We start from the raw sequence: 57,671 nt of genomic DNA, 5'->3' as shown, positions 1-57,671 counted from the left end.
GAGAATGTAGTACACCTCGGATGTAGTGAGCGCGTGAGGAATCGAGGTTTCTCCAATCGCAACGATCGCATGAGCCAAACTGTAGCGCAGATCGATCGCCTGCTTATCGGGATGCAGCAGTTCGCGCAACCTCGTGCCGTCGCCTGCAATAAATTCTGGGCAGTCATTTAACGGTCGAACAAGCATAACACCAAGCAGAAAACTGGTTTTATCCTACCGTGATCTGCAAATTAAGACGTTGGGTTGGGAGAATAATCGGGACACGAGATGGCGTCTTCCGATAACGCATCTGTCGGACGCACCGTGCATTTGAGATTATAATCACCTGTGAAAAACTGACAGTTCGCGCAGGGAATCTGATGCAATCGTCTCGCGGTTTGGGTGGTCTCCCGAACCGAGGAATAGACATTCCACACCATCAGAAGGGTAAAGCCCCAAGCGAAAGCAAAGCAGATGGGAACCAAAAATGGGTGAAGTGTGTGGAGGATCACCCGCAGAAGAGCAAATACGTAGTCCATAATGAATGTCGTGAAAAAGTAATTCAACTCGGGAAATCTGAGTCTTAATATTAGTAACGGCGTCCGAATCATTCTCCCCACTCAAGCATTATCTAACAGTCCCTCACTGCTCTACCTAAGATAGACATGAAGATTTCCTTATCCTCCAATCCCGCTCACTCACAGCAAGTTAAACAACGTCTTGCCAATCCAGAGGAGTCTTTATCTTATGAATTAGGTAAAGCTGTTCAAGAACTGCCGCCCTTTTACACGCGCTTTCTAGCTGGAACCATTAGTGTGCTGGTGGTCGGTACGATCGCTTGGGCACATTTTAGCGAAGTGGATGAAGTTGCCAACGCCAACGGAAAGCTAGTTCCATCGACCGAAGTTCGTCCGCTGCGAGCCACTAGCGCCGGGGCTATCACAGATATCAAGGTCAAAGCAGGCGATACAATCAAGAAAGGCGACCTGTTGATTACGATTGATCCAGGAGCCGCCGAAACAAGTATTGAAAGCTTGACCCAAGAGGCAAAGAAAATTGAGGAAGATATTGCCCGATTAGAGTCAGAAAACCGAGGGCAAGCTAACGTCGGCAACACCGAACAAAATCAATTGCAGGCGGCGCGTCAGCAAGAGTTTCTAGATAAGCAGGCGGCGGCCGTGGCAGAGGCCAATCGTCAAGTCGCCACCGTGAGTGAGGCTCAAACCCGTCTAGAGCGGTTTCAAGAGAGCTTAGCGGGTGCCTATGCAACCTTGAAGAACGCTAAATCGAACAAGGTGGACGCCGAGAGCAGTCTAGCGATCGCACGGGAACGGGAAAAGCGGCTCAGTAGCCTCGAAAATAGCGGAGCCGTGCCTCACCTCGAGTTGCTGAACGCGAGACAGCAAGTCGCCCAAGCCTCGCAGCAAGTCACGACCGCAGCCACTCAAATTACTGATGCTGAAACTCAGATTGTGTCGCTCGACAAAGAAATCGATGCCCAGCGCGATCGCATTCAACAGGCGCAGCAAGCCTACGAAGGTGCAAAAAGCACAGCGAAAGGGTTAGCGCCTCAGCGACAAGGTGAAATCCTGACAAAACTGAATCAGCGTCGTGAAGAATTGACGAAAAAGCGGGGCGAAATTGAGGTCGCCAAGAAACAACGCAGCGATCGTGAAACCATCAAAGCCCCATTCGATGGCACAATCTACAACGTCAAAGCAACTCAAGGTTCGATTCAGCAGGGCGAAGAACTATTGTCCGTGTCTCCGCGCGATCAGAATCTAGTTTTAGAAGTTAAAGTGCTGAACCGAGACATTGGCTTTATTCATGCTGGACAAAAAGCCAAAGTGAAATTAGCCACCTTTCCGTACCAAGAGTTTGGTGTAATTGAGGGCGAAGTCGTGGATGTTAGTCCAAACGCCGTGGTGGAGAAAGATGAAAACGGGCGCGATATGGGCCCAGTGTTTCCCGCCAAAGTCCTGTTGAGTAAAAAGATGATCCCCGTACGGGGGCGAGATGTCGAACTCACGCCAGGAATGGCAGCGACGGCTGACATTGTGACTCGCAAGAAATCAATTCTGTCTTTCATTATTGAACCTGTGACGCGTCGCTTCAGCGAAGCCTTCTCGGTGCGCTAGTTCACGGCTCACTCATTTAGCAGATCTGAATCTTCAGATAATTCTGTGATCTGCAAAACTACGCGATCGCCATGCCCGACTGCGATAAATTCAGAGCAACTTGTGCTGGTTGCGCTTCAGTGCAATCGGCGCAAGCACGGACGAGTGATCCCCTCAAACTCACCGTGTCATTCTCAGTCCTACGCTGAGTTCTTCAATCTAGAGGCGGGGAGCATTGAGTCAACGGGGAACCCAGCTTCCTCTAGGTCTTCGATGGGCAGCTTGTAATCATGGGCAGCGTCTCTCTAGCAGGAGGGGGCGGATCAGTTTGAGGAATCGAAGGAGATGCCTACATCATTAGTATCACCAAAAAAAAGTATCACCAAAAAAACGTCTTTATTGCTATTATGAATAGCCATGCCCCAATCCCGAATGATTCTTTGTTCTACTTCCATCGCAGAAAACAGTTTAACAGAACGTAATAATTGTAAATCTGCGCTATGATATAGATCAACACGACAGCGATTGCATCTGTCTGTATCCATTGACGCGAGTTTGCAGAAGTGGGTCGTAAAGCGGGGGGTAAACCGTCGCAGCAAGCAATTCCTAGCAGGAGCTTGCACTGTAATCGCCGCGGTTTTAGATTTCGATTGACCTTCCTTTACTTCCTCAGTTCTAACTACATGGGCAAAAAGCCAACGATTGCGATCGCTCACTTGGGTTGCGAAAAAAACCGAATTGACACAGAGCACATGCTCGGCTTGCTAGCACAAGCAGGCTACACCGTAGACACAGATGAAGAAATTGCAGATTTTGTCATTGTCAATACGTGTAGCTTTATTCAAGCCGCGCGAGAAGAATCAGTTCGCACTTTAGTCGAGCTAGCAGAAGCTGACAAGAAGATTGTGATTACAGGCTGCATGGCGCAGCACTTTCAGGAGCAATTGCTCGACGAACTTCCGGAAGCGGTTGCATTGGTCGGGACAGGCGATTACCATAAGATCGTTAACGTACTTGAGCGGGCGGAAGCCGGAGAGCGAGTGAGCGAGGTTTCGCTTGAGCCGACTTACATCGCCGATGAGACGACACCCCGGTATCGCACAACTACTGAGGGAGTCGCCTACTTAAGAATTGCTGAAGGCTGCGACTATCGATGTGCATTTTGCATCATTCCCCACTTGCGAGGGAATCAGCGATCGCGCTCGATCGAATCGATCGTGGCAGAAGCCAACCAGCTTGCTGCTGAAGGAGTTAAGGAGATTATTCTGATCTCCCAAATTACGACTAACTACGGCCTTGACCTTTACGGTGAGCCAAAGTTAGCCGAACTCCTACAGGCACTGGGCAACGTGGATGTTCCTTGGATTCGGATGCATTACGCCTATCCGACTGGGCTCACTCCAAAGGTGATGGAGGCCATCCAAAATACTCCAAACGTGTTGCCCTATTTAGACTTGCCGCTTCAACATTCTCATCCTGAGATTCTTAGAATGATGAATCGCCCCTGGCAAGGGCGGGTCAATGATGGGATCATTGAGCGGATTAAGACCGCGATTCCGAACGCAGTCTTGCGAACCACGCTGATTGTCGGATTTCCCGGTGAGACTGACGCGCACTTTGACCACTTAGGGCAGTTTGTGCAGCGTCACGAGTTTGATCACGTTGGGGTGTTCACGTTTTCTGCGGAAGAGGGAACCCCTGCCTATGATCTTTCTGATCAACTGCCCCAGTCTGTCATGGATGCGCGTCGGGATGCCCTGATGCAGATCCAGCAGCCGATCTCGCTTAAGCGAAATCGAGCAGAGATTGGTAAGGTGGTGGATGTGTTGATTGAGCAAGAAAATCCGGCAACAGGTGAGCTAGTCGGGCGCTCTGCCCGCTCTTCTCCGGATGTGGATGGACTCGTTTACGTCCAAGGAGAAGCGTCGTTAGGTTCCCTAGTTCCGGTTGCGATCGCAGATGCCGACATCTACGATCTCTACGGTCGCGTTGCCACCGCCGCCGATCTGATGCAGCCCCCGCTGCTAACGGCTCGATAAGATTTCAAACAGAATTGAGACCAGCCCTTCTTGATTCATTTGATCGTCTCAAATTTCGATTTTCCTCACACTGTTCGTACAGCGTTTATTCAGTACACAGTTCACCTTTCACGCGCCCTGAGTGGCAATTTCAGCAGAACTACTTGGGACTGACTCGTATCAGACCCAATTCAACCCTGCTGGTTGGACGATAGATTCACGGCAGCCTTGCCACGACCGAATGAAGGGTCTACCCTTCAAAGGTTATTTTCCCGCAGTCTATGTCTGACATCCCCTGATTGCCCTGTTTGGCGCATGTCTTTGACCTTATAGGAGATGTAATGACCCTTTCATTCCAAAGCCTCGGATTATCTGAAACCCGCATTCAACAGCTAGAGCAGCTTGGTTTTACTGCTCCGACTGAGATTCAAGCGCAAGCCATTCCTCACCTGTTAGCAGGGCGGGATGTCGTTGGACAGGCGCAAACGGGAACAGGCAAGACGGCGGCATTTGCGCTTCCCATTTTGGAGCAAATTGATTCAGCAGCTCCAGTCACGCAAGCTTTGATTTTGACCCCGACTCGCGAACTGGCCATGCAAGTTTGCCAGGCTATTCGAGGGTTCAATGAAGATCGTCGAGTGAAGACAGTGGCGATTTACGGCGGACAGTCGATCGAGCAGCAAATTTCTGCTCTCCGTCGCGGCGCTCAAATTGTCGTTGGGACTCCGGGACGCGTCATTGATTTGCTCTCTCGCGGAGCGCTCAAACTCGACAAGCTAACGTGGATGGTGCTTGACGAAGCCGATGAAATGCTCAATATGGGCTTCATTCAAGACGTGGAGAAGATTTTGAATCAGGCTCCAACAGAGCGTCAAACCGCCTTTTTCTCGGCAACCATGGAGCCGTCAGTTCGCAAACTGGTGTCAAAGTTTCTGCGATCGCCCATCACGGTCACCGTGGAGCAACCTAAAGCCGCTCCAAATCGGATTAATCAAGTTGCCTACTCTGTTCCGCGTGGATGGACAAAAGCACGGGCAATCTTGCCGATTCTTGAGCTTGAAGATCCCGAATCTGCGCTGATTTTTGTGCGCACCCGGCGAGCAGCAGCTGAACTAACTAGCCAACTGCAAGAAGCAGGGCACAGTGTGGATGAGTACCACGGTGATTTGAGCCAAAGTCAGCGCGAGCGGCTGTTGCTTCGGTTTCGTCAGCAGCAGATTAAGTGGGTAGTTGCCACCGACATTGCAGCTCGCGGTATTCACGTGGACGATTTGACCCATGTGATCAACTATGACCTACCGGATAGCGTCGAAAACTATGTCCACCGCATTGGTCGGACAGGACGTGCGGGCAAAGAGGGAACCGCAATCTCGCTGGTTCACTCGATGGATCGTCGTAAACTGCGTGACATTGAGCATCACGTGCGACAGCGCTTAGAGTTCAGACCGATCCCGACTCGTGCTGAAATCGAAGGTCGCTACTTAGAGAAGCTGCAAGGCCAAGTCAAAGAAGCGCTCTCTGGTGAACGGATGGCATCATTCTTACCGATCGTGTCTCAGCTTGCCGAAGAATATGAACCGCATACGATCGCGGCGGCAGCGTTGCAGATGATTTACGATAAGACCCGTCCCGCTTGGCTGACGATGGGCAGCGATCCGGTTGAGGACGAGTACACTCGTTCGGGTGTGCCGAAGCCGAAGCCCGCGAAGCGGAACAGACCGTCGAATCCGAGTGGCAAGCGAGCGCCATCAAAAACACCCGCACCGTCGAAGTAATTCGCAAGTTGTGGCTTAATTCGTGACGTGGAATTGGAAGTTATTCTGATCTCACGTCACGAATTGTGGTTTCTGGTGGAAATTGAGGGTATGCCTATTTTATCGACTGATTTACTTGCATATTATCGAAGCCTGACAGCGCGATCGCTGACGGTGGTGGATCTTGAAACAACCGGACACAAACCGCCGCGATCGCGGGCGATCGAAGTTTCGGTGCTTCATGCAAGTTTGGAAGATGGCATTCTGCACCAACAGACGAGCTTGATCAATCCTCAAGTTGAAGTGCCGTCAATGATTACGAAATTTACAGGCATCTCTCAGGAAATGGTGGATATGGCTCCGCTGTCAGCAGAGGTTTGGGAGCAATTTTTACCGTTGCTGAGTGAGGGTGTGATCACAGCGCATAATATTACGTTTGACTATCCCTTTATTCAGGGCGAATACCAGCGATTAGGAATTCCCTATGATCGTCCTGAATCTGAGCAGCTGTGTACAGTCAAGCTTTCTCGGATCATGTTGTCTGAGTTGCCCTCGCGCAAGTTGCCGGATTTGGTTCAACATTTTCAGTTTCCGGTCGGAGAATCGCACCGGGCTGAGGCAGACACGATCGCGTGTTGGCTGCTTGCAGAACGGTTGTTAAAAGAAATTCATAACGAAGATGATGAGACGGTTTTAGCTCGATTTGGTGAGCAATTATTACCGCTTAGTGAAGCGTCTAAATTTTTGGGATGTTCACAGAAAGCCGCGAGTTTTCGGTTGATGGCTGCTGGATTTGAGCCTTATGTTTCCCCTCGGAGCGGTGCATATTTGTTTCGCCGCCACGAGATCGAGCAGCTTTATTGGCAAAGCCATCAGCTTTCGATGCCGTAGCCTACATACATGATATCGACTTAATTTCTATCCATTTTTCAAACGCACCTTGCTGAATAGTTCAAATGCTCTGTAAGATGCTTTTAGTATAAATTTACTACCTACTCATGGCTAAATCAAAAGGTGGTTCTGGAAAGAATCAAGGACGCAAACCAGATTGGGAAGAAGAAGCTGAAAGCAGAATTAAAGTTCCGTTTAAGTTAGCTCAGGCTGAGCAAAAGAAAGCTCTTACACAGATTTGGTCAATCTTGAAGCACGCAGGATTAGATTTGTCGGATCTGGCTTCCGCTCTAAAGCAATCAGGATTAGAACTAACAGAACTAATTGCAGCTTTGAAAAACTCTGAGATTGACTTGATTTTGCCAAGCAATAATTGCTACTCAAAGAGCAAACCTCGTCTCTACCGAATCTACTCAACGGCAGTAGCTGCAAGTTTTGAAGTGATTTCCTTAGATGATGCTACTGCGGGTGGATATGAGGAATGTGATTTAACTGATTTATTAATTAAAGCACCAGAGCGAACAATTTTCTTAAGAGTAATTGGTAACTCTATGGTTGATGAAGGCATCTATCCCGGATCTATCTTAAGCGTTGAGACGCCTGATAGAAGTTGGAGTAAATCTTGGCTACGCATTGAAAGCGGTAATATAGTCGTTGCTCTGATCGATAATGCTGACATTACAGTGAAACGATTTCGGAGAACTGACCAAGGCGAGTTTCTCGAACCTCGAAATCGGAATAGTAAAACACACAAACCCATTTTACTAAGAGACTCAAACTGTGAAGATATTGGGGTTCGCGAAGTTGAAATTCTCGGAATTGTCAGAAGCGTGACGCAGTTTTTTAAGTAAATTGAGTGCACTAGATGCAGAAATAGTTTCAGGAACTTATCGCTTGTTACGTAATTGGCGGCGAGCAAGAAGGCAATCGCGTAATCCATGAGATGGGAATCGACGTTCATTTTCTTCACGAACTTGTTTAGCGTCTTGCTGTTGCTGCTGGAGATACGTCTCGACTTCGCTTTCATGGCGTAAGTAATAGCTAATAACTGCATATACATCCGCTAATTCCAACGAAGAATACTGCTGTGCGATTTCTTCAGCAGTTGCACCCTGCTTGAATTCAATCACAACCGTGTCTAATGGAACTCGTGTTCCCCTCACGAGAACAACTCCATCTTTTGTGTAAAGAGGAATGGGTTCGGCTGTAATCACTAAGCTCATATCTCTGATGCTGCTATCTAAAAGTTAGTATACTTCCATTCATCTGTGGAGAGTCGTTTGCTGTGGCTGCCAAATTAGTTGCTGACGAGAACTTTAAAGGTGCGATCGTTCGAGGTTTACGCCGCCAGCAGCCAAGTTTGGATGTTGTCCGCATACAAGATGTTGGCTTGGACGGATCTGACGATCCTGATATCTTGGAATGGGCAGCACAAGAACAACGAATTCTGCTAACTCACGACGTTAAAACAGTCACAAAATACGCTTATCAAAGATTAGCGGTAGGCCTACCCATGCCTGGGGTTATTGAAGCAAAGCAAGATGCGCCCATCGCTCAGGTAATTGAAGACATTCTATTACTAACAGAATTTGAGGATGAGTTGAAATCACAGATTCGTTACGTTCCACTGAAATGACAATTGCTCGATTTTGCTGAGTGCGATCGAGCAGCTTTACTGGCAGAGCCATCAACTTTCACTGCCGTCTTCCTAATTTCTTCTCAGCTAAAACCTCAGTAATTATTTTCGATATTAGGGTAGGGTTCATTGATTGTTGTGGGTTCCACGACCTCCTTAGCTGTCCATTTTACCCACCTCTCACGCCATGCTGTTTGTTGATACGAACTACTAAGCCAATCCTGAATTGGCTGTCATTCAGCTTGCTCCCTTCGGCAACGAAATTGAGCAAATTGCCCAAATGCTCAAAGGACACTCCCGTATTTCCAGATGCAAAATCACCCGACTCAATCAGTTGAGTTACTTTGCTACGCGCTGTGAAAATTACCAGGCGATGTGAACCATACCACTGCTATCGTACTTTGGCTTTGAGGGTTTAAAGCATACTCTAGGGGGTGACGTTTAGAACGTTGAGACTAATCGTGACCATGGTGAGGAATAGGATAAAGCCAATCGTATCAAGCAGCGTTGTCACGAGTGGACCACTCATCAAGGCTGGATCAATTTTCAGGCGAACAAAACCAATGGGTAACAACGTGCCCAGCGTGACTCCGACTAAACTATTGGTTGCCATCACCAGCCCTGCCATGAGGGAGACCCAGCGTTCTTCTGGCTTTGTCCAAATAAGAGAGATCAGCACCATGGCCATACCCAGCGCGATCGCAGTTCCTAATCCTGCCGTTAGCTCCTTTCGCAGGATTTTAAGCGTATCTTGCGGCGTCACTTCCCCAACACTAAGCGATCGGATGGTCACGGTTAAGGTTTGAATGCCCACGGTTCCGCCAGTGTTCGAGAACAATGGCATCACCACTGCTAAAACAGGGACAGCCGAGATCGTCGTTTGAAAGGGCGAGATCGCGCTGGATGCACCAATGTACAAACCCATAATGGCAAGCAGCCAAGGCAACCGACTTTTGATTTTTGAAAGAGGTGACGACAGAGAGGATTCGCCTCCATCTACCACACCTGCCAAGCGTTGAATATCTTCTGTGGCTTCTTGTTCAAGAATATCGACCACATCGTCTACGGTGATGATCCCGACGAGGCGATCTTCGCGATCGACCACAGGGACAGCCAACAAGTCATAGCGCTTCATCAGTTGCGCCACTTCTTCTTGCAGCATTTCGGTTCGCGCTTTGATCACCCGATCGCTAGCAATGTCCTCAATCCGGGCATCTGGAATCGAGAACACCAACTGTCGTAACGACACAACCTGTTTTAATTTACGGTTGTTATCGGTGATGTAAGCGTAGTAAACCGTTTCTTTATCGCGGTCAGCTAAGCGAATTTTGCTGAGAGCTTCCCCTACGGTTAAGCCCTGCCGCAAGCGGACATACTCGGTGGTCATCACCCGCCCAGCTGTGCCTTCCGCATACCCTAAGATGGTTGCCGTGGCTTGACGTTCTTCGGGACTCAATTGCTGAACAAGCCGCTTGACGATGCCAGCGGGCAACTCATCAAACAGTTCCGCTCGGTCATCGGGACGCATTGCCTCAATGACGTGAAACATTTGGGCATTGTGCAGCGAACCAATCAACTCTTCGCGGACATCGGGAGGCAGATACTCAAATACGTCTGTTGCCTGGGTTTTGTTGAGTAACCGGAACGCGATCGCGCGGCGCTCTTCAGGCAGTCCTTTAATGTAGTCGCCCACGTCGATCGCAGGCATTTCATTAAGCTCGATTTTGAGCCGATTTAAATCATCAATTTCAGACAGAGACGTCCGAGCTTCCTGGGTGAGCATGTATTATGACCTCCTCAAATCATCCCTCGCGCTGGGAGACTGAGGCTGCCAGGCTAAGGGAGCTATCTAGTGTTGGATAAATGGACGACGTCCATGAACTTTACAAAATTCAACATCAATATCTGTTGCAGATATCGCTATAAATATGCTACCCCTGATGCAGCAATTCCACAATGTCATAAAGCGTACTCTATAAGAAAGTCCCTCTTTGGATAAAGATTTTCCTTAAAACGCTCAGTCTTGCTAAGCGTTATTCTTCTTTCCTAGGGTTGATGACCAAAACAGGAAAGGTCTCTAAAGGTACTTAAAGAAAACTAGCATTGATGAAGTTTTTCCTACACAGTAAAAAAACAGTGAGTCCACTCTTTCAAAGAGGTCTTGCTAACTCCTCTCAGGTGTCTCAGCGATGTAAAGGTTTGCAAGATTTGCAAACCTTTACATCGCTCAAGTCTCAAGGTATTTACCTTCTGCTTGTTTTTCTAATCTTGCTTTCAGGATGTCAATCGACCCCTAATGAAGCTCCGCGTCCTTCTGTTTCAGCCGCTTCTCCAGCTCCAAGCCCTACGGTTCAAAGCGCTAGAAAAGTTGTCAACAAGCCGAAACCTCCTGATAAGAACACCCTTCCAGTGACGCTTTATCAGCTTGATAATCAATGTAATAAGTTTGTGCCGCAGAAAGTAAGAGTATCTAAAACGAAGACGTTAGAAAAAACAATTGGTCGGGTTCTAGAAGATTTAGATAGCGATGATTTTAGTTTATCGGGATATCGAGTCAACGTTAAAAAAGGCGTCGCAACGATCGATTTCCGAATCGCTTCAGGAGCGAAGCGGCAATTAAAGTCGCTCTCAAATTGTGAACAGTTAGCCCTGTATGGCAGTCTGAGAAAAACGTTGACGGGCAATAAAGTGTTAAAGATTAAGTCGGTGCAGTTTACCGATCGCGGACAGAAGCTTAAACCGTGAAAAGAAGAATCTGCTTTAGCAAGCCTACTCAGGGAGAATCTTAGGGTTTGCTAAAGTTTCTACACGTTCGGTTTACGTTACTTTAGAGTTAGCAAACTAGCTTGAGGGTGCGCCAATCTCTCTTGTACACTCCGAGCAATCTTTATTACTAGGTAGGTTCATCATGGATGTCAAACTTGTTTTAGTCGTCTTAACCGGGCTTTTTACGATCGCATGTCTATTTTTTGGGACGCGCAACGGATTCTACGATACCGACAACTACCATGGTAATGGCTCGGCTCACTAAAGCATTGGCTCTAGCTTCACTCGTGGGCTTCAGTTGTCCATGACCTAGCATTCACGATTTAGTGACGAACCTTGCGACGGTGCTGTTTATGGCATTGCCTAACGAACTGCGCCTAGTTTTACGTTACCTAAACGCGATTAGCATAGAGCGCATTCCAGAAGATCGCACTTCATCCTAAACTAGAGATAGCTCCTACCCTCCACTCAGACGACGGATGACTACGTGACTCAACTGGAATGCTTTCCCTATAGTGTCGGTCATGCAGACGAAGGAATATGTCTCCTCGTGCGGATGGGGCCTTATCGAATTTTGCTGGACTGTGGCTTATGGGATACGGCTCTTTTGCCATCCGATGTGCCGCCAGCCGACTTAGTGCTATGCAGCCATGCTCACGCCGATCACGCAAGGGGATTGCTACCGCTGCATCAAACCTTTCCTCAGTTGCCCATTTATGCCAGTGAGGTGACAACGCAACTGTTAGCGCTCAATTGGATCACAGAGCGATCGCAAGTTCCTCTGTTTGCCCAAGCGTTGCCGTGGCGATCGCCAGTCGAGTTTTTAGATGGATTGACGGCAGAACTGTTTCCGGCAGGGCATTTGCCGGGAGCCGCCGTAATTCTAATTACCTATACGCCGCGGGATACTAATGCTCGCCCGTACACGGTGCTGTACACCGGAGATTTCTTTCTGTCCAACTCGCGCCTGGTTGAAGGGTTGCGGCTAGAGGAACTGCGCGGACTAGAGCCAGATGTTTTGATCGTTGAGGGCAGTTACGGCACGGCACGCTATCCTCACCGTCGGCAACAAGAAAATTATTTGGCAGAGCGCATCAGTAATGCGCTGACAGATGGACAATCGGTGCTGCTGCCTGTACCAACTTTGGGTTTGGGCCAAGAGTTGTTGATGCTGCTGCGGAGCCATCATTCATTTACAGGGCGCGATTTAGATATTTGGGTTGATGGCACGATCACAACCGGATGCGATGCGTATTTGGATTTGTTGCCGCATTTTCCTGCCTCTGTTCAAAATTTTGCGCGTCACCAATCCCTCTTTTGGGACGATCGCATCCGTCCACGAGTGCGACGGCTCTCTCCTGATCAGCGCCAAGCTGTTGGCAAATCTCCATGTATTGTCCTGACCGATCTTGCTTTAGATTGGAATGCATTTTTTCAGACTAAGCCTTGGTTAGTGCTGTTACCTCAACATTTAGCCGACCCGTTTTTGATCCCCAATTCTGACGGTCTGGAGATGGAAACGTATCTTTTGGCGCAGCATGGTGATGGTCCTAGCACAACGCAGCTGATTCACAATTTGCGTCCGCAGCACGTGGTCTTTGTTCATGGAAATCCCAATTATTTATCTGATCTAACCGGGTTAGAAGAGTTACACAATCGCTATCACCTCCACTCGCCTTCGGCGGGAAGTTTGGTGGAGCTACCGATTGGAGAAACCTTCTTGCAGCCTGCTCCCCCGGAGACGACCTATGAGGGAGAGCTTTCAGAGTTTGGAACGATGGTAACGTTTACGCTACCCGATGCAATTACGGCTGACTCGCGCTGGCGGGGTTTAGCCGATACGGGGCTTGTAGAAGCGCGATGGCAAGGACAGGAGCTTGTGTTGCGCGGCCTGACGGAGCGGGAGTTGCTCAATCAAAATAGCGATCGCATCTCGCCATCCATCGATGGAACGCTAAAAGACTCCTGTTCTATCTGTCGTCACTATCGAGGACAGCGGTGTTGGAATCCAGCGTCTCCGTTGTTTAACTTTAAAGTAACGCCTGAAGGCTATTGTCCTGCCTTTGAGTCAAACCAAACTGACACCGCGCCGTCTGACCAGACTGAGGGAGAGTAATGATCGGGTCAGCCCCGCTGCGCAATGTGCATTTAGTGAGATCGCAACAGATGCAGGCACGATGATTGCAGGCACCGCAAATATTACGAATTGATAGGAGATCTTAAGGGCGGGTCTAAAGTGGTATCCGTGCATTTAGTGAGATCGCAACAGATGCAGGCACGATGATTGCAGGCACCGCAAATATTACGAATTGATAGGAGATCTTAAGGGCGGGTCTAAAGTGGTATCCTTGCAATCCGAAACTGGTTTTTAATTCACCGACTGTTAATTCACTGATTGTTAATTCACTGATTATTCGTTGTTCCTGAACCTCTAGATCTCGTGCGTTCCCCAATCTCTCCTAGTTGGTTTGTGTTTCTAATCGCGTTCGTTGCGCTGCGATTTGTCTTTTGGTTGAAAGCATTTCCAAATTCTGATGAGGCATACTATTGGCTTTGGGGCCAGCATCTCCAATGGTCGTACTACGATCATCCGCCATTGCAAGCGTGGGTGCAGGGAGCCTTTACCGCCTTATTTGGACGATCGGAGTTTGTGCTGCGGCTTCCCAATGTACTCAGTAGTGCTGTTTTCTTTTATACGTATTATCGCATTGCAGTCTATCTGTATCCAAAGCAAACCCCACAACGATTTTGGTTTACTGTTCTGCTAGTATTCGCATCACCGTTATATTTTGTATTTCTAGGGTTAGCGTGGCCTGATCATCTCCTAATTACCTTCTCGTTAGTGTCTGCGTATCAGTTTGTTCGATTTGCGGATGGATTTATTGCCAACGGTCGAGGGGAGACAGGACGGTTGTATCTTTCCGCAGCCGCGATCGCACTCGCAGGGCTCTCGAAATACAATGCCGTGTTCGTGGGTTTAGGATTCCTCGCCACTATCCTAGCTGTTCCCCACTTGCGCCGTTTGTTACTCGATCGACGATTCTACATTGCAGCAGCCATTGCGATCAGCGCCCTCATTCCAATTGTGCTGTGGAATCACTCGAATGATTTTCAGTCGTTGCAATATTACCTTAATCGAAGCGTAAATCCAGTTGCTAATGGACTTAAGATTGGTGCATGTATTGGATTTTTGGGAGCATCCTATTTTCTGGTATCTCCATTTTATTGGAGAGGGTTCTTTCGAGTTTTACAAAATCGGACTCAGCTTAAAGATGTCACCTCTGTCTATCCGATTCTTGCCTTCTGGGTTTTTCTCATTTCTTCTGTTGTTCTGATTATTATTTCTCTCATTTCTGCTGCATTGTATTACTGGAATATCACTGCCTATATTCTATTATTTCCATTACTTCCGTTAGCATTTCCCAAACGCCCACCTCGGCTATCATTTTTGTATGGCTTACTGATCTCAACGCTGGTCGTCGTTCACTACGCCGTGCTTCCCCTATCTGCGTTTATGGATCAGACCGTTGACCCCGATTCGCGCATGTTGTTTGGCTGGCGTGAGGTTGCAAGTGAAGTCAGCCGTCAAACAAAAGAATTGGGAGCGCCTTTATTGATGACAACTGATTATCGCTCGGCATCTGCTTTAGCTTACGAATTGAACAATAAAGATGTGCTTGCAGTGAGCGATCGCGTCGATCAATTTGACTTTTGGCATTCAGATCGAGGCGAGCTAGAGGGCAAAAATGCCGTGATTGTTTGGGATGATTGGTACCCAGCAACGGGGAAACTACTGCCAAAGTTCGATCGCGTTTCTGAGCCAGTCACAGTTCCAGTCACCCGATTTGGAATTTTGATCAAGAACTACTATGTGCAGAAAGGATACTGGTACAAACCGTGACAGATTACATTCATTTAACCGACATTCGATGCTACGGCTACACGGGCGTATTGCCGGAAGAACAGGTGTTAGGGCAATGGTTTGAGGTGGATTTAACGCTGTGGCTCGATTTAGAAAAAGCGGGACAGAGCGATCGCTTAGAAGACACCCTCGACTACCGCGACATTATTTCGAGCGTCCAGCAGTTGGTAAAAACCTCTCGATTTGCATTAATAGAACGATTGGCAACCGCAATTGCGGAATCCGCTTTATCGCTCGACCGTGTCAGACAGGTACAAGTGAAATTAACTAAGCCTGCTGCGCCAATTCCTGACTTTGGCGGCAAGATTGTAATTGACATTACGCGCCTCAAATGACGGCATATTGCGAGCTCCCATTTCTTCGGGAGCTCGGAGCCTTTATTCAGCAAAAAGCCCCGTTTGGACTTTAATGGCTCAACGGGGCACTAGACGCAGTTAGGAGGTAACTATGCGCATTTAATTTATCGGAGAAAATCAAAAGATAAAGCAGATTTAAGAATGTCTTTATCCTGAGGCTAGTTTGTGAGCATGGCGCGTCGTTTCGGGCAGGCGATACTTCGTCGTGCAGCCCATCACGTACGATAAGGAAGTCTCTAAGCTGATGCGATGTCCTAACGAAATAAACAGAGGTTTCGTTTTAGGACGAGTTCGCAACACTGCCCCGATCTTCTCTCCTTTGTGCTGCAACTCCACCCAAGCACCTCGCTCCTCAGGAACCTCACCATACTTGCCAACTAACAGCGATTTTGCCACGCCGATCGTGGGCATATTCGTCAGCACGCCCAAGTGGCACGCAATGCCAAACCGCCTCGGATGCGCCAATCCTTGACCATCGCAGAGCAACAGATCGGGTACAGTTTGCACCGTCTCAAGCGCATCTAGCACCGCAGGCACTTCTCGAAACGACAGAAAGCCCGGAATATAAGGAAACGTTGTTGGACGCCACGCGATCGCATGATCGCAAAACTGCAACTCTGGGTAAGTCAGCACGGCTACCGCCGCCCTCGTGATTTTGCCGTCCTCCTCAAACCCAACATCGATTCCGGCAACATAGTTCACCACACCAAACTGATCGTGCGTCACCACCTCTTGACGCAAGTCTTGCTGAATCCCAACAGCAGCTTCTGCGGTTAATGTCCACTCGTGTCTCTGTTGTATCTTCATTCTCTAACGGTTTTGATTTACAAATCATGAATCTATCTCTATGTTCGATTCAACCGAATCGACCTAAAATGCGATATATCACTTCAGACGGGTGCAATGTTAGGACGACTGCTTGATGGGCGCTACAAGATTGTAAGAGGACTCGGTTCAGGCGGCTTTGGGCACACCTACACTGCCGAAGACACCAAACGACCCGGCAATCCTGTTTGTGTGCTAAAGCATTTGAGTTTTTCAACTCCTGATCCCATCATTTTGAAGCAAGCGCGACGCATGTTTTTTGCGGAGGCAGAAACGCTAGAGAAACTGGGAAGACATGATCAAATTCCGCAACTGCTCGCTTATTTTGAAGAAGATAACGAGTTTTATCTTGTTCAAGAATTTGTGCAGGGACATCCGCTCAGCGATGAGCTAGCCGCAGGTCAGAAACGATCAGAAGACTGGGTAATTGACTGTTTAGAAGATGTTTTGAAAACTCTAGAATTTGTTCACAGTCATGGCGTGATTCATCGCGATCTCAAACCGGACAATCTGATTCGGCGCGATCGCGATCAAAAACTCGTCCTGATCGATTTTGGAGCCGTTAAGAGTATCGAAACGTCGATTACAGAATCGCAGTCTGATACGGCTCTTAGCCTCCCGGTTTATACCTCTGGCTATGCTTCTAGCGAACAGTGTCTTGGAAAGCCGCATATCACTAGCGATTTGTATTCTTTGGGCATGATTGCGATTCAAGCCTTAACAGGCGTCCGCCCTGCCCAATTGCCTCACGATTCAAAGACGTATGAATTACTATGGCGCAACCAAGCCTCGGTGCGCGAAGAGTTAGCGATCGTCATCGAAACCATGACGAAATTTCATTTTGCCAATCGCTATCAATCGGCTACCCAAGTTTTAGAAGCTTTGGCCCACGTTAAAGAAGAGTCGCTGTTCACTCAAGCCCCGCTTTCCCTCATTGATGGACACCGCTTTTCCAATCTGTCTAACATTTCCGCTAACATTCAGGACTCATCTCCAAACAAGCCTAGCCAATCTACAAAATTGAAGATTGCCGCGATCGGGGCGGGCGCGATCGCGGTGCTAGGTGCATCGGCGTGGGCATTGTCTCGACAGCCTGATTCACCTCCATCTGTTCCCCCTCAAATCGCCAGTCCACTCAGTTCAGACCAAGACAAAATTAGCTATGGTGAACGGGTTTTGGGAGTGGGAGTGGGAGCCAACCTTCCGCTCAAACAGGAAGCGGCGGATCAGGTAGCGGCAGGCAATTTTGACATTGCGATCGCGGCGTTAAAAAAAGCCCGCGCTCTAGATCGATCTGACCCAGAAACGCTGATTTATCTCAACAATGCTGCAATTGCAACGGAAAAAGCCTATACGATCGCAGTTGCTGTGCCGCTTAAAACCCAACCTCAACCTGCAAACGAGCTTTTGCGAGGCGTAGCCCAAGCGCAAGAGCGGGTCAACACCTCTGGCGGAATTGACGGAACGAAATTGAAAGTTGCGATCGCCAGCGATGACAATAATCCTGATACGGCTCAACGCCTCGCCAAAATCTTGGTGAATACTCCAGCCGTTCTCGGCGTGGTCGGGCATGGCATTAGTGACACAACGTTTGCGGCGGGGGAAGTGTATCAGGCAGGAGAACTCGTGGCGATCGCCCCCATTAGTTCTGCCACGGAGTTATCCACGCTCAGCCGCTATGTGTTTCGGGCCATGCCGAGCGATAAACGTCCGGCAAAACGACTGGCAGACTATACGGTGAATCAGCTTAAGAAGCGGAAAGTCGCCATTTTCTACAATTCCACTAGCCAATACAGCACATCACTGAAAAATGCGTTTAAGGATGCGTTGTTCTTTGGTAATAAAGGCAGCACTGCCGAGATTGATTTTAATGCGCCAGACTTTGAGCAGACGGCAGCCGTTGATATGGCAATTCGCAAAGGGGCAGAGGTGCTGATGCTGGCTCCGGATAACAAATATGTCGATCGCGCTTTGTTAGTGATTGCGGCCAACCAAAAACGGTTGCCAATGCTGGCAGGAGATGTGATGTTTTCTCCTCGAATTCTCAGGAGTGGCGATGCGAGTACTGGACTAACGATCGCAGTTCCTTACTACCAATTAGAGGTCAATAACTCTCCGTTTCAAAAGCAAGCAATCAAGCTTTGGAATAACGCTGTCAACTGGAGAACTGTGCTTGCCTATGACGCCACACAAGCCCTGATTACCGCAATTGGGCGATCTCCGACTCGCAACGGAATTCGGAGTATTTTAGCGAAACCAGATTTTGTATCGCCTGGCGGAATTCATCCGTTTAGTTTTTCGACAGAAGGCGATCGCGAAACAAAAATTGCGCTGATGAAAGTGACACCAGCGCGAACAAAAGCCAAAGCAAAGCAGTACGAATTTCAGCCCGTTAGATAACTATTTTTGCGCGGGAGGAGTCACCGCTGAGGGAGCAGTTTGAGTCTGCTGGAGGCGTTGACGCTGTTGATCTCTAAACGCTTTTGCCGCCGCATCTAGATTTTCGCGTTGTTGCGCTCGAAACGCTGCCGGATCAAGCGGACTCTGAGAAAGTTGCTGAATCAATTGCATCAATCCTGTGGTGCTGCCATTGCTGCGGTTGTTAAACAAGTCAGTGAGGGAATCAGTGGACTGAGGATCTTTTAGAAGGTCAGCGCTATTAGGAGTACTACCAGGAATTTGAGCAAACGAGGCAGGCGCAAATGCAATTACCAATCCTACTCCTGCTAACAGACCCAACACAAACTTTGCCATAACCATTAACTCCCACTACGTGATACTGCAATTCTACCCAAGACGGGTTTTTCTGAAAAATGCTCCCCAAAAAGAGTTTTTTTTAGGCAAGGCGACGACGCAGCAAGGGTTGAATGCTGATCAAGGCAAGGGTGCAAAATCCGACTAGGATGAGCAGCGCACCACCAAGAGACACGTTGCCGAAAGGCGCTTGCATAATAATGCTGCTAAAACTCCAATCGTTGTGAAGATAAAGATAGCGAATGGGTTCGATCGCATAACTCAACGGGTTGAGAGTCGCAACGACTTGCAACCACTTGGGCATAAACGATAATGGCACAAGTGCCGTACTTGCAAACAGTAGCGGTAGGTTAGTGACGAAGATAACGGCAATCAGTTCAATATGCCCTGGCAAAGCAAACGCAAGTCCAAGACTCAATCCAGTCACTCCCAGCACGAGCAACAGAACGATGAATGCAACGAGGGCAAGCCCAAATGCGTTCGGCAATCCTGCACCGAGCAACGCACTCATCACCACGATCGCGGCTGTTTGGATCAAGCTCAAGGTCGTGATGAAGATTGCAGATGCCATTACGATCGAAAATCTTGATGCTAATGGCGCAACCAATAAGCGGTTGAGGAAACCAAACTCGCGATCGAACATGACCGGAAGCCCAGCATTAAGCGCACCACCAAATGCCGTAAAGACAATCACGCCCGCGCCGAGAAACTGACCGTAGCTGATGCGATCGCCAAACAATCCTTGGGGTGCGTTCTGAAACAGTGCCCCAAACAAAATCAGCCACATGAGCGGTTGAATAATGCCTGCCGCCAGTGTAGACGGACGCCGCTGAAGCTGAATAAACAACCGCCGAGTCAGTGCCAAGGTTTCTTGAACAAACTCCCCAACCAGATTTGGCTGAGACGGTGTAACTAAAGGCTTTTCACTAAGACCGCTTTTAGACGGGGTAAGCGTGCTGCTCATAATACATTCCTTTTGATAACAGAAGAACTAGCGCATGTTTTGCTTCTTCTCAGCTTTTGCATCTCGGCTTCCTGCCGCCGCCAGATCCGCATCTAACAGAGTGCGACCTGTCGCCGTGAGGTAGACATCATCTAAACTAGGACGCGACTGAGCAATGCCAAAGGTTGGGAGTCCAGCTTTTTGTAGCGCTTGCTGAACGCCCATTAACGCTTCGCTATTGGGGGTCACCACGAGATTAAGAGAATTGCCTTGAGCCGGATTGATAATGACCTCTTGAACGGTTGGCAAAGATTCTAGAAGAGATTTTGCTTGTTGAGCTTCGTCTGTGGGAGAGAATTCTCGAATCCGTAGCGTGATGCGATCGCCGCCAACTCGATCTTTCAATTCAGACGGCGTACCGGACGCAATCACCACGCCGCGGTCGATGATGGCAACGCGATCGGCGAGTGCATCAATTTCTTCTAAATAATGGCTCGTAATTAGAACCGTTGTTCCAGCTTCCCGCAATCGCCGCAAGAAATTCCATACAGTACTACGGCTCTCGATATCGAGTCCGACGGTCGGTTCATCTAAAACAAGAACATCAGGCTGATGAAGCAGTCCGGCGGCTAAATCGAGTCGCTTCTTGAGACCACCAGAGTAGGTTCCCGTCCGCTTGTCTGCCCATTCGTCTAGCCCTAAGAGATCGATCATTTCTGCGATTCGTTGTTTGGCAGTGGCTTTCGGCAGGTGATAGAGCGCAGCCTGCAACTCTAGAAGCTCTCGCCCAGTCAGAACCTTGTCGAGTGCCACTTCTTGAGCAATGTATCCTAGCCGCTGCCGAGCTTGACGAGGATTGTCAACAACTGAAATGCCAGAGACTTCGATCGTGCCTGAATCTGGTTCTGTCAACGTACACAAGCAGCGGAGTGTCGTCGTTTTTCCAGCTCCATTGGGTCCAAGCAGGCCGAAAATTTCACCCGATTGAACAGTGAGCGAAACATCTTTGACCGCTTCTACTGACCCATAGCGCTTCTGGAGCTTTTCGATGAAGACCGCAGCCATAGCCGGTACTCCTCTATACAAATCTCAACATGTCTACACCTATTGTAGTGGTTCTGGTGAACAGAGCAGGGGGTGTGGAGAAGCGATCTCCTGAGGAGGATTACCCTAATCGAGCGATGTACGTTGTCGCCGCATCGACAAGCTGATGAGTGAGCGGGAGGCTATCGATCCCCATACCCGCACAAAGCAGCATCATGTAGAAAATTGAGTATTTGAACGTTGCGCGTGCAACTTGCAGATCTGATGGCGTTTGCATCAATTTCCAAGCCTTTTGCACAAAAATGCCGTTTAGCAGCATCGCGATCGCGCCATACACCACGCCCATCACATGCAACGGATAGACCAACAGCAGCGTTGCTGGAATTAACGACAGCGTGTAGTAGAAAATTTGACGACTCGTAGACTCGTTGCCTTCTACTACAGGCAGCATTGGCACGCCGACCTTAGCGTAATCTTCGCGAATCAGGATGGCTAACGCCCAGAAATGCGGTGGTGTCCACAGGCAAATAATTGCAAATAGAACCCACGCTGCCCAGCTTAACTCGCCCGTCACGGCTGCCCAACCCACAAGCGGAGGGATCGCACCTGCCGCGCCGCCAATCACAATATTTTGAGTGCTATGCCGCTTGAGCCAATGCGTGTAAACCAGCACGTAAACCAGAATGCCCGACATTGCTAAACAGGCGCTGAGCAGATTTGCAAAGACAGTCAGCAGCGTAAACGAAGCGATCGCCAGCGCGATCGCAAAGATCAGCGCATCACGGGGACTGACCCGACCCGACGGAAGTGGGCGATCGCGCGTCCGCTCCATCACATAATCAATATCGCGATCGTACAAACAATTAATCGTATTCGCTGATCCAGAGGCAAACGTTCCGCTTAGCAACGTCACCAACAGCAATACTGGATCAACCTGTCCTTCTGCTGCAATCCACATTGCCCCTGCTGTTGTAATCAGCAGCAGCAAAATAATCCGAGGTTTTGTCAGTTGAACATAGCTTTGAATAATTTGTAGGAAATCTTGATTGCGGCGTGAAACGCCCGTCATTGCATTTTGCATTCGCGTATTCCATAAACGAGAGAGTAGAGACGCAATATATTGCGTTTAAAGATATTGGTCTAGCAAATATTGCGTCTTTATGTAGCCATTGTTCCAAGGATTGAATTGCAGCGATTGTTCAGTACAAATCGTGCAGAGCCACCTATCATTCCACCGTTGCAAGCGTTTCATCTGTTGATAGTGGTAATTGCACCGCTGCTTGATCCCGCAACGCCAAAACTGCAAAAACAATCAGCGTTCCCAACAGCGCAGCGCCCGTTGCCTGATGCGCTACCGTCAACGGCTCCACCTGCAATCGGAGTCGAAACGTCGCAACACCCAACGTAATTTGCAACAGCAACAGCAGCCCAGCAACATTCGCCAATTGCCGCAACGCAGATGAAAGTGCTGGAGTTCGCCAAGCCATGACGACCAGCATTAGCACCGCGATCGTAGGTGGCACAATTCCGGCAATGTGACTATTCATCACTGTGCAGAGCTTTGATGTCCCCAAACATTGGTGCAGTGCCCATTGAGAAGAAACTAATCCTCCCAAAATGCTTTGCATGTAGACCAAAACTGCCGCACTTACACCCACCCAGCGGAGTTTGCCGACGGTTCCAATTCCTTTGTAAACCACCAGGGAAGATCCAATCGCCAGCAGCGTTCCAAAGAACAACAGTCCGGTTCCAAGGTGAGCCGTCACAATATCAAATCGCAGCAACTCAGTCACCGTCAGACCGCCCAAAATTCCTTGAAAGACAACGAGAAACAGGGCGAAACTCGCAGCGCTCGGCATCCAGCGAGGCAAGTCCCGACGGAACCACCACGCGGCACCACAGAGCACGATCGCGCCAAAGCCAATCGTTGTGGCGACAAGACGATGAAACCATTCTAGAAAAACTTGCAGGTTCATCTGCTGCCGCGGCACAAGCTCCCCATAGCACAAAGGCCAGTCGGGACACGACAACCCCGCATTCATCACACGGGTAGCGCTGCCCAATGCCATTAGGAAGAGCGTCGCGATCGCAAGACCAAACACCAACCGCGTCATCCACACTCTAACGGCAGTAGATGAGGGCGAAGAAACAGGAGAAGAGTGAAGAATAGAATTTGACATCTGAGAAATTTGTTGTTCCGGTCTCTGAAGAGAAAATAAAAGTTCACGGAAATCGGAGCATCTGCTCTAAGTTCTACTTTAGTGATGGAATCGTTAATTCTAAACAGCTTTAGGGAATTCTTCGGATTCTCAATGGCTTCAAGTCAACCTTCCACAACGCTTCTGCTGTGATCCCAAAGAAAACATTAAGGATACTTCTGAAACAGAACACATCCCAAGAGGGGTGTCGTACCGTTGAGGGGGGAGTTAACCAATATAGAGGTTTTGGCGTTTCAGCTTAGAGTCAAACTGACATTCAGCCTTACTGGTTTTCGCGTTAGGATCTCTCTTGAGGGCGCTCTCCATCCAAAGCCCAAATACTAGAATTTCAAGCACTAAGATTTCAAACGTCTATTTTCAAATGTCTATGCTCTGAGCAAACAGACCGAGGGACAGCAAACCAGCCATAATCCATGTTGCCTTCTCCCGTTTAGTAGGTCTTCTTACATCCGATCCCACGTCCCCCATGAATGAGAGTGATGAGCCGTGAATATTCCAAGTCAAATTACAACGCTGCTCGCTGGTATTCTTCTGACCCTTATTAGCTTTTGGTACGGTCAGAACCACAATCTATTACCCGTTGAAGCCTCTAAGAATGCTGCTTCAGTAGACAATCTGTTTAACGCCATGTTGACGATTGGCACAGGTATTTTTCTACTGGTCACTGGCATTCTGATTTACAGCGCCATTAAGTTCAGACGTGCTCCTGACGATACGAGTGACGGACCGCCCGTACACGGCAACATTCCGCTAGAAATTCTCTGGACAGCGATTCCAGCCATTATTGTGTTAGGGATTTCGGTCTACAGCTTTGACGTTTATACAGCTGAAGGCGGTATGAACCCGATGGATCACTCAATGGCACACGGAAAAGCTCACCATCAAGTGGCTGCGCAGCCGGGAAGTGCTATTGCCGCAACTCTTATTTCTCAAGCCGAGCCCACTCAGCAGAAAGCCGAATCCGTTCTACAAGACCCGGCGACCAATGCTGTGCGAGAAGATATTCCGAAACGGAAAGAAGCACCTACGCTGGGAACGGTTACTCAACCACAGGTTGGTTCATCCCCAGAGAAAGCAGGAAAGCCCCCTGAGGTAGTGATCAACGTGACAGGAATGCAGTATGCTTGGCTGTTTACCTATCCGGGAACCGAAGTGGTGGCAGGAGAACTGCACGTTCCCTTAGGTCGCGACGTATTGATTAATATTTCTGCTAATGATGTTCTACATGCGTTTTGGGTTCCAGAGTTTCGTCTAAAGCAAGACGCTGTGCCTGGCCGCGAGGCGGAACTTCGTTTCACGCCGACTAGAGAAGGTCAATATCCACTGATTTGTGCTGAACTATGCGGGGCGTACCATGGCGCAATGAGAACGATCGTTGTTGTGGAGCCTCAAGAAGCCTATGACACTTGGCTTCAGAGTCAGCAAGTTGCGAGTGCCCATACACTGGATCAGGCCATTGCAGCCAATCCCGCCACGATGACCGCCGAGCAGTATCTCGCCCCCTATGCTCACGAGATGGGCCTCAGCCCAGAGATTCTCGACCAGCTACGTCCCCACAACGGACATTCTTAATTTCATCGAACGGAAATCGGGTATCTCCATGCCCTCATAGCCCATACCCCTCTCGTTATGACTCAAGCCGCTCAAATTCAAGAAGAAGCCAACCAGTTTGCCCACGGCAACAAGCCGGGTAACTGGAAGGAATACTTCTCCTTTAGCACTGACCATAAGGTGATCGGGATTCAATATCTGGTCACAACCTTCTTTTTCTATCTCATTGGCGGTGTGCTGGCGACCCTGGTTCGTACAGAACTCGCCACGCCTGAATCCGATTTTGTCAGCCGCGAGGTTTACAACAGCCTATTCACGGTTCACGCCACGGTAATGATCTTCCTATGGATTGTGCCTGGAGCAACTGGCGGATTTGGCAACTACCTCATTCCCCTCATGATTGGGGCGCGAGATATGGCGTTCCCTCGCCTCAACGCGCTCGCCTTCTGGATCATTCCCCCAACAGGATTGATGCTAATGTCCAGCTTCTTAGTCGGCGCACCCGGAGCAGGCTGGACAAATTACCCGCCCCTCAGCTTAGTTAGCGGAAAAGCGGGGGAGATGATTTGGATTCTTAGCATTCTGCTGTTGGGAACCTCGTCAATTTTGGCAGCCGTGAACTTCATCGTCACGATCTTCAAGATGCGAGTCCCTGGCATGGGCTTAAACCAGATGCCCCTGTTTTGCTGGTCAATGCTGGCAACCTCATTCTTAGCGCTAATCGCCACACCAGTTTTGGCGGGGGCAATGATCTTGCTGTCGTTTGACGTCTTAATTGGCACTGCCTTCTTCAATCCAACAGGAGGCGGCGATCCGATCGTTTATCAGCACCTCTTCTGGTTTTACTCTCACCCTGCCGTCTACATCATGATCTTGCCGATCTTTGGCATGATCTCAGAAATTGTTTCAGTTCATTCGCGCAAACCGATTTTTGGCTACAAAGCGATCGCATACTCCAGTATTGCCATCTGCGGACTCGGCCTGATCGTCTGGGCACACCACATGTTTACCAGCGGAACTCCGCCTTGGCTGCGGATGTTCTTCATGATCACCACAATGGTCATTTCTGTGCCAACCGGAATTAAAATCTTCAGTTGGCTGGCGACGTTGTGGGGCGGCAAGCTTGACATGAGTTCGGCGTTGCTGTTTGCGATGGGATTTATTTGTCTGTTCGTGATTGGCGGCATTAGCGGCGTCATGACGGCTTCGGTTCCCTTTGACATTCACGTCCATGACACTTATTTCGTTGTAGCTCACCTGCACTACGTGTTGTTTGGGGGCAGCGTTTTTGGGTTATATGGCGGCTTCTACCATTGGTTCCCCAAGATCACGGGACGGATGATGAGCGAAGCGTGGGGTAAGGTTCACTTCTGGCTGACGTTTATTGGCTTCAACCTAGCGTTTATGCCGATGCATAAACTCGGCATGGAAGGGATGAACCGTCGGATTGCAGAGTACGATCCCAAGTTTGCGACATTGAATCTGATCTGTACGATCGGAGCCTACTTACTAGCCGTTTCAACCATTCCGTTTATTGTTAATGCCACTTGGAGTTGGTTGCGCGGCAAACCAGCGGGTGATAACCCGTGGCGAGCATTGACGTTGGAGTGGATGACCACTTCTCCGCCTCCGGTGGAAAACTTTGAAGCTGATCCGGTATTAGCAACAGGGCCGTATGACTACGGCATGGGTAACCGTGCTACGGAAGTGGATGTTCCCTTCTCGGAAGCCGACGATCCATCCTTGTCAGCGGGTCCAAGCTCTACGTTGCGAGCAAAACCTGATCCGGTGGCGGCAGCAAATCCGAGCGATCGCGGCGACGAAAGCTACAACCGAGAGTAATTCAATTTAGTCATGCCATCTAAGAGGGAGAAACAGATTTCATTGGTTTATCCCTCGCTTTTTTCAACTGTTCACTTAGCTATTCGAGACCATGACCACCCTCGATCCTGCAAAATTAGAGCGCAACCATCACCAAGACGACCATCATGTTGCGTCTGGGCATGAAGGCCATCCCGATCATCGCATTCTGGGCATCATTGTTTTTCTAATCGCAGAAGGCATGATTTTTCTGGGGCTGTTCACGGCATATCTTGCCTTTCGGACGGTTGCCCCTACGTGGCCTCCTGAAGGAACGCCCAAACTAGAGCTACTGCTTCCTGGCATCAACACCGTGATTCTGATTGGCAGTAGCTTTGTCATTCACAACGCGGATACAGCGATTAAGAAGAATGATGTTCGCGGGCTGCGCTTGTGGTTTGGGATCACTGCTGCAATGGGCGCTGTCTTCCTAGCAGGCCAGCTTTATGAGTACTTCCATCTAGAGTTTGGGCTGACCAAAAATATTTTTGCCAGCACATTCTATGTACTGACGGGATTTCACGGGCTACACGTCTGCTTTGGACTAATTTTGATCATGGCCGTGTTGTGGCGATCGCTAAAGCCCAATCACTACAACAGCAAAGATCACTTTGGCGTCGAAGCAGCAGAAGTCTACTGGCACTTCGTGGATGTGATCTGGGTAATTCTGTTTCTGTTGCTTTACATCATTTGAATCTGATTTTTGTGAATCTGATTGTTGAACCCAATCTCAAGCGATCCTTGTAGTTCGTAATTTGTAATCTGAAGTATTTTCTTCAATTACGAATCACGAACTATCATGTTAAGCGCTTACTGAGCAGGGTGATGAGATATGAGTTTACCGTTTGTTTTAGATGTTGCGATCGGCTTAATTTTTACGTATTTAATTCTGAGTTTATTAGCCGCTGAACTTCAAGAGTTACTCGCAACCGTTTTGCAATGGCGAGCCAAACATTTGAAAGACTCGATTGAAGTCTTGCTGTCAGGAGGCACGGGTACGCCCGAAGAAGAGCGTGTCCGAGATTTGGTGTCTCGGCTTTATAACGATTCGCTGCTAAAGAATGTTAACCAAGAAGCGAAAGGTGGTATTGCTACTGCCTTTCGACGGATTTCGAGTTTCCTATTTCGGGGAAATCGCAAAGGTGCGTTTGGCCGGGAGCTGTCAACCGGACCTTCCTACATTGCGTCAGAAACGTTTGCCACAACAATGATCGAGCAACTTGGCATCACGTCGCTGATCGATAAATTAACCGAAGTTCGATTTGAGAAATTTGTCAATCGCATTGTCGGACAGTATTCGGCTGATACTGTTGGCGAGGCTCAACTTCCTAGCGATGATGCATTTCGAGATGATTGGGAGCGGGGCGGAATTCGAGTTGTTGCTGCCAAATCCAACATTACTAACTTAGACCAAGACCATAATTTCAAACTATTAGTGGAAGAGTATGACGAGATCTTGCGATCGTATAAGAGCAAGCAAGCCAACTTAACCACCAGCATTGAGCGGTTGGGAGAAGCCTTTAACATTTATATTGCGACGAGTTGTGATCCCAACTCAACGGATCAAGCGCAACAAACTTACGCTCGTCGCCTGCGATCGCTCAAATCTAGTATTTTTGGTGAAAATAACGATCGCGCCATCCTGTCAGGTGGTCTGAAGCCGAGCTTGTCTGAAATTGCCGAACTGGTGAACCAGAATAGCAACACCTACAAAGAAGCGGTGAGCGCTTATGAGCGCTTAGCGAACACGGCAAGACCGATCGATGCCCAAATCAATTCAACAATTGAAGGTCAAATTCAGGATTACATAGCAGGATTAGAGCCTGAAGAAGCGAAACGCTTGAAGAAACACATCAACGAAGAACACATCAAACCGTATGATGCTCTACCATTTGACCAGCAGCAAATCTTTTTATCCACTGCCCTGAAAGATTTGTCAGAAGAGGAACGCCAACTGTACGAAGATTATCAGTCCTACAAAAAAATTCGGAGTGGTTTAAGTCGGTTGCCCGATTCTGTGAAAGAAAGTCTATCGATTTTGGCAAGGCGTGCTCAAACGCGAGTTCAGCAAGTTGATAACGAACTGCATCAATTTAGCGACGAGATCGCACTTTGGTTTGACCGATCAATGTCGCGTGCGTCTGGCGTTTACAAACGCAACGCAAAAGGGGTGGCGATCCTGATGGGTCTTGTTCTCGCAGCGGGTACAAATGCCGATACATTTCATATTTTCAATCGGCTATCGAGTGATGATAGTTTGCGGCAACTGATTACCGACCAGGCCGCTAAGCTCGATCTAAGAGCAACCAATTCTCCGCGCTTGTCGGAGGAGCTAAAAAACTTGAGAAATCAGACAGATTCTGCATTGCGAGACATTGCTTTTCCCATTAGCTGGAGTCCGGTCAATTTAGGCAGACAGCTTGGATGTCAGCCCAACGAGCTTCAGAGCGATCCGTCTCAAGCGACGCAACCAAACTCACCCAATCAGACTGACGACACTCAGGCTAGACAAGCTTGGGCAAACCTCTACAAATCCTGTGTCAATGGAGGTCAAGCAACGATCGACACACCTGTACCCCTGCAAGTGATGGACATTGCTGCTCATCGACCTTTGGGACTGCTGCGAATGATGTCGGGCTGGGCGTTTAGCGGCATTGCGATCGCGATGGGCGCTCCGTTCTGGTTTGACTTGCTAGGCAAATTTGTCAATGTCCGCAATTCAGGCGGCAAGCCAAAACCCAAAACAGAGGAGAATGCACCTTAGCTTACTAGACATTAAGAATTATTGTCTCCATTGCATCTTGTAAATCTTGAGTGAGATCGGTGACTGCTTGTTTTGCAGAACGCCGATCTTTTTTGTAAGTATTCCAGCGATCGCTGAGCGAAATCGATTCTCCAATCGTGATTAACGCCGATTGTTTTCCGAGCTTCGGACGATGAAACGGATTGCCGCCTTTGATCCGAGTCATGGTGTCCCCCAGGATCAGCACCGCTTCGGCAAACCGCTCCGCCGTCGGTTTCTCGAATACATATTGCCCGGTAACAGCCACAAAGCTTTCGACAATTCGCATGTGCCAGATTCGCAGATGAGCTTCTTCCGCAACGAGATCAGCAAGTCCGCGCTGCAAGGGTGAAAGCTTATCAAGCGTGAGATCCTCACGATAAATGCAATCCCAAGCCGCTTGTTCGAGGCGACGACAGCGATCGATCACCGTTCCTTTTGGCAGAACATTGAAATACTCTTCAGGCACTTGTAAGGCGGCGTTGAGTAACTCTTGCAATCGGACGGCAAATTCTTCGTTGGTCATCTTGTGAGGTTTAGCGTTCTCTCCAGTTTTTAAGGGTTGATGGTAGAAGCGTCGATAAAACTCTTCCATTTCTACTAACAAGTGTGCGGCTAACCGATAAAGCCTGTGATATAAATGTCGCTCATTTAGTTTTTTTTCGTCGCTCTCTACCCGATTGAGTCCAGCGTCCACTTCTAATTCTCCAAGTAGTGCCTCGATCTCAGCCCAAGGTGGCGTTATATAGCGATATTGAAGTCCGATAGGCACCACAATCACCTCTTCCGAACGGCCGGCTTTCTGCAAATCTTCAGCGCACCAGAAGCCAAGCTGCGAAATTCCGGGTTCTAAGGGACTAATGATTTCGTTGTGTCCATTCGTTGCACCTTCGGGGGCTGCCATGAGCGGAAATTGACCGTTGGCAAACAGATCACGCGCCGATCGCAGGCCTGCCCGATCAAGCTTGCCGCGATGAATCGGAGTGCCGCCCAGTTTAGAATACATCCACCCGACGATCTCACCTGCCCAAAGCGGAATGCCGCGATCGTACATGAAGTGAGCATGAGTTGGCTTTTGTAAGCGAATTCCGTTTTGCTTGGCAAATCGAGGCAGCAGGTGATGCATCAAATACATCATGGTGGCTGGATCGTCGGTACTGGGATGTCGAAACGCCAGCAGTAAGCGAACTTTGCCGTCTTGAAACTGCTGATAGAGATGCGCCAATTGTTCTATGTTCTTAGCTTCGACCTGACAAATTGGCGTTCTAAAGCGCAACCACAACGGCACGGTTGCTCGCAAAAAATAGACCGCTTTACGATCGAGGGCGGGCGGAATAAATTCTAGGGGAGGTTGAACCTGTTGGAGTGAGCGAGGCAAGGGAGGCTCCTTCGATCGATACCGGGATGTCAGTCATGGTATTCGGTCAGAGTCGTTATGGCAGAATTTCCGTTACAGATTGATAAGCGTCCTAGTTCTTTGCTAAGCCAGGGACGCCTACAGCATGCTTCGCACAGAGGAATGAAAAACCGATCAGAACGATTAGGCATTTCGTTAAAAAATAAAATTTAGTTCTAATTGCCAGTCACCAGCGGTACGACTTAATTCAATTTGACGGATGAATTCACGAAAATAGAACCGTCGTTCAGATTCAGATAAATCTAACCAAAACTGGGAAATCGAAACGGTCTTAGCGATCGCAATCAAATTGACAGGTGGCAATTGAGCGAGTTTCCCCTGCAGTTGGGCAATTTCAGCCCTCAAGTTATAAGTTCTTAAATCTGCCGTTTCTTGATCTAAAACGCCGCTTTCTAGTAACGACGGAAGTTGATTCAGAATCGCTTGTTTTTGCGCGATCGCACCGCCAATACCCTGTTTGATCCCTTCGACGGGAGGCAACTCGACACCTGACACGGCACGGGGTAATTCCTCACAGATTTGTTCAATTGTGCGCTGTAAAACTGCATCGTAGGCGATCGATTTGCACTTCGGGTTGCAGGGACATCGGGTTGGACGCAGATAGAGATACTCCTTTGCACCTTTGCGCTTGCGACGTGACTGAGTGACTCGCGCGATCGTCATGGGAGACTGACAGGTTTTGCACATCACCAGTCCTGCCAGCGATCGCGGCGCACTCGCGGTGCGAGCGGGAAGCCGTCTGTTGCGTCGCAATAATCGATCCACTTGCGCCGCTTCATCACGGGAAATAATGGCGGCGTGAGTATCTGAGAGAAGGTCGCCGTTTTGGTATTCTAAGTCGCCTCGATAAACTGGATTGGTTAACCATCGGCTCCCGGTTGAGACGGAAATTTTTTTGCCATACTGCTTTTCTAAATAGCGAACCGCTCCCCGCAGCGAACCAAATAATAGAAATCGCTCGAAAAATTCTTTGACCACCGGAGCCGTACTGCGATCGATGATGTAGCGATTGCGGCTGCGACGATAGCCGTAGGGCGCTTTTCCAGGGGGAGCAAAGGCTTTCACACGGTTGCGGGCGTGTCCTTGACGAATGCGCCTGCTGCGTTGAGTGTATTGGAGTTGCTGTAAGAACTTGAGAAATTCCGATTGTAGATTGTGTTCAGATGCTTCGATGGGAATGACGTTGATGTTGAGCGATTCGAGTTGAGATAAGCGATCGCTGACATCTTCCATCGATTCGCCCAATTCTTCTAAACGACGAATGAGGAGATAGTCTACAGGTTCAGTTTGACAGTCGCTCAGCAGTTGTTGAAACTGAAAGCGCGGCTTTTTCTCGGTTGCTAAATCTTGATACACGCGATCGATATCCCAGCCCCAAAGCGTCGGATCGGGGGTTGTTTCTAAAAGTGGATCGCTGTACAGATAAGCAATGATTTTCATACAGAATGGGATTGCCAACGAAAATCAAAAAAATTCTGTAGATGTAAATAGAAACTTTAACGGTTAATGTAATGCAATTATCCCACGACTCCCAATTCGATCACATGTCCGTCGGGATCTTTGACAAACAGCGCTGGACGACCGGAAGCACTGATCTGAAACGGGTAGCCGTGGGAGGTTAACTGCTCTTTTGCCGCTTCAATATCAGAAACCGAAAACGCCAGATGCCGATTTCGCCCCCACTTTTCTGCATTCTGAAAATCAGAAATGACGCTAGGAACTTCGATTAGGTGAATTTGCATCGTGCCTAGCTCATACCAAGTGCCAGAAAATTTAAGATTGCGATCGCCAGTTGGCAACCCTAGTACCGTTCCATAAAAGTAGTCTGACTTTTCTAAGTTTGACACTGGAATCGCGGCGTGGAGAAATTGTGTGATCATCATAAAACCTGCAAAGTAAAAAGATAGTGTTTCGTTAGATTATAAAATTCTGGCATCGAATCCTTAAACAGACTTTATCGTATGAATAATCGCTGGACGTTGAGCGGAAAGAAAGCTTTGATTACAGGCGCAACCAAAGGGATTGGACTGGCGATCGCACAAGAATTTCTCTCTCTTGGCGCAGAGGTGATCATTGTGGCGCGAGATCAGGACGCGATCGCTCAGCAGCTTGAAATTTGGAAGTCACAAGGGTTGGAGGCTGAGGGAATCGCTGCCGATGTATCGACTTCTGAGGGACGAGGCGCGATCACTCAATACGCCCAGCAAACCTTGGGAGAGTTAGAGATTCTGGTGAATAACGTAGGGACGAACATTCGCAAAGCGGCAACCGAGTACAGCGCGGATGAATACACCAAAATTATGGAAACCAATCTAACGTCGGTATTTGAGATGTGCCGACTGGTCTATCCGTTGCTCAGAGGGGCGGAAAGCAGCATTGTTAATATTGGCTCTGTTGCCGGATTAACCACCGTTCGGACGGGTGCGCCCTATGGTATGACCAAAGCTGCGTTGGTTCAACTCACGCGATCGCTGGCGGTGGAATGGGCAACCGACGGAATTCGTGTCAATACCGTCGCGCCCTGGTTTATTCGCACGCCTCTAACCGATTCCTTGCTCAACAACCCTGACGTTCTAGCATCGGTGCAAGCTCGGACGCCCCTCAAGCGCGTGGGTGAACCGGAAGAAGTCGCAGGGTTAGTCGCATTTTTATGTATGCCAACGGCTTCCTACATCACGGGACAATGCGTTGCCGTTGATGGCGGTTTCCTATCGTTTGGTTTCTGAGTCGATGTATTTGCTCTAAATCTGATTAAACCTTGGCAGCCGAACTCCCAAGCAGCATCAACGAACCTCTAAATCTCTCTGACGAACCCCTAACGTTCGTGAGTTAGCGCCTTCGAGCCTTGCTCACCATCTTGCGAGATAGACGCAATGTTAAGTCTTCTTTTTCTGCCCACTCTTGCACAAGGCGATAAAACGTTTGACGGTCTTCATTTTTTAAGACCGCGACCTGATCCGCCGTCTCGATCGCATAAGGATAACCGCCACCAATAATGACTTCTGCCCGAACCCAATCGATCACGCGATCGTAGAGTCCCGCTTCATAGACCCAAACAGGCATTTCTAGACGCACAGGGTAGCTATCTCGATTGGTCTTGAGGTAGGTAAAAGCAATGTGATCAGCTAGTTCTTGATAGAAATCTCGGACGCCGATGCGCTGACAGCGAAAAACAGGAGTGCGATCGCCCCACTGCATGTCATGTTTAGCGCGACTAAGGAGTTGGGCATCGTGAATGGCTTTGCCCTCGGGTAGATCACACAACCGTCTCAGCATCTCGGTCAAATCGCGGGCGGTAGAGGTATCGATGTATCCCACGAGCGGAACTCGATATCGTTCACTCGCTCGAATCAGGTTACGAATGCATTTGACGTAAAAATGCTTGGTTTCTTCGTCAAACGCTTCTGCAAAACTCGCAATCAGCGAACCGTCAAAAAAAGCTAAGCAAAGGTCGCATCCTTCGCGCTCTTCCATGTATTGGATTAAGCGCTGAGTTTCCATCTCAAAGCGACGTAGATTGACTTTGCGATCGGCAAGATCTCCTCGTCCGACGCGCAGATCACTCGGCGTCAGCACCACTGATTTGATGTCTTTTTCATACTCGCCCGATGGCAAATGAAAGTTTTCGTACCACCCGATCTGCACTAGCGCTACTGGGATCGAGAAATCTTTACTCGGATAAATTTGAGAACCATCCACCGCAAATGTGGAGATTCCAGTCAAGCGATCGCGCACCCATGCCATGCTCTGCTCTCGACTCTGCCACGTCAAACCACAAGGCAAAATCCAGTCTGGAGATGTACCAAGCGCCTCTAACGGACGTGCGCCACAATCTTTCATGCCGTCTAGCCGATCGAGCAAGTCGGTATGCGATCGCTGCGACATCTGGGCAAGCGCCGCTCCATAAAGCTGAAGCTCCTGCATCGCCGTCTTATCGAAGCGCGTAAAGTCTTCTCGCTTCTGATTTAGCTGATTCAGAATTTGCGATGGTTTGACAGGCATGAACTTAAAAATTGATACCTAAGTACTATATCTCAGGTTTTTATATTACAGTACGTAATCCTGTTGCGTATCGTAATATCACATTACCTTTATCCCCTCCATGCAAGTCATGAGGTTTTGCTGACAATCTAGTTACATGCCTATCGGAAATTGAAAGCTTGCGCTCAATCAGTTTGCTATCGTTTACAGCGAACGGTTTCCTAATTGAGGATTGTTGACACAAACATATTTACAAACTCCACGAATCAAGAGACACATTAGCTAGTTCATGAACTCATCCATTCAGTTTCAATGTGGATTGTCCGCCGCTGGTGTGAGAGTGACGTCACCCCTGGCTACTGTTTCCGTAGATTCACATCTACTGATTCTTAAAGCTCCACTGCTGTACTACTCTTTCAAGCCCAATCAAATTGTGGCTCTAGAGGTAATTTCAAAGCATGACATGTGTATTGCTCATACAGTGCGTAACTATCCCGCTGACATTAGACTTAAACTGCCAAATGCGCATCAAGCTCTAGAAGACATCTACAATTGCGAATTTCTTCCGTCAGGAATTAATTGCGACAGAATAAGTGACAGAGGATGGGCTATTCGCTCATGGACTGTGATTGCTTTCTTATTCGTTTGGTATGGCACTATTTGGGCAGGTCCTAAATATCCAGAACTCAGCATTATTGCTCCTTTACCCGTTATAACTCTCTTAAGCATTTGCATCGCCTCCATCATTCTTATAGGCTCGCAAAATGCTCAGAGGCTCATTCTTAAGCCTGGTAGAAGCATCAGTGAAATTAAGCCTGCTGTGTATCTGTTAATTTTACTATCTGGGTTGATGGCTATTATGATGATGCTGTCAGTACTCTTTGTTCCAGAAAGATTTTCTAAAAGTCCAAAAGAATGTGTATCTATTGTTTTGCAGCAGAAAGCATGGTGGTGTTCTGAGAAATTCAATAGGTAGAAGCAGCAATAAGACTTGCGCTAGTGAATTGTTTGGCATGATTACGCCGCGAAGTGAATTTAGCTTGCAGCTTCAATCAGTAAAGAGCGATCGGAAGTGAGCGGATTAGGAAGGACTTGATTTCGTGCTTGGTAATCTTCAACTAGAAGCTCTAACACATCTTGACCGTTTTTCAGTGCCTCTTCGTAAGTGTCTCCATGCGTGTGAGCATAAGGCCCAAATTCAGGCAAACTCACAATAAATTTTTGATCTTCGTTTGACCACTGAATCACCATACTGTAGTGGGGCGTCATTCACGTTCTCCATTACTTTCTTGGTTTAACCTATCCAGATCTCGGAGGGCATTTTTGATGTCTCGTTCTTGATAGCGATCGGCGTCCGCTCCATCTTTTCCGGAAAGCGTCAAACTGTAAGGCAAAAGAGGGTGAGACCATACTGTATGGCTACCTTTCCCTGATCTGTAAGTAAAGTTTGCCCGTAGTAGCATCGCCTTTAGTTCTCGGATCTTTTTGGGCACGTCGCGATTTCTCTATTTTGATTCTCGATTCGCTTGTAGGTCTCGATCGATGAGAATTCCCCGCAGTCCTGCTAATTTTGCGGCTTCATAATCCTCTTTAGCGCTGTCTCCAATGTGCCATGCCATCTCTGCGGCACAATCATGCTTTTTGAGCGCAATTTGAAAAATTCTGGCATCTGGCTTTGCCACTCCAGCTTCGGTAGAAATGGTGATCGAGCTAAAGTAATCGGAGAGATTTAGGGCTTTTAGAACAGGATGGATGCGCGAGTCAAAATTTGAAATGATGCCCAACGGAATATCTAGTTTTCTGAGCCGCTCTAATGTTGGAACGGTGTCCCGATAAACTATCCAAGGCTCGGCGGTGGCAAAGTGAGAATAGACCTCTGAGAAAAACTCTGAGAAGTTTTTGAACTGATCAAACACACCGACTTGCCGAAAGGTTTTAGATGCGATCGCGCCCCACCAGCGATATTCAAGCCGAGGAATGTCAGTAGGTTTTGCTTCTGGAAACATGCAGGGTGGCGAAGCTTTGAACTGTTGATAGAACGCCTCATTCAACTGCTTTGAGTCAACCTCAACCCCATGCTTTTGGGCAAGCTGTCCATATACTTCGCCTACACTGCCGCGAACCCCAAACAATGTACCAACCGCGTCAAAAAAGATTACTTGGGGGCGTTTCATAAGACTTCCCGTAGAGGAACATAGACAATTGCCATCGTCTATTATTCATCGTTTCCTGCCAAAGCATCCACGATCGGACGAGTTAACCAGCTAAAGCCAACGCGGATTTGGTGGCTTAGAGTGGGCATCCGGTTGAGGTAGGCAAGCCGTCGCGCCAAATTTGCCAATGCTCCATCTAGCTGGAGTCCTAAGCCGGTTAAGGTCGCCTCGTCGATGCCGAGCGTCAGCATTTCGCCTAAATACTGATAGCGGAATGGCAGTAAAGGGCGATGGGTGAGCGAGGCCCAAACATTCCAACCGACATAATCGGACTGTTGAAACGCCGCTTGGGCCGTGGCTGGAACCTGCTGACCTTCAGCATCTTTGCAGTCTGCCAAATCGCCCAACGCAAAAATCTCAGGATAATCGATCGCTTGCAACGTTGGGGTCGTAACAATCTGTCCCCGCTGATTTTGCTTGAGCGGAAGATTTCGGACGACTTCGGCAACGCGAGTTCCAATCGTCCACAGGACGATGTCCACCGGAATTGTATCCGTTGAGCCTTTGTAGAGGAGAGAAATGCTGTCCTCGGTTAGGCTCTCCACTGTAGTTTCTAGATCAAGAAAGACGCCTCGTTCTTCTAGCGCCTTGGTGGCTGCCTCACGATTGTGAGTGGGGGACGATCGCAGAATTTGATCGGTTTGCTCAACAATCCGAATGCGGGCACGATCGCTTAGGCGATCGGCTAATTTACAGGCAAGTTCCACGCCGCTATATCCCGCTCCAACGATCGCAATCCGAATGCGATCTGCCGCCGATTCTTCTAGAAGTCTTAGCCGTTCTTGCAATCGGTAGGCATCGGCGATCGCTCTAAACGGAATGGCAAACTCCTCAGCGCCCGGAACGATATCCATTGGCGTTTCTCCGCCTACCGCTAACACCAAGCGATCGTAGGTCAGCGTTTCTCCATTCTGAAGCTGAACCTGTTTTGCCTCAACGTCAATCTCGGTTGCGGCGGTCTGCTTAAATCGAATTCCGGTTCCTGCCAGCAACTCTTCGTAAGGCGGAGCGACTTCCCATGATTGCATTTCTCCCGTCACCAGTTCGTAGAGCAGAGGAGAGAAGACGAAGCGATCGCGCTGATCGATCAGCGTAATTTCAGGTTTGTCGAGCTTGTCCCACGGCAACTGATTCAGCCGCAGCGCGGTATACAATCCACCAAAACCGCCACCGAGAATACAAATCTGAGACATAACGCTTAAGTCACGAGGCAACTCTTTTCATTCTAGAGACTCCCCCCTAATATTTCATTAATAGTTCTTCCCTGCTCCATTCCTCCTCTCTGATTGGCGTCGCTTCATGGCAGAATACCGTAAACGCACAGCCCGTATTCATAGGACGAGTCATGACCAAACTGAACGTAGGACTGTTATTTGGCGGATGTTCTGGGGAGCATGAGGTGTCGATTTCCTCCGCCCGATCGATTGCTCAAGCCCTCAGTAACGAGGCGAACGCCGAGAAGTACAGGCTCCTGCCGTTCTACATTGACAAAGATGGAGCTTGGCGATCGCCAGAAATTGCTAGAGAAGTTCTCGCATCGGGCGCGGCTATTCCGATGTCTGATGCACCTCCGAATCGTTGGCAGTTTCCAGCAGAGGTGTCCGAGATCGATGTTTGGTTTCCAATTCTGCATGGCCCGAATGGCGAAGATGGCACGGTGCAAGGATTGCTCAAATTGATGCAAGTTCCGTTTGTTGGCTCTGAGGTGCTGGGATCGGCGGCGGGGATGGATAAGATTGCCATGAAAATGGTGTTTGCTCAGGCAGGATTGCCGCAGGTGAAGTATGTGGCGGTGAAGCGCTCTGAGGTGTGGTCGAACCCGTGTGTGTTTCCCAAGCTGTGTGACGAGATTGAATCCCAGCTGGGCTATCCCTGTTTTGTGAAGCCCGCGAATTTGGGATCGTCGGTGGGGATCTCGAAGGTTCGGACTCGCGGGGAACTAGAAGCAGCGTTAGATAATGCGGCAAGCTACGATCGTCGGATTATTGTAGAGGCAGGCGTTGTCGCACGAGAAATAGAATGTGCGGTTCTGGGCAATGATCAGCCAAAAGCGTCAGTTCCGGGAGAGATTACGTTTCAGAGTGATTTCTATGACTACGAAACGAAATACACAATTGGCGAAGCGGATCTCTTTATTCCGGCAAATATTCCTCCAGCGGTGACGACCCAGATTCAGGAGCGGGCACTTCAAGCGTTTCTGGCGTTAGATTGTGCAGGGCTGGCGCGAGTTGATTTCTTTTACGTCGAAGCGACGGGCGAAATTTTGATTAATGAAATCAATACGCTGCCTGGTTTTACGGCAACGAGTATGTATCCTCAAATGTGGGCAGCAAGCGGAATTGCGTATCCCGAACTGGTGGATCAATTGATTCAGTTTGCAATAGAACGTCACTCCAACAAGTAGTCATCCATCACTGATTTCTCCTGGGCGTTGACCAATCCGGGTGGAGCCTTGGCAGATTAATGTGATGCGATTGCTTTGCAAGCTCCGAAGGATCGCTACGCACGTCCGAACGATCGCGGTTCAACTAGGAGCGGGGACAAATTTTCTATCTCTCTTCTGCTTAGAGATGAGAAGAATTCATGCTGATGTATGGCAGTTTCTATCTGATCTGCCATTATTCCTGTTTGATCAGGCATTGTTCCTGTTTGATCTGCGATCGCTTCTATCTGATCTGCCATTATTCCTGTTTGATCAGACATTGTTCCTATTTCATCTCTCACTCCTCCCACTTCATCTATGCAAAACACTGCTGAATACACTTGTGCCTATTGCGGCGAACCCAACGAAACCTTTGTCGATTGGAGCGGAGGAACTCAGCAATCCTATACAGAAGATTGTCAGGTCTGTTGTCGTCCAAATGTGCTCTACGTTCGATTTGATGAAGACACTTTAGAGGTTGAAATCGACAGCGAATATGAAGAGTGAGGGTTGGATCAGGCTTTAAGCACCAGGAATCGAATTCCTGACGGCTACTTTTCTCCCGCAATATGGACAAATAGTTCTCGGTTATGGCGCTGTTGTCGATGTTCCCACACGTATATTCCTTGCCAAGTGCCCAATACTAACCGTCCTTGCGCGATCGGAATATTTTCAGAGGTGTGCGTAAGTACCGATCGAATGTGAGCGGGCATATCATCCGCGCCTTCGGTGCTGTGAATGTAGTTCTCCCATTCGGGAACCAGTTTTGAGAAAAAGTTTTCGAGATCTCGCAACACATCCGGGTCGGCATTCTCTTGAATGATCAAACTTGCAGACGTATGCCGCAGAAATAGATGACAGATTCCGGTTTGAATGCCGGATTGAGCCACGATCGCTTGAACTTGTGAGGTCACTTTCTGAAGCGATTTACCCGTTGTAGAAATTTTGAGAATTTGTTGGTAGTGAGACATAAAACCATATTGCTAGGGCAGATGTCCTCATTCAAGCCCAAGCGATCGCTCAGTGCAACTGCCCATCAATCGTTGTTCAGATTCCAGCGCTTCTGTGTCTCTCCACTAAAATGAATCTATTCCTGCCTCTGGTGACTCTACAATGACAACCCTGCTGATTCAAGCTGCCAGCATTCCTCTCGCTGTTCACTTGCCTTGGGTCATGTAGATGAACGACGAGCAATTCTATGCCTTTTGTTTAGCAAATCGTGACTTACGAATTGAACGATGTGCAAATGGTGATGTGATTATCATGCCCCCTGCTTTTTCTGAGGTGGGCAATCGTAACTGTAATATTGCCGTTCAGCTAGGAGAGTGGACTGATCAATCAGGGACAGGAATAGGATTTGACTCTAGCGCAGGCTTTACGCTTCCTAATCAAGCGGTTCGATCACCCGATGCCGCTTGGATGACGTTAGAGCGCTGGAATGCATTATCTGAGCAGCAAAAAGCGTCTTTTGCCCCCATCTGTCCTGATTTTGTGGTCGAACTTCGCTCCTTCAGTGACAGCCTAGCTGAATTGCAAACCAAAATGCAGGAATATATTGACAACGGTGCGCGACTGGGATTGTTAATTGATCGCAAAAATCGCACCGTTCACCTTTATCGACCGGATCGCCCCCCTGAACTACTGAACGACCCTAAAACGGTAAGCTGCGATCCTGAATTACCGGGCTTTGCTCTCAATCTGGCACGGATTTGGTGATACACAACTTAATCGAATCGACCGAATCGAGGAAACCATACCTCTCAAGTGCAGCCCAAGCGGTAGAGTTAAGAAAGCAATTCGGTCACAGTTAGGGAGCAGCGCTATGCTGACATTTCTTTTAGCTTTATTGGTTGGACTGGGCAGCTTCGCACTGTATCTGTCGGGCTTTCTCTATCCAGAGGTCTACCGCAAAAATGATTTGATTTGGAGCGGGGTTGGACTGTTTTATGCGCTGGTGCTGTTGGTGTGCGGCGATCGCATCACGGGCGGCGTGCTGCTTGGACAGATAGCAAGCACTTCGTTGATTGGCTGGTTCGCTTGGCAAACATTGGATGCCCGCCTAGGACACACCCCCAGCACAGAAGAATTAAAGTCTAAAGTTGGTGAAGCGCTCCAACCTGAGAACCGAAATCGCATTTTTGGTCAGATGAAACAGCAGGTTTCGGGTCTTGCCAACCAAGTTCAAACAATGGTCGGCAGCAAATCAGATGCAGCATCCACTCCAGGAACAGCAACGGCTGAACCTTACAAGCCGCTGACGCGAGAAGATTTCGGCAACCCCACTCCGACTGTTGAAACAAGCACCCAATCGAGTGCAACTGAGGCACAGCCAACCGCAGCGAAGCCCGATATAGGAGGAGCGATCGCAGGGATTGGTCAAACGATCGGCGGTTTATTCAAGAAGCCGCAAAAAAATACAGAAGTCTATGTCCGCAAAGAGTTTCGGGAAGAAGCAACTCCAACTGTCACAACAGACAATGAGACGGTAACAGCAGGCGATGAGACAGTAACAGCAGGCGATAAGACAGTAAGTGGTTACGAAACAGACGCGATCGTGACCGAGGAAGCCGTCGAAGCTAAAACAGTACCCGTCAATCAACCCGGCGCATCCGACTCTGATCTTCCATCTGACGAGATTGTGCAAGAAGAAATGGAATACGAAGCAACTCGCGCCGAGGAACCTGTTCCCCCTCATCCTCCTTCCCCCGATTTAGTGGAAGCCGCTATAGAAGACGCCGCCGAGAAAGACCTTCCTGCCGATCCTCCACCGACAGAAGGCTCCTCTGCAAATTCCTAGCCGAAACGACCCAGCCTTTCTTGAAGTAAACTATCAATCAGACCAGAAACGGATGCAGCGGAAACAAAAATTCTGCTGCATCCGTTCTTGATTTACTGCCAAAATAAACCAATAGCTTCCTCAACCGATAAGGGGGCCATTCCATCCTCCTTCATCCCTCGTCCTCCTCGCGCAAGCGGGGCATTACCCTCCCTCATCCCTTATTGATATGTCTCCGACAGAACCAGGATCGTACAAAGACACCGTTAATCTGCCGAAAACCAAGTTTGATATGCGAGCCAACGCTGTCAAACGCGAACCAGAGCTACAACAGTTTTGGGCAGAGCAAGAAATTTACGAAAAGTTGTCTCAGAACAATCCTGGCGACCTGTTTATTTTGCATGACGGCCCTCCCTACGCCAACGGAGCGCTGCACATTGGGCACGCGCTCAACAAAATCCTCAAAGACATCATCAACAAATACCAACTGTTGCAGGGACGCAAGGTTCGCTACGTTGCCGGATGGGACTGTCACGGCTTGCCAATCGAACTGAAGGTGCTGCAAACCCTCAAACCCGAAGAGCGCAGGCAGTTAACCCCGATTAGCTTGCGGCAAAAGGCAAAAGAATATGCCTTAGCGGCGGTAGAACAGCAGTTACAGAGCTTCAAACGCTACGGAATCTGGGGAGATTGGCAACAGCCCTATCTCACCCTCAAGCCCGAATACGAAGCCGCGCAAATTGGTGTATTTGGACAGATGGTTCTGAAAAAATATATCTACCGTGGCTTAAAACCTGTCCATTGGAGTCCGAGTTCTAAGACGGCGCTGGCAGAAGCAGAGCTGGAATATCCCGAAGGTCACACCTCTCGCAGTTTGTTTGCCGCGTTTGAAGTCAAAAGTCTGTCGAACGACCTGATGACCGCGCTTGATCCCTTTTTAGGCGAGTTGGGCGTTGCTATCTGGACGACAACGCCTTGGACACTTCCCGCCAATCTAGCAGTGAGTGTGAATCCTGACCTCGTGTATGCCGTGGTTGAGGTCGGAGAGAATGCGCCTGGACGGTTTAAGTACCTGATCGTGGCGAAAGATCTCGTCGATCGCTTAGCTGAAACCTTCGGAACTACACTGGACGTGAAAGCTACGATGATGGGACGCTTGCTTGAGCATTGCAGCTACAAACATCCCCTCTACGATCGCACTAGTGAGATTGTGATCGGCGGCGATTATGTCACGACTGAATCGGGTACAGGCTTAGTTCACACCGCTCCTGGTCATGGACAGGAAGACTATCAAGTCGGACAGCGCTATGGCTTACCGATCCTCGCGCCTGTGGATGATAACGGCAACTTTACCGAAGAAGCGGGTCAGTTCCAAGGTCTAAATGTCTTAGGTGATGGCAATACCGCCGTGATCGACGCGATCGCTGCCACAGGTTCCCTTCTCAAAGAAGAACCCTATGTTCACAAATACCCCTACGATTGGCGCACCAAGAAACCGACGATCTTCAGGGCGACGGAACAGTGGTTTGCCTCGGTTGAAGGATTCCGGGACGAAGCGTTAAGTGCGATCGCAGGCGTCAAATGGATTCCTGAACAGGGCGAAAACCGCATCACCTCAATGGTTGCGGAGCGATCTGACTGGTGTATCTCTCGTCAGCGCAGTTGGGGCGTGCCAATCCCCGTGTTTTATGACGAAGAAACCAATGAGCCGTTATTAAACGAGGAAACGATCGCGCATGTCCAAGCGATCGTCGCCCAAAAAGGCTCCGATGCGTGGTGGGAACTTGCGATCGAAGACCTATTGCCCGCCAAATATCACGGACGCAAGTACCGCAAAGGAACCGACACGATGGATGTTTGGTTCGACTCTGGTTCGTCGTGGTCAGCTGTCCTCCAACAACGAGAAAACCTGCACTATCCGGCCGACTTATATTTAGAAGGCTCCGACCAACACAGAGGTTGGTTCCAATCCAGCCTACTGACCAGCATTGCCGTCAATGGTCATGCTCCCTACAAGACCGTACTCACTCATGGCTTTACCCTAGATGAGCAAGGACGAAAGCAAAGTAAATCCTTGGGTAACGTTGTCGATCCAATGATTGTCATCGAAGGCGGCAAGAACCAGAAAGAAGAACCACCCTACGGGGCAGACATTCTACGGTTGTGGGTTTCATCGGTGGATTACACCAATGATGTTCCGATCGGAAAAAACATCCTCAAGCAGATGTCGGATGTCTATCGCAAAATCCGCAACACAGCGCGATTTTTGATCGGCAATTTGCATGACTTCGATCCAGCAAAACACGCGGTGACGTATGAGCAATTGCCGGAACTCGATCGCTATATGCTGCACCGCATCACAGAAGTATTCGAGGAAGTTCAAGACTCGTTTGAAAGTTTCCAATTCTTCCGATTCTTTCAAACGATCCAGAATTTCTGTGCGGTTGACCTGTCTAATTTCTATTTAGACATCGCCAAAGATCGGCTCTACATCAGTTCGGAGAATGCGGCTCGGCGTCGCAGTTGTCAGACGGTGTTAGCGATCGCGCTAGAAAATTTGGCAAAAGCGATCGCGCCCGTCCTGTCTCACATGGCAGAAGACATCTGGCAATATCTGCCCTACTCTACGCCTCACAAGTCCGTGTTTGAAGCGGGATGGGTCACGCTGGATGAACAGTGGAAACAGCCCGAACTCAAAGCCCAGTGGGAGAAGCTGAGACAGATCCGCGCCGAAGTCAACCGAGTGCTAGAGCAAGCCCGAACCGAGAAGACGATCGGGTCTTCGCTGGAAGCCAAACTGCTGCTATTTGTGGCAGATTCTGGTCTGCGGCAAAAACTGCAAGCCTTTAATCCGGCAGACAGTTTGAGCGGTAATCGAGTCGATGAGTTGCGATATCTCTTCCTGACATCGCAGGTGGAGCTACTTGATTCGGCTGATCAGCTTGAAGGCGTGAAGTATGCGGTGCGAACCGAAGCGCTAGGGATTGGCGTCGTCGATGCAGATGGCGAGAAGTGCGATCGCTGCTGGAACTATTCCACCCATGTCGGCAAGTCGGTTGAGCATCCGTTGCTCTGTGATCGCTGCATCCCCGCCTTATCCGACAAGTTCTAATAGATAAGGGATAGCTGCAACAACATTTTGTAACTACAATCGGTTATTGTAGCTGTCGTTCAATCATGGAATACGATTGGGATGAAGCAAAACGTTTTGCCAACCTTCGTAAGCACGGGATCGACTTTACCGATGTCCCAGCCATATTTGATGGCGACATTTTGACCGTCGAGGACGATCGCTACAGTTATGGGGAGCTGCGTTTTGTCACATTCGGTTTGTTGCAAGGGCAAGTGATTGCTGTTGTCCATACGGAACGTGAGGATTGTACCCGTATTATTTCTGCAAGAAAGGCAACGAAATATGAACAACGAGTCTACTTCGAGCAACTCTCAAACTGACTGGCAGCGCCTAGATGCAATGGCAGATGAAGATATTGATTTATCAGATTGTCCAGAAGTTACGCCGGAAATGTTTGCGAAAGCGGTGGTGCGACGTGGTTTACCCATTGCAAAATCCAAAACTCAAGTTACGCTCGGCATTGACAATGATGTACTAGAGTGGTTTAAGTCTCAGGGGCGAGGCTATCAAACCCAGATTAATCAATTGCTGCGAGCCTATATGGAAGCGCACGATCAATAGCCCCAGTGCTGCATTTCAAGGCGAGGATTAGTTACAGTGCCATAATCCATAATCCATGCTATCCAGAATCGCCAATTAAGAATAGTTCTTGATCAGATTTTTCAACAGATAGAGAGCCAAACTCGCTACAATGAGACTCTGCTAGAAGCAGGATGCGACAAAACGCGCATTGCTTATTTTCTTCATTCCTTCTCAAATTTATGGCCTTACCGATCGTTGCCATCATTGGTCGTCCCAATGTGGGAAAATCAACCCTCATGAATCGCTTGTCACAAGTGCAGGACGCGATCGTGTATGACGAACCGGGCGTCACCCGCGATCGCCTCTACAAAAAAGCCTTTTGGCGCGATCGCGAGTTTCTTGTCGTCGATACGGGCGGACTCGTGTTTGGCGATGATACTGAATTTTTGCCGCTCATTCGTCAACAGGCGATGTTAGCCTTGTCAGAGTCTAAAGCCGCTATTTTCGTCGTCGATGGTCAGCAAGGGCTAAACGGCGCAGACGAAGAGATTGCTCAATGGCTGCGAGAACAGTCTGTTCCCGTACTGTTGGCGGTCAACAAATGCGAATCGGTGGATCAAGGCATGGCTCAAGCGGCTGAATTTTGGTCGCTAGGACTCGGCGAACCGTATGCCGTATCGGGCATTCATGGCAATGGAACCGGAGATTTGCTCGATGCGTTAGTAGAATATTTACCCGCGTACGACGAGTCAGAAGAAGATTCAGAAATTCGAGTTGCGATCGCGGGTCGTCCAAACGTCGGCAAATCTAGCTTGCTCAATGCCTTTGTGGGCGAAGAGCGCTCGATCGTCAGTCCGATTTCTGGCACAACGCGAGACGCGATCGATATGTTGGTCGAGCGAGGGGACAAAACCTATCGGTTGATCGACACGGCTGGAATCCGCAAGAAAAAGAACGTTGAATACGGCCCCGAATTCTTTGGCATTAACCGAGCTTTCAGAGCGATCGAGCGATCGGATGTCGTGCTGCTGGTAATTGATGCACTCGATGGCGTTACCGAGCAAGATCAGAAGCTCACTGGGCGCATTGCCGATGATGGACGCGCCTGTGTTGTCGTCGTCAACAAATGGGATGCAGTCGAAAAAGATTCCCACACGATCTACGAATTCGAGCAAACGTTACGAAGTCGGCTGTACTTCGTGGAATGGTCGAATATCATTTTCATCAGCGCCCAAACCGGACAGCGCGTTGAAAAGATTTTTGACTTAATCAATACTGCTGCTGAACAGCATAAGCGGCGCGTTTCTACCTCTGTGATTAATGAAGTCATTGAGGAAGCCACAAAATGGTACTCGCCTCCGACCACCCGCCAAGGTCGTCAAGGCAAGATTTACTACGGAACGCAAGTCAGTTCTGGGCCGCCCGCGATCGCGCTGTTTGTCAACGATCCAAAACTATTTGGCGACAACTACCGCCGCTATATGGAACGTCAGTTTCGTAAAGCATTAGGGTTTGAGGGCACTCCGATTCGCCTGATGTGGCGAGGTAAGAAACTCCGCGATTTTGAGCGGAACAGTTCGGTAAATCGTGCAACCAAGGTTAAATAAGGGATGAGGGACTCTTCGACCCGCTCCGCGAGGAAGGACGCCTCACGGCAACGCTGACATACTCTCATCCCTCATCCCTGCTCTAATGGATTTACTACGATCGCTGCCCCTCGGTCTGTATCTCGAAAACCCAGTGACTTGGCTTCACCGCCTCGATCCGCGAGTCAAGTTGGCTTGGCTGATGAGCTTTCTAGTGGCTCCCTTGCTAGCAACAGCAACTTGGCGACTGATCTTGGTGGCGGTGCTGATTTTGCTGACTTTGGCGGCCCGCATTCCGCTGCGAATCTGGCGTCAGCAGATGGGCTGGCTGTTGTTTTTAGCAGTTTATGTGTTTGCCTTGGTTGCGATCGCTCCAGACGGTTTAGGAGTGGATAACCAGCCCCGTTTACCCCCGAACGAATTGGCTTTCACTCAGCAAGCCAGTACTCCTCTACCCGCAACGCCGAGTCCTGCCTGGTACAATCCCTTAAACTTTGGGCAAAAACCTGATCCAGCTCGGCAGGCAGCAGTGGCAAAGCTCAAACGCCCTGATCTGCCCCAGCCGACGAGCTATAGTTACATCGTATTTCAGCGGGGACTGTTGACCGTGTCGCGGCGATCGCTCGACCTCGCCATCCGCATTAGTACGCTCTTGTTTACGCTGATCTACAGTACGACGTTGTATCTGCTGACCACTGCGCCCGAAGAAGTGACCGCAGGATTGGAAGATTTGATGAGTCCGTTGCGACGATTTAATGTTCCGGTCACTGAAATTGCACTGACGTTAACCTTGTCTTTGCGCTTCATTCCGCTTGTCCTGGAAGAGTTTCAAAACCTGGTGCGCTCCATTCAAACTCGTGCCATTAACTGGCGCAAACTGGGATTGCGGCGGTCGGCGCAAATTTGGATGCTAGTGGCCGAGCGGTTGCTCGAAAATCTTCTCCTGCGAGCCGAACAAATTGCGAGCGCGATGAAGGTACGCGGGTTTACAAGCCCGAATCGCCATCGGGTTCCGTGGCATGATCTCAAGATTGGTCGCTATGACTGGGTAGCGCTGGGCGTATTGGGCGTGCTGTGGGCAGCGAGAGTCGGTTTCGGGCAGATTGGAAGCGGATGATCGGCATGAATACTCTTCCTTCACGACCCATTCATTCCGTTTCGGCTTGGCACTGGCGATCGCGCCCTCTCAACCATCGGACTGGATCGCAGGTGTTTGCAGCTTTGTTTTTGAATCAGGCGATTCCTTCGGAAGCTTGCGGAGCAATCGCAACCCTACTTGAAAGTCCTTATCCTCCATCGCCCGATTATCCACAGTTAGGACGGTATTCGATTTGTGCAGGTTCGCCCCGGTGCATCGATGGTCAGCCTCAACTGTGGACACCTGCGATCGGGGAGGTGTTGCCCTTTCTAAACCGTCTAATATCGCAGGCTGCTTCAAATGCTGAACGCAACGTTGAAGCAACGGCGTCGCTCCCGTTTACTGGAGGTTGGCTCGGCTGGCTCGGCTACGATGTCGCTTGGGAAATTGAGCGATTGCCTTATGTGAATCCTGATCTGTTGCCGTTCCCGATCTCATATTGGTATGAACCAGAATGTTTTGCTGTTTTAGATCACGAACAGCAAACCCTTTGGTTAGCGGCAACAACTCCAGATCAAATCGATCGGATGGAGCAACAGTTAGAAACTGATTCGATCGTGGTCTCTATGGCTGCTCCTTCGGCGCTGACACCGCAGTTTCAAGTATCTCAAGCACCCCAGTTTCAACTGTCTCAAGTTCAGCACGAAGCGATCGTTCTCAAGGCAAAGCAATACATCGAAGCGGGTGACATTTTTCAGGCGAATTTGTCGCTGCGATTTGAAGTTGAAACCACGGCAGAGAGTTGGTCAATCTATCGATCGCTACAACAAATCAATCCTTCTCCCTTTGCGAGTTATTGGAAGACGCCTTGGGGCGCGATGATTAGCTGTTCTCCCGAGCGATTGGTTCATTCTAGAGATGGCATGGCTCAAACTCGCCCGATCGCAGGAACGCGATCGCGGGGGCATTCACCAGAGCAAGATCAGCAGCTTGCCGCAGAACTGCTCAGCAACAGCAAAGAACTAGCCGAACATATCATGCTGGTTGATTTAGAACGCAATGATTTAGGACGGGTGTGTGAATGGGGATCAGTTGCTGTCGATGAACTGCTAGCGATCGAGCGCTACAGTCATGTGATGCATTTAGTCAGCAATGTTAAAGGTAAACTCCGCTCCGATGTGAATGCCGTCGATCTGATTCGGGCGTTGTTTCCTGGCGGAACGATTACAGGGTGTCCAAAAGTCCGCTGTATGGAAATCATCGAGGAACTGGAACCCGTCCGCCGCAATTTGTTTTACGGCTCGTGCGGCTACTTAGATTGGCGCGGCTACCTTGATCTCAACATTCTAATTAGAACGCTGCTCTACGCCCAACCGCCTGGTCACACGGCTGCAAGAGTCTGGGGGCAAGTCGGTGCAGGCATTGTTGCCGATAGCGATCCTGAACGAGAGTGGCATGAGTCGTTACACAAAGCTCAAGCCCAATTGCAGGCGCTAGAGTTAGCGATGTCGAACCTGATATCTAGCTGAGAGAATTTCACCCGATCGCAGCAGGACAGATAATCGGCTATATACTCGCTTGAAACTCTAGATTCAGTGTGACAGTCTCATACTCTTGATGGTCTAGTGATGGTCTAGTAGGGCGATCGCAGCCTTTTGATTCACTTCTACGTCTTAACTATGGCTCATGAGATCGACATTCTAATTCTCTCCAATGCTCCTGGAGAACTGGCAACTTGGGTCAAGCCTGTGGTGCGAGAGTTGCGTGCGGTCTTGGGGAGCGATCACGATGCGGTGCGAATCTCGGTTATTCTGTCGCCATGTCCTAATGCAAGCGGGCAAGAAGCCGACATTGCGAGAAGTTATCCTGAAGTCGATCGCGTTCAAGCCGCCGATAAATTCTTTCCCTTTTTGTTATTTGGGAAGACAGCGGAGGATTGGGAGTGGCGCGATCGCGGGGTCGTCATCTTCCTTGGCGGCGACCAGTTCTTTCCGGTTGTGATTGGCAAGCGCTTAGGCTATCGCACCGTGATTTACGCCGAGTGGGAAGCCCGCTGGCATCGCTGGATCGATCGCTTTGCGGTAATGCGCTCTGAAATTGTCGATCGCGCTCCCCAACAGTACGCCCACAAGCTAACCGTTGTCGGTGACTTAATGGCAGAAGTCGGAGCCTACGCGCGATCAGAGGCTTCCAGTTCTTCTACTCCGCTCATTGGTCTGCTTCCTGGTTCTAAACCCGCCAAGCTCTCTCAAGGCGTTCCTTTTTTAGCCGCGATCGCAGAATGCATTCACGCTCAACGCCCCGACGCGCAGTTTATCGTGCCCGTTGCCCCGACGTTGGATTTGCCGACCTTGGCTCAATATGGCGATCCGGCTCAAAATCCAGTCGTGCCTTTGATGGGCAACATTTCTCTAAAGCTGATTCAATCTGAAACAGGTCATGCCCATCTCGAAACCCAAAATGGCGTTTCTATCGAGGTCAAGGTCAATCCAGTAGAGCGAGTCCCAGCCTATGAGGTGCTATCTCAATGTTCTCTCTGCCTTACGACCGTTGGCGCCAACACGGCAGAATTAGGTTCCCTCGCCGTGCCGATGGTTGTTCTTCTGCCGACGCAGCAACTTGACGCCATGCGATCGTGGGACGGGTTGCCCGGACTGCTGGTGAACTTGCCAGGGGTTGGCTCTAGTTTCGCCAAGATTGTGAATGGGCTGGCGTTGAAGAGGCTAGGATTACTGGCTTGGCCTAATATTTGGGCGAAAAAAATGATTGTGCCCGAACTCGTGGGAAAGCTTCAAGCGAAAGATGTAGCGGCGTTAGTGATCGATTATCTCGACCATCCAGAAAAGCTAAAAGCGATGCAGGAAGACCTACGGCGGCTACGAGGAGCGCCAGGAGCCGCGAGGAAATTAGCGGAGATGGTTCAAGAGGAGATCAGCACGTTTGACGGGGATCATTCTGAAGATCGCCCGTCGCGGCGTCCTAGCTCGTAGATGCCACAGCCCATACAGGCAACAATTCCAACACTGATGGCCCAACTTTGGCCCAAGCTCAACTCGACGCCAAGGCTACAGAGTGTGCCAACACCGAGAAACGGTAGAATGCTTAAAATTGAGGCGTAGAAGGCATTTTGAGATTCTCTGGCAGGGCGAGTTCGCTCAAATTCTTGCTCAGAGGTGTAGAGCGACCGCTCGGCGTAATTGAACCAGCGACTCAACTGATGAGTGACCCAATCCCCAACGGGTGAAAACCCTAGATAGAGTGCCAGCGACCACAATCCGGCTCCCGCAATTTCGGTTGCGTCAATGTTGAGTGCGAAGAGACCCAGATCGAGCGTGGTCATAGAAATGGTAAGTCAAGGGTTGAAAAATATTGTAACAAGCTAGACAAGCTGGTTTGCAATTCGTAACAGTAGTGTCCTCACCCTAATCTAATAGCAGTGAATTTAAGTGAATTTAGAATTTAATAGTAGTGCCTTCACCTTAACCATCTTCTGTGGGAGAGGGGACAAGAGCTTTGGCCCAAATTAGGGCGATAAGCGTTCGATGATCCACTGATTTTTATCGCGACGATAGCGTAGTCGATCGTGTAATCGGTTCGAGCGTCCTTGCCAAAATTCGATCTCAGTTGGTCTTACCCGAAAGCCTCCCCAGTGCGGCGGACGGGGGATCTCTTTGTGTTCGTATTGGGTTTTAAGTTGTTCTAATCGCTGTTCTAAAATGGCGCGATCGCGAATCACGTCACTTTGCTCAGATGCCCAAGCCCCAAGCTGGCTACCCACGGGACGACTGTGAAAGTAAGCGTCCGACTCTTCTGCCGCAATTTTTTCAACGGTTCCCACAATCCGAACTTGGCGTTCCAGTTCTTTCCAGAAAAACACGATCGCAGCGTTTGGATTCTCAACAAGCTGTTTGCCTTTGTCGCTGTTGTAGTTGGTGTAGAACACAAATCCGCGATCGTCAAACCCTTTCAGCAGCACAATTCGCGCCGAGGGAATGCCATCTCGACTCGCAGTTGCAACGGTCATCGCATTCGGTTCTGGCAGATCCGACTGCACTGCCTGATCAAACCAGATTTGGAATTGCTTAAATGGATCGAGATCAATCTCACTCTCGGTAAGTGCCTGGAGTGTGTAATCTTGTCTAAGATCGGCTATTGAAATATCCATGCCTGCACTTGGGTTCTAGTTGCACTGTAGTTTATTGTATTTGCTCGGAGTGTTGAAGTTATGACGCTGCTACTTGCTGGTGATATCGGTGGCACAAAAACCATTTTACGCTTGGTCAAGGCTGCCCCCGGCGCAGATCAAGAAGCGGCGCTAGAGCCGTTGTATGAGGTGCGCTATTCAAGCCACGATTTCCTGGGCTTAGAGCCGATGGTGAAGACCTTTCTAAAAGCCGCTGAGCAAGAGTTAGGAGAGCCGTTTGCACCCGAAAAAGCCTGCTTCGCGATCGCGGGCCCCATCCTCAACAACAAGTCTAAACTCACCAATCTCACCTGGACAATCGACGCGGATCTAGTTTCAGAAGAACTCGCCATTTCAAAGGTGGCATTAATCAACGATTTTGCCGCAGTCGGCTATGGTGTGTTGGGCTTGAGCGAGCCAGATATGCATACGCTGCAAGTGGGCAAACCTGAGAAAAATGCCCCAATTGCTGTGATTGGCGCAGGCACAGGATTAGGTCAATGTTTTCTGGTTCACACGGGAGAAACCTATCAGGTCTTGAGTTCTGAAGGGGGACACGCCGATTTTGCTCCCAAAACAGAATTAGAGTTTCAATTGGCGGCCTACTTATTAGATAAAAATAATATTGAGCGGATTTCGGTAGAACGCGTGGTGTCAGGTCAAGGAATTGTGGCGATCTATCAGTTTTTGCGCGATCGCAACTTCGCAACAGAATCTCCCGAAGTCGGTAATGTGGTTCGAGAGTGGGAGTCACAAGCGGGGCGCAGTGAGAAAAGCGCAGATCCGGCGGCGGCAATTTCTCAAGCCGCGTTAGAAGGCAGCGATCGCTTGTCCGTCAAAACGATGCAGATGTTTGTCGAAGCCTATGGCGCAGAGGCGGGTAATCTAGCGCTGAAGCTGTTGCCGTATGGCGGCGTTTATATCGCGGGTGGCATCGCGGCTAAAAATCTTCCATTAATCAAGGAAGGCAGTTTTCTCTACGCCTTTACTCATAAAGGACGGATGGCTGGACTGATGGAGCGAGTCCCGGTTCATGTGGTGTTGAATCCTCAAGTTGGACTGATCGGAGCTGCTCTTTGTGCCTCTAGGCTGTAGTCTACTTAAAGATTAAATCGAGGCGTTGTTGAGACTCCGACAGCGCTTCTTGCGGAGATTTGCGATTTAGTAACGTCGCCTCGATCGCCCGTCCTAAGTTATCCGAAATCCGGTTGTAGCCCGGAAAAATCGGACGCGATCGCCCATATTTCGCTTGGCTCAGAAACACATCCACCGCAGGCTGTTTTGCTTTAAAGTCCCGGTAGGCTTGACTCTCGCGCGATTTTAGGTTGGTCGGGAGATATCCAGTCCCAATCGCCCATTCCGTCTGAAAGGCTTCACTCATCACATACTCGGCAAACGTAAATGCGGCGCGTTCTTGCTCTGGTGTTGATTTGAAAATGAACAAATTCTCACCGCCCGTTGCTGTGCCTAGCTGTGCGCCTTTGGGAATCGGCAGCACACCAAAATCAGCCTTGCTTGCTTGCAGTTGTCCCAGCGTCCACGGCCCAGATAGCTGCATCGCGACTTTGCCTGCCAGAAAGTTGTCTAACTCATAGCCACGTTCAGGCTGAGAGAGAATTGCAGAGCCATCTTGGATGAGGTCTTGCCATAGTTGCAGGGCTGCGATCGCGCCTGGATTGGTGATGGTAATATCTGTCTGCCCAGCCGATTCTGAATTGATCGGATTGGCAGCCTGAATCGTTTTTTGCGGCGTCAAGTCACCGCCACCGCTCCACATAAACGGCAGCCACATAAACACTGTCCATTCTCCTTTTCCAAGCGGCAATAGCATCCCGTGCTGATCAGGTCGTCCATCGCCGTTTGTGTCACGAGTCAACTGTTTTGCAACTTGCCGAAACTCACTCCAATCCTTCGGTAATTTTTCAATTCCTGCGGCTTTGAATAAGCTTGGACGATAATAAATTCCAACATTATTTGTCCCAAATGGAACCGACCACGTTTGACCTTGATATTGAGTAGATTCTTTTAAGGCTGGATCAACTTCTGGCTTGAGTGGCGATGCTGCTAACCATTCATCTAAGGGTTTCAGCGCATCAAGTTCGACCAGTTGCCCAGTAATCATTGGCGCATACCACAACAGATTTGGGGCAGCATTGCCAACAACAGCCGCCAGAATCTTAGGAATTTGCTGATCGCCTTGTCCCACATACAGTGACTCGACTTGAATATCCGAATGCTGCTGATTGAATTTATTCACCAAGGTTTGCAACACATCGCGGTTTGGAGGCGGGTTTACACCTTGCCAAAGCGTCAGATGGGTCACGTTAGAGGTGGGTTGGGGTTGACAGCCGATGAGGAGAAAACTGAGACAGAGGGCAAGAAAACGGCAAATGTGGATCGCTCCGTTGAAAGGAGTTGCCCTCACCCTAGCCCTCTCCCACATGGAGAAGGAACAAGAATTGAATTGGCTCCCCTCTCTCTGTAGGAGACGAGTTGGGGGTGAGGGCGAAGTTGCATCACTCAACGAAATTAATACCCGACTCCGAGCGATCGCGCGCAAAGACTTGATCCATTTGTGAACAACCATAACCATTTGTCAGCACTCCACCACAGTTGCAGTCCCAAGAGTCATTATGAAAGATGAATTTACTCTTCTGACGGCGTAGTTCAATTTTGTTATGAAGAAACAGGTTGCAAGGTTAACTTGTCTCGGTTTGCTTTTACTGGTCTCCTCATGTCGCTCAAATTCTAGCAATACAAATGCACCGATCGAAATTACATTAAGTGGATGGCAAAGTAATCCCAACGAATCAAAACTCTTAGCAAAGGTCATCAACGAGTTTGAGACCAGAAATCCCAACATTAAAGTTAAACGCGAAGTGATCAACAGCCAGTATATGGACGTGATCAGAACTCGCTTAATTGGAGAAGTTGCTCCAGATGTATTTTATCTAGAAGCATTTGAGGCTCCAACCTTGATGAAAAGCGGAGTCTTAGAACCGCTCGATGCTTACATTAAACCAGACTACGACATCAACGATTTTGAACCGTCGCTGATCAATGCCTTTAAACGAGACGGAAAACTCTACGCCATTCCGAAAGATTTTTCGACGTTAGCACTCTTCTACAATACGACTGCGTTTCAGAATGCAAACCTCAAACAGCCTCCGAAAACCTGGGCTGAGTTAACCCAGTATGCAAAGCTATTAACGATCGATACCAATCGAGATGGCAAGCCCGATTGCTATGGTATGGGCGTCGCCCCCGAACTACCGCGTCAGCTATTTATGATCAAAGCCTTTGGTGGAAGCTTGGTCGATCAGCAGAATTACGCCAGTTTTGCCAGTCCAAACAGCGTGAAAGGGTTGCAGCTTGTAATTGACCAATATCGTCGCGGTTCCTGCGGAGTTGCGCCTTGCGCTAATCGCACCGTTGCCCAACCCTCTGATGTTGGCGCAAACTCTAACAGCGAAGCGTTTGGACAGGGCAAGATAGCCATGGCGATCGAAGGCGCGTGGGCAATTCCGTATTTAAAAGACACCTTTCCAGATCTGAAGTTCGCCACCGCAGAAGTTCCAACCATTAGTGGTAAAAAAGGCACAATGGCATTCACCGTGGGATACGGAATGAATCGTCAATCGAAACACAAAGATGCCGCTTGGAAACTAATCGAATTTTTGACCAGCAAACAGGGAATGAAGTCCTGGGCAACCGAAGGACTCGCGCTCCCATCTCGCAAATCGGTCGCGGCAGCCCTGAGGTACGATCGCAATCCTCTTTACGCTCCCCTTGCTGCCGGAGCAAAGTACGCCACCCTTTGGCAGTCGGGCGAAACGCTACCAACAGTGATGACGAATTTTGACAACCAGTTTGTCAGCGCATTGTTGGGGCAACAACCTCTGAAAGATGCCATGCAGAAAGCCCAGGACACCGCCAATCGAGAAATTTATTTATCAAATTAGTCATGCTGAAAAGCAAGTTTTTCAATCGACGCAACGTTCGAGAAGCCCTTTCTGGATATTTGTTTATGACCCCGACGATCATTATCTTGGGTGTCTTTCTGGCCTTGCCCGTGTTGTATGCGATCGTGCTTGCCTTTCATAAAGTGAATCTTTTAGGCGAAGTTAGCTACCGCTTCACCGGATTGAAAAACTTTGTTCGGATGCAAGACGATGAGCGAGCCTGGATCGCCTTGCAAAATACGGTTCAATACGTCGTGATCGTAGTTCCGATTCAAACTCTACTCGCGCTGGGATTGGCTCTCACTCTCAACGCCAAAATCAGAGGTAGAAGCTGGTTTCGCGTCGCTTTCTTTTTACCTACCGTCACATCTTCAGCCGTACTAACGCTGATTTTCATGTGGATCTACAAATCCAATGGCTTACTCAATAGCGTTCTGAGTTTCTTTAGCTTACCGACGTACAACTGGCTTGACGATCCCGAAGTTGCACTTAAAGGCATCATGATCATGAATATTTGGGCGACTGCGCCTCTGTTTATGGTGATTTATCTTGCTGCATTGCAAGACATTCCAGAAAGCTTATACGAAGCGGCGGCAATTGATGGTGCAACAACGTGGGAAAAGTTTTGGCACATCACCTTACCGTTTCTTCGCCCGGTTACATTCTTTGTGATTGTCATGGGTGTGATTGGAACGTTTCAATTATTTGATCAATCTTATATTTTCTCCAATGGTTCCGGTGGACCTAACAACGCCACTCTTACGATTGCACTTCTCATCTATCAATATGCGTTTAAAAATTTGGATATGGGATATGCCCTAGCATTAACCTTGATGCTTGCCTTTGTGATTATGACGGCTACCTTAGTGCAGCGTCAGTTTTTTGGAGAAGAAAGTTTAGATTAACATTAGACTTGTCGGGTAATAAGAGCCTAGCCGAAAACCTGTAAATTTATGAAATACTGGACTGGAGAGTGTTACA

Annotated in this window: 55 protein-coding genes (1 of these 55 running past the window's edge); 32 read left to right on the top strand and 23 right to left on the bottom strand. The window is 49.1% G+C overall.

Annotated elements, in window-relative coordinates; genetic code table 11:
- On the bottom strand, positions 1–186 hold the start of the coding sequence (locus AC5I6P_RS15210) for a cupin domain-containing protein (protein ID WP_495694621.1). The gene continues 186 nt to the left of window position 1, outside the view; only the first 186 of its 372 coding nucleotides appear in the window; it begins with the start codon at positions 184–186; its stop codon lies off the left edge, out of view.
- Between the two features lie 44 nt (positions 187–230).
- Entirely contained in the window at positions 231–518 is a 288-nt protein-coding gene (locus AC5I6P_RS15205; RefSeq protein ID WP_495694620.1) for a hypothetical protein, read from the bottom strand.
- 126 nt (positions 519–644) lie between these two features.
- Here AC5I6P_RS15205 and AC5I6P_RS15200 point away from each other — a divergent pair, with 126 nt between their 5' ends.
- The 5 genes from AC5I6P_RS15200 to AC5I6P_RS15180 all read left to right on the top strand — a co-directional run bounded on the left by AC5I6P_RS15200 (position 645) and on the right by AC5I6P_RS15180 (position 7,610).
- Positions 645–2,117, top strand: coding sequence for a beta-barrel domain-containing protein (locus tag AC5I6P_RS15200; RefSeq protein WP_495694619.1), 1,473 nt, complete (start codon positions 645–647; stop codon positions 2,115–2,117).
- A 629-nt stretch (positions 2,118–2,746) separates the two neighbouring features.
- Positions 2,747–4,135: a 30S ribosomal protein S12 methylthiotransferase RimO gene (gene rimO, locus AC5I6P_RS15195; RefSeq protein WP_495694618.1), complete on the top strand. Its 1,389-nt coding sequence runs from the start codon at positions 2,747–2,749 to the stop codon at positions 4,133–4,135.
- A gap of 320 nt (positions 4,136–4,455) precedes the next feature.
- Positions 4,456–5,889 carry a DEAD/DEAH box helicase gene (locus AC5I6P_RS15190; protein ID WP_495694617.1) on the top strand — a complete coding sequence of 478 codons (1,434 nt, stop codon included), beginning with the start codon at positions 4,456–4,458 and terminating at the stop codon, positions 5,887–5,889.
- Between the two features lie 90 nt (positions 5,890–5,979).
- Positions 5,980–6,759 carry a 3'-5' exonuclease gene (locus AC5I6P_RS15185; protein WP_495694616.1) on the top strand — a complete coding sequence of 260 codons (780 nt, stop codon included), beginning with the start codon at positions 5,980–5,982 and terminating at the stop codon, positions 6,757–6,759.
- 107 nt (positions 6,760–6,866) lie between these two features.
- A complete protein-coding gene (locus AC5I6P_RS15180; protein WP_495694615.1) occupies positions 6,867–7,610 on the top strand; it encodes a LexA family protein in 744 nt (247 codons plus the stop codon).
- Positions 7,611–7,646: 36 nt separating this feature from the next.
- On the opposite strand, the gene AC5I6P_RS15175 is transcribed toward AC5I6P_RS15180, so the two are convergent.
- A complete protein-coding gene (locus AC5I6P_RS15175) occupies positions 7,647–7,982 on the bottom strand; it encodes a DUF433 domain-containing protein (RefSeq protein ID WP_495694614.1) in 336 nt (111 codons plus the stop codon).
- 62 nt (positions 7,983–8,044) lie between these two features.
- Between AC5I6P_RS15175 and AC5I6P_RS15170 the strand changes: the two genes are divergently transcribed.
- Positions 8,045–8,395: a DUF5615 family PIN-like protein gene (locus AC5I6P_RS15170; RefSeq protein ID WP_495694613.1), complete on the top strand. Its 351-nt coding sequence runs from the start codon at positions 8,045–8,047 to the stop codon at positions 8,393–8,395.
- Between the two features lie 427 nt (positions 8,396–8,822).
- Here AC5I6P_RS15170 and mgtE read toward each other — a convergent pair whose 3' ends face one another.
- Positions 8,823–10,178: a magnesium transporter gene (mgtE, locus tag AC5I6P_RS15165; RefSeq protein ID WP_495694612.1), complete on the bottom strand. Its 1,356-nt coding sequence runs from the start codon at positions 10,176–10,178 to the stop codon at positions 8,823–8,825.
- A gap of 395 nt (positions 10,179–10,573) precedes the next feature.
- Between mgtE and AC5I6P_RS15160 the strand changes: the two genes are divergently transcribed.
- The 5 genes from AC5I6P_RS15160 (at position 10,574) to folB (ending at position 15,418) form a co-directional block, all read left to right on the top strand.
- Positions 10,574–11,140, top strand: coding sequence for a hypothetical protein (locus AC5I6P_RS15160; RefSeq protein WP_495694611.1), 567 nt, complete (start codon positions 10,574–10,576; stop codon positions 11,138–11,140).
- A gap of 163 nt (positions 11,141–11,303) precedes the next feature.
- Entirely contained in the window at positions 11,304–11,426 is a 123-nt protein-coding gene (locus AC5I6P_RS15155) for a DUF8629 family protein (RefSeq protein ID WP_495694610.1), read from the top strand.
- 222 nt (positions 11,427–11,648) lie between these two features.
- On the top strand, positions 11,649–13,277 hold the full coding sequence (locus AC5I6P_RS15150) for an MBL fold metallo-hydrolase (RefSeq protein ID WP_495694609.1): 1,629 nt from the start codon (positions 11,649–11,651) through the stop codon (positions 13,275–13,277).
- Between the two features lie 324 nt (positions 13,278–13,601).
- Positions 13,602–15,062, top strand: a complete 1,461-nt coding sequence (locus AC5I6P_RS15145) for an ArnT family glycosyltransferase (protein WP_495694608.1) — start codon at positions 13,602–13,604, stop codon at positions 15,060–15,062.
- Positions 15,059–15,418 carry a dihydroneopterin aldolase gene (gene folB / locus AC5I6P_RS15140; RefSeq protein WP_495694607.1) on the top strand — a complete coding sequence of 120 codons (360 nt, stop codon included), beginning with the start codon at positions 15,059–15,061 and terminating at the stop codon, positions 15,416–15,418. The genes AC5I6P_RS15145 and folB overlap by 4 nt, the downstream gene beginning before the upstream one ends.
- 168 nt (positions 15,419–15,586) lie before the next feature.
- Here folB and nfi read toward each other — a convergent pair whose 3' ends face one another.
- Entirely contained in the window at positions 15,587–16,246 is a 660-nt protein-coding gene (nfi, locus tag AC5I6P_RS15135) for a deoxyribonuclease V (RefSeq protein WP_495694606.1), read from the bottom strand.
- Positions 16,247–16,342: 96 nt separating this feature from the next.
- Here nfi and AC5I6P_RS15130 point away from each other — a divergent pair, with 96 nt between their 5' ends.
- Complete coding sequence (locus AC5I6P_RS15130; protein WP_495694605.1) at positions 16,343–18,664, top strand: bifunctional serine/threonine-protein kinase/ABC transporter substrate-binding protein; 2,322 nt, start codon at positions 16,343–16,345, stop codon at positions 18,662–18,664.
- On the opposite strand, the gene AC5I6P_RS15125 is transcribed toward AC5I6P_RS15130, so the two are convergent.
- The 5 genes from AC5I6P_RS15125 to AC5I6P_RS15105 form a co-directional block, all read right to left on the bottom strand.
- Positions 18,665–19,018, bottom strand: coding sequence for a hypothetical protein (locus AC5I6P_RS15125; protein WP_495694604.1), 354 nt, complete (start codon positions 19,016–19,018; stop codon positions 18,665–18,667).
- An 82-nt stretch (positions 19,019–19,100) separates the two neighbouring features.
- On the bottom strand, positions 19,101–19,982 hold the full coding sequence (locus AC5I6P_RS15120; RefSeq protein WP_495694603.1) for an ABC transporter permease: 882 nt from the start codon (positions 19,980–19,982) through the stop codon (positions 19,101–19,103).
- Between the two features lie 27 nt (positions 19,983–20,009).
- Complete coding sequence (locus AC5I6P_RS15115) at positions 20,010–21,026, bottom strand: ABC transporter ATP-binding protein (RefSeq protein ID WP_495694602.1); 1,017 nt, start codon at positions 21,024–21,026, stop codon at positions 20,010–20,012.
- 100 nt (positions 21,027–21,126) lie between these two features.
- Entirely contained in the window at positions 21,127–22,086 is a 960-nt protein-coding gene (locus tag AC5I6P_RS15110) for a heme o synthase (protein ID WP_495694601.1), read from the bottom strand.
- 145 nt (positions 22,087–22,231) lie between these two features.
- Positions 22,232–23,185, bottom strand: coding sequence for a COX15/CtaA family protein (locus tag AC5I6P_RS15105; RefSeq protein WP_495694600.1), 954 nt, complete (start codon positions 23,183–23,185; stop codon positions 22,232–22,234).
- 525 nt (positions 23,186–23,710) lie between these two features.
- Here AC5I6P_RS15105 and AC5I6P_RS15100 point away from each other — a divergent pair.
- From AC5I6P_RS15100 to AC5I6P_RS15085, 4 genes are all read left to right on the top strand, one after another.
- Positions 23,711–24,796, top strand: a complete 1,086-nt coding sequence (locus AC5I6P_RS15100; RefSeq protein ID WP_495694599.1) for a cytochrome c oxidase subunit II — start codon at positions 23,711–23,713, stop codon at positions 24,794–24,796.
- A gap of 57 nt (positions 24,797–24,853) precedes the next feature.
- Complete coding sequence (gene ctaD, locus AC5I6P_RS15095) at positions 24,854–26,617, top strand: cytochrome c oxidase subunit I (RefSeq protein WP_495694598.1); 1,764 nt, start codon at positions 24,854–24,856, stop codon at positions 26,615–26,617.
- Positions 26,618–26,708: 91 nt separating this feature from the next.
- Positions 26,709–27,329, top strand: coding sequence for a cytochrome c oxidase subunit 3 (locus tag AC5I6P_RS15090; RefSeq protein WP_495694597.1), 621 nt, complete (start codon positions 26,709–26,711; stop codon positions 27,327–27,329).
- Positions 27,330–27,467: 138 nt separating this feature from the next.
- Entirely contained in the window at positions 27,468–29,399 is a 1,932-nt protein-coding gene (locus AC5I6P_RS15085) for a hypothetical protein (RefSeq protein ID WP_495694596.1), read from the top strand.
- 4 nt (positions 29,400–29,403) lie between these two features.
- Here AC5I6P_RS15085 and AC5I6P_RS15080 read toward each other — a convergent pair whose 3' ends face one another.
- The 3 genes from AC5I6P_RS15080 to AC5I6P_RS15070 form a co-directional block, all read right to left on the bottom strand.
- Entirely contained in the window at positions 29,404–30,795 is a 1,392-nt protein-coding gene (locus AC5I6P_RS15080; protein ID WP_495694595.1) for a 1-acyl-sn-glycerol-3-phosphate acyltransferase, read from the bottom strand.
- Between the two features lie 174 nt (positions 30,796–30,969).
- On the bottom strand, positions 30,970–32,274 hold the full coding sequence (locus AC5I6P_RS15075) for a recombinase family protein (RefSeq protein WP_495694594.1): 1,305 nt from the start codon (positions 32,272–32,274) through the stop codon (positions 30,970–30,972).
- Positions 32,275–32,351: 77 nt separating this feature from the next.
- The gene (locus AC5I6P_RS15070) at positions 32,352–32,717 is read right to left on the bottom strand and encodes a VOC family protein (RefSeq protein ID WP_495694593.1); all 366 of its coding nucleotides are present in this window, start codon (positions 32,715–32,717) and stop codon (positions 32,352–32,354) included.
- A 78-nt stretch (positions 32,718–32,795) separates the two neighbouring features.
- On the opposite strand from AC5I6P_RS15070, the gene AC5I6P_RS15065 reads away from it, so the two are divergent.
- Positions 32,796–33,560 (top strand): SDR family oxidoreductase, encoded by a 765-nt coding sequence (locus AC5I6P_RS15065; RefSeq protein WP_495694592.1) that lies wholly within the window; start codon positions 32,796–32,798, stop codon positions 33,558–33,560.
- 103 nt (positions 33,561–33,663) lie between these two features.
- On the opposite strand, the gene AC5I6P_RS15060 is transcribed toward AC5I6P_RS15065, so the two are convergent.
- Positions 33,664–34,836, bottom strand: a complete 1,173-nt coding sequence (locus AC5I6P_RS15060) for a DNA double-strand break repair nuclease NurA (RefSeq protein WP_495694591.1) — start codon at positions 34,834–34,836, stop codon at positions 33,664–33,666.
- Between the two features lie 268 nt (positions 34,837–35,104).
- Between AC5I6P_RS15060 and AC5I6P_RS15055 the strand changes: the two genes are divergently transcribed.
- Entirely contained in the window at positions 35,105–35,791 is a 687-nt protein-coding gene (locus tag AC5I6P_RS15055) for a hypothetical protein (RefSeq protein WP_495694590.1), read from the top strand.
- 59 nt (positions 35,792–35,850) lie between these two features.
- Here the strand turns inward: AC5I6P_RS15055 and AC5I6P_RS15050 are convergent, their stop codons facing one another.
- The 4 genes from AC5I6P_RS15050 to AC5I6P_RS15035 are packed head-to-tail and all read right to left on the bottom strand — an operon-like array spanning position 35,851 to position 38,221.
- Positions 35,851–36,084, bottom strand: coding sequence for a type II toxin-antitoxin system HicB family antitoxin (locus AC5I6P_RS15050; protein WP_495694589.1), 234 nt, complete (start codon positions 36,082–36,084; stop codon positions 35,851–35,853).
- On the bottom strand, positions 36,081–36,308 hold the full coding sequence (locus tag AC5I6P_RS15045; RefSeq protein ID WP_495694588.1) for a type II toxin-antitoxin system HicA family toxin: 228 nt from the start codon (positions 36,306–36,308) through the stop codon (positions 36,081–36,083). Before AC5I6P_RS15045 ends, AC5I6P_RS15050 begins: the two co-directional genes overlap by 4 nt.
- A 12-nt stretch (positions 36,309–36,320) precedes the next feature.
- A complete protein-coding gene (locus tag AC5I6P_RS15040; protein ID WP_495694587.1) occupies positions 36,321–36,989 on the bottom strand; it encodes an HAD-IA family hydrolase in 669 nt (222 codons plus the stop codon).
- Positions 36,990–37,030: 41 nt separating this feature from the next.
- Positions 37,031–38,221 carry an NAD(P)/FAD-dependent oxidoreductase gene (locus AC5I6P_RS15035; RefSeq protein ID WP_495694586.1) on the bottom strand — a complete coding sequence of 397 codons (1,191 nt, stop codon included), beginning with the start codon at positions 38,219–38,221 and terminating at the stop codon, positions 37,031–37,033.
- Positions 38,222–38,373: 152 nt separating this feature from the next.
- On the opposite strand from AC5I6P_RS15035, the gene AC5I6P_RS15030 reads away from it, so the two are divergent.
- Positions 38,374–39,432, top strand: a complete 1,059-nt coding sequence (locus AC5I6P_RS15030; RefSeq protein ID WP_495694585.1) for a D-alanine--D-alanine ligase family protein — start codon at positions 38,374–38,376, stop codon at positions 39,430–39,432.
- Positions 39,433–39,527: 95 nt separating this feature from the next.
- Here the strand turns inward: AC5I6P_RS15030 and AC5I6P_RS15025 are convergent, their stop codons facing one another.
- Positions 39,528–39,731 carry a hypothetical protein gene (locus AC5I6P_RS15025; protein WP_495694584.1) on the bottom strand — a complete coding sequence of 68 codons (204 nt, stop codon included), beginning with the start codon at positions 39,729–39,731 and terminating at the stop codon, positions 39,528–39,530.
- A 37-nt stretch (positions 39,732–39,768) separates the two neighbouring features.
- Here AC5I6P_RS15025 and AC5I6P_RS15020 point away from each other — a divergent pair, with 37 nt between their 5' ends.
- Positions 39,769–39,957 (top strand): CPXCG motif-containing cysteine-rich protein, encoded by a 189-nt coding sequence (locus AC5I6P_RS15020; protein ID WP_495694583.1) that lies wholly within the window; start codon positions 39,769–39,771, stop codon positions 39,955–39,957.
- 44 nt (positions 39,958–40,001) lie between these two features.
- Here the strand turns inward: AC5I6P_RS15020 and AC5I6P_RS15015 are convergent, their stop codons facing one another.
- Positions 40,002–40,421 (bottom strand): secondary thiamine-phosphate synthase enzyme YjbQ, encoded by a 420-nt coding sequence (locus tag AC5I6P_RS15015; RefSeq protein WP_495694582.1) that lies wholly within the window; start codon positions 40,419–40,421, stop codon positions 40,002–40,004.
- Between the two features lie 208 nt (positions 40,422–40,629).
- Between AC5I6P_RS15015 and AC5I6P_RS15010 the strand changes: the two genes are divergently transcribed.
- From AC5I6P_RS15010 to AC5I6P_RS14970, 9 genes are all read left to right on the top strand, one after another.
- Positions 40,630–41,166, top strand: a complete 537-nt coding sequence (locus AC5I6P_RS15010) for a Uma2 family endonuclease (protein ID WP_495694581.1) — start codon at positions 40,630–40,632, stop codon at positions 41,164–41,166.
- A 106-nt stretch (positions 41,167–41,272) separates the two neighbouring features.
- A complete protein-coding gene (locus AC5I6P_RS15005) occupies positions 41,273–42,247 on the top strand; it encodes a Ycf66 family protein (protein ID WP_495694580.1) in 975 nt (324 codons plus the stop codon).
- A 208-nt stretch (positions 42,248–42,455) separates the two neighbouring features.
- Positions 42,456–45,338 carry an isoleucine--tRNA ligase gene (ileS, locus tag AC5I6P_RS15000; protein WP_495694579.1) on the top strand — a complete coding sequence of 961 codons (2,883 nt, stop codon included), beginning with the start codon at positions 42,456–42,458 and terminating at the stop codon, positions 45,336–45,338.
- Positions 45,339–45,403: 65 nt separating this feature from the next.
- Positions 45,404–45,679, top strand: a complete 276-nt coding sequence (locus tag AC5I6P_RS14995) for a BrnT family toxin (RefSeq protein ID WP_495694578.1) — start codon at positions 45,404–45,406, stop codon at positions 45,677–45,679.
- Positions 45,642–45,920 carry a BrnA antitoxin family protein gene (locus AC5I6P_RS14990; RefSeq protein WP_495694577.1) on the top strand — a complete coding sequence of 93 codons (279 nt, stop codon included), beginning with the start codon at positions 45,642–45,644 and terminating at the stop codon, positions 45,918–45,920. Before AC5I6P_RS14995 ends, AC5I6P_RS14990 begins: the two co-directional genes overlap by 38 nt.
- A gap of 200 nt (positions 45,921–46,120) precedes the next feature.
- Positions 46,121–47,488 (top strand): ribosome biogenesis GTPase Der, encoded by a 1,368-nt coding sequence (gene der / locus AC5I6P_RS14985; RefSeq protein ID WP_495694576.1) that lies wholly within the window; start codon positions 46,121–46,123, stop codon positions 47,486–47,488.
- Between the two features lie 85 nt (positions 47,489–47,573).
- Positions 47,574–48,584 (top strand): energy-coupling factor transporter transmembrane component T family protein, encoded by a 1,011-nt coding sequence (locus tag AC5I6P_RS14980; protein ID WP_495694575.1) that lies wholly within the window; start codon positions 47,574–47,576, stop codon positions 48,582–48,584.
- A 5-nt stretch (positions 48,585–48,589) separates the two neighbouring features.
- A complete protein-coding gene (locus tag AC5I6P_RS14975; RefSeq protein WP_495694574.1) occupies positions 48,590–50,074 on the top strand; it encodes an anthranilate synthase component I in 1,485 nt (494 codons plus the stop codon).
- 150 nt (positions 50,075–50,224) lie between these two features.
- The gene (locus AC5I6P_RS14970) at positions 50,225–51,535 is read left to right on the top strand and encodes a glycosyltransferase family protein (protein WP_495694573.1); all 1,311 of its coding nucleotides are present in this window, start codon (positions 50,225–50,227) and stop codon (positions 51,533–51,535) included.
- Here the strand turns inward: AC5I6P_RS14970 and AC5I6P_RS14965 are convergent.
- A complete protein-coding gene (locus AC5I6P_RS14965) occupies positions 51,496–51,885 on the bottom strand; it encodes a hypothetical protein (protein WP_495694572.1) in 390 nt (129 codons plus the stop codon). The two genes, AC5I6P_RS14970 and AC5I6P_RS14965, sit on opposite strands and share 40 nt — an antisense overlap.
- Positions 51,886–52,068: 183 nt before the next feature.
- On the bottom strand, positions 52,069–52,710 hold the full coding sequence (gene pdxH, locus AC5I6P_RS14960; protein WP_495694571.1) for a pyridoxamine 5'-phosphate oxidase: 642 nt from the start codon (positions 52,708–52,710) through the stop codon (positions 52,069–52,071).
- A 60-nt stretch (positions 52,711–52,770) separates the two neighbouring features.
- Here pdxH and AC5I6P_RS14955 point away from each other — a divergent pair, with 60 nt between their 5' ends.
- Positions 52,771–53,823 (top strand): glucokinase, encoded by a 1,053-nt coding sequence (locus AC5I6P_RS14955; RefSeq protein ID WP_495694570.1) that lies wholly within the window; start codon positions 52,771–52,773, stop codon positions 53,821–53,823.
- A 1-nt stretch (position 53,824) separates the two neighbouring features.
- Here the strand turns inward: AC5I6P_RS14955 and AC5I6P_RS14950 are convergent, their stop codons facing one another.
- Positions 53,825–55,153 carry an ABC transporter substrate-binding protein gene (locus AC5I6P_RS14950; RefSeq protein WP_495694569.1) on the bottom strand — a complete coding sequence of 443 codons (1,329 nt, stop codon included), beginning with the start codon at positions 55,151–55,153 and terminating at the stop codon, positions 53,825–53,827.
- A gap of 253 nt (positions 55,154–55,406) precedes the next feature.
- Between AC5I6P_RS14950 and AC5I6P_RS14945 the strand changes: the two genes are divergently transcribed.
- Together AC5I6P_RS14945 and AC5I6P_RS14940 are read left to right on the top strand one after the other, a co-directional pair.
- Complete coding sequence (locus tag AC5I6P_RS14945; protein WP_495694568.1) at positions 55,407–56,690, top strand: ABC transporter substrate-binding protein; 1,284 nt, start codon at positions 55,407–55,409, stop codon at positions 56,688–56,690.
- Positions 56,691–56,692: 2 nt separating this feature from the next.
- Complete coding sequence (locus AC5I6P_RS14940) at positions 56,693–57,595, top strand: carbohydrate ABC transporter permease (RefSeq protein ID WP_495694567.1); 903 nt, start codon at positions 56,693–56,695, stop codon at positions 57,593–57,595.
- Positions 57,596–57,671: the final 76 nt, after the last annotated feature.

Source organism: Myxacorys sp., assembly GCF_059501405.1.
The sequence above is the reverse complement of the archived record's forward strand: the minus strand, read 5'-3'. Positions and strand labels throughout refer to the sequence as shown.

Bases quoted from the DNA above. Each gene is read 5' to 3' on its own strand.
- AC5I6P_RS15205 (WP_495694620.1), bottom strand. From the start codon at position 518: ATGGACTACGTATTTGCTCTTCTGCGGGTGATCCTCCACACACTTCAC.
- AC5I6P_RS15200 (WP_495694619.1), top strand. From the start codon at position 645: ATGAAGATTTCCTTATCCTCCAATCCCGCTCACTCACAGCAAGTTAAA.
- AC5I6P_RS15190 (WP_495694617.1), top strand. From the start codon at position 4,456: ATGACCCTTTCATTCCAAAGCCTCGGATTATCTGAAACCCGCATTCAA.
- AC5I6P_RS15185 (WP_495694616.1), top strand. From the start codon at position 5,980: ATGCCTATTTTATCGACTGATTTACTTGCATATTATCGAAGCCTGACA.
- AC5I6P_RS15180 (WP_495694615.1), top strand. From the start codon at position 6,867: ATGGCTAAATCAAAAGGTGGTTCTGGAAAGAATCAAGGACGCAAACCA.
- AC5I6P_RS15175 (WP_495694614.1), bottom strand. From the start codon at position 7,982: ATGAGCTTAGTGATTACAGCCGAACCCATTCCTCTTTACACAAAAGAT.
- mgtE (WP_495694612.1), bottom strand. From the start codon at position 10,178: ATGCTCACCCAGGAAGCTCGGACGTCTCTGTCTGAAATTGATGATTTA.
- AC5I6P_RS15155 (WP_495694610.1), top strand. From the start codon at position 11,304: ATGGATGTCAAACTTGTTTTAGTCGTCTTAACCGGGCTTTTTACGATC.
- nfi (WP_495694606.1), bottom strand. From the start codon at position 16,246: ATGAAGATACAACAGAGACACGAGTGGACATTAACCGCAGAAGCTGCT.
- AC5I6P_RS15130 (WP_495694605.1), top strand. From the start codon at position 16,343: ATGTTAGGACGACTGCTTGATGGGCGCTACAAGATTGTAAGAGGACTC.
- AC5I6P_RS15125 (WP_495694604.1), bottom strand. From the start codon at position 19,018: ATGGCAAAGTTTGTGTTGGGTCTGTTAGCAGGAGTAGGATTGGTAATT.
- AC5I6P_RS15120 (WP_495694603.1), bottom strand. From the start codon at position 19,982: ATGAGCAGCACGCTTACCCCGTCTAAAAGCGGTCTTAGTGAAAAGCCT.
- AC5I6P_RS15115 (WP_495694602.1), bottom strand. From the start codon at position 21,026: ATGGCTGCGGTCTTCATCGAAAAGCTCCAGAAGCGCTATGGGTCAGTA.
- AC5I6P_RS15110 (WP_495694601.1), bottom strand. From the start codon at position 22,086: ATGCAAAATGCAATGACGGGCGTTTCACGCCGCAATCAAGATTTCCTA.
- AC5I6P_RS15105 (WP_495694600.1), bottom strand. From the start codon at position 23,185: ATGTCAAATTCTATTCTTCACTCTTCTCCTGTTTCTTCGCCCTCATCT.
- ctaD (WP_495694598.1), top strand. From the start codon at position 24,854: ATGACTCAAGCCGCTCAAATTCAAGAAGAAGCCAACCAGTTTGCCCAC.
- AC5I6P_RS15090 (WP_495694597.1), top strand. From the start codon at position 26,709: ATGACCACCCTCGATCCTGCAAAATTAGAGCGCAACCATCACCAAGAC.
- AC5I6P_RS15085 (WP_495694596.1), top strand. From the start codon at position 27,468: ATGAGTTTACCGTTTGTTTTAGATGTTGCGATCGGCTTAATTTTTACG.
- AC5I6P_RS15075 (WP_495694594.1), bottom strand. From the start codon at position 32,274: ATGAAAATCATTGCTTATCTGTACAGCGATCCACTTTTAGAAACAACC.
- AC5I6P_RS15070 (WP_495694593.1), bottom strand. From the start codon at position 32,717: ATGATGATCACACAATTTCTCCACGCCGCGATTCCAGTGTCAAACTTA.
- AC5I6P_RS15065 (WP_495694592.1), top strand. From the start codon at position 32,796: ATGAATAATCGCTGGACGTTGAGCGGAAAGAAAGCTTTGATTACAGGC.
- AC5I6P_RS15060 (WP_495694591.1), bottom strand. From the start codon at position 34,836: ATGCCTGTCAAACCATCGCAAATTCTGAATCAGCTAAATCAGAAGCGA.
- AC5I6P_RS15055 (WP_495694590.1), top strand. From the start codon at position 35,105: ATGAACTCATCCATTCAGTTTCAATGTGGATTGTCCGCCGCTGGTGTG.
- AC5I6P_RS15050 (WP_495694589.1), bottom strand. From the start codon at position 36,084: ATGACGCCCCACTACAGTATGGTGATTCAGTGGTCAAACGAAGATCAA.
- AC5I6P_RS15040 (WP_495694587.1), bottom strand. From the start codon at position 36,989: ATGAAACGCCCCCAAGTAATCTTTTTTGACGCGGTTGGTACATTGTTT.
- AC5I6P_RS15035 (WP_495694586.1), bottom strand. From the start codon at position 38,221: ATGTCTCAGATTTGTATTCTCGGTGGCGGTTTTGGTGGATTGTATACC.
- AC5I6P_RS15030 (WP_495694585.1), top strand. From the start codon at position 38,374: ATGACCAAACTGAACGTAGGACTGTTATTTGGCGGATGTTCTGGGGAG.
- AC5I6P_RS15025 (WP_495694584.1), bottom strand. From the start codon at position 39,731: ATGTCTGATCAAACAGGAATAATGGCAGATCAGATAGAAGCGATCGCA.
- AC5I6P_RS15020 (WP_495694583.1), top strand. From the start codon at position 39,769: ATGCAAAACACTGCTGAATACACTTGTGCCTATTGCGGCGAACCCAAC.
- AC5I6P_RS15015 (WP_495694582.1), bottom strand. From the start codon at position 40,421: ATGTCTCACTACCAACAAATTCTCAAAATTTCTACAACGGGTAAATCG.
- AC5I6P_RS15010 (WP_495694581.1), top strand. From the start codon at position 40,630: ATGAACGACGAGCAATTCTATGCCTTTTGTTTAGCAAATCGTGACTTA.
- AC5I6P_RS15005 (WP_495694580.1), top strand. From the start codon at position 41,273: ATGCTGACATTTCTTTTAGCTTTATTGGTTGGACTGGGCAGCTTCGCA.
- ileS (WP_495694579.1), top strand. From the start codon at position 42,456: ATGTCTCCGACAGAACCAGGATCGTACAAAGACACCGTTAATCTGCCG.
- AC5I6P_RS14995 (WP_495694578.1), top strand. From the start codon at position 45,404: ATGGAATACGATTGGGATGAAGCAAAACGTTTTGCCAACCTTCGTAAG.
- AC5I6P_RS14990 (WP_495694577.1), top strand. From the start codon at position 45,642: ATGAACAACGAGTCTACTTCGAGCAACTCTCAAACTGACTGGCAGCGC.
- der (WP_495694576.1), top strand. From the start codon at position 46,121: ATGGCCTTACCGATCGTTGCCATCATTGGTCGTCCCAATGTGGGAAAA.
- AC5I6P_RS14980 (WP_495694575.1), top strand. From the start codon at position 47,574: ATGGATTTACTACGATCGCTGCCCCTCGGTCTGTATCTCGAAAACCCA.
- AC5I6P_RS14975 (WP_495694574.1), top strand. From the start codon at position 48,590: ATGAATACTCTTCCTTCACGACCCATTCATTCCGTTTCGGCTTGGCAC.
- AC5I6P_RS14970 (WP_495694573.1), top strand. From the start codon at position 50,225: ATGGCTCATGAGATCGACATTCTAATTCTCTCCAATGCTCCTGGAGAA.
- AC5I6P_RS14965 (WP_495694572.1), bottom strand. From the start codon at position 51,885: ATGACCACGCTCGATCTGGGTCTCTTCGCACTCAACATTGACGCAACC.
- pdxH (WP_495694571.1), bottom strand. From the start codon at position 52,710: ATGGATATTTCAATAGCCGATCTTAGACAAGATTACACACTCCAGGCA.
- AC5I6P_RS14955 (WP_495694570.1), top strand. From the start codon at position 52,771: ATGACGCTGCTACTTGCTGGTGATATCGGTGGCACAAAAACCATTTTA.
- AC5I6P_RS14945 (WP_495694568.1), top strand. From the start codon at position 55,407: ATGAAGAAACAGGTTGCAAGGTTAACTTGTCTCGGTTTGCTTTTACTG.
- AC5I6P_RS14940 (WP_495694567.1), top strand. From the start codon at position 56,693: ATGCTGAAAAGCAAGTTTTTCAATCGACGCAACGTTCGAGAAGCCCTT.